Genomic DNA, 53,331 nt, shown 5'->3' with positions numbered 1-53,331 from the left:
CCTCGAGGACGCGACACGCGAGGCGACCACCGGCGAACGCGGCACACGCTTCGTCGGCGACGCCGGTGAGACGATCGCCGAATTCCCGGTGTCGGACTCCGAGACCGACGGCGCGACCGCCGAGGTCGAGATCCTGCGCGGTGACCTGGCCCGCATCTTCATCGATGCGACGGACGGCACCACCACCTACCGCTACGGCGACCACATCACGGCCCTCGACGACGACGGCGAACGGGTCCTCGTGTCCTTCGCGCATGGAGCGGACGAGGCGTTCGACCTCGTGATCGCGGCGGACGGCATCCGATCGTCGACCCGCGAGCTGGCCTTCCCCGGCGAGGCGGTGACCCGGTCCCTCGGGCTCGAGATGACGTACCTCACGATTCCGCGCGACGACGCCGACGTGCCGTGGTGGCAGTGGTACTCGGGCGTCGGCGGCCGCAGCGTCACGCTCCGACCCGACCGGCACGGCACCACTCGCGCGGTGTTGACGGAGGTCACGTCCGACCGCGGTGACGGCGTCGTCCCCGCGCGCCGCGACCTCGACGCGCAGCGACGGCACCTCCGGAACCGCTTCGTCGGACTCCCCTGGCAGGCGAACCGGATCCTCGGGCACCTCGACGACAGCGACGACGTCTACTACGAGTCCATCGGCCAGGTCAGGACGCCCCGCTGGGCATCCGGACGGGTCGCGCTGCTCGGCGACGCGGCCTGGTGCGCGTCGCCCGTCAGCGGCATGGGGACGAGCCTGTCGATCGTCGGCGCCTACGTGCTGGCCGGAGAGCTGGCCGCGCACGTGCACCACCGGGACGCCTTCCGCGGGTACGAACGCATCATGCGCCCCTACGTCGAGCAGGCCCAGTCGCTGCCGCCGGGCACGCCGCAGCTCGCCAATCCGACCTCGAAGGCCGGCGTCGCCGCCTTCCGCACCGCACTCCGCGTGGCCGGGTCGAAGCCGGCGAAGCTCGTCGGTGCGCAGTTGTTCTCCCCGCCGGCCGACAAGATCGACCTGCCCGAGTACGAACACCTGGCATGACCGGCGAGCTCAGGCCGATCACCTCGGACGCACCGGCACTGTCCGGCCCGGTCGTCGCGGCGCAGGAATGGAGGGACCTGGCGTTCGTCCACTGGCGCGTCCCGGCGAACGCCGTCGCACCACTGCTCCCGCCCGGGGTGGTCCCCGACGTCTTCGACGGTTCCACCTGGGTCGGACTCATCGCCTTCCAGTTGGGCGACGCCCGCATCGGTCCGCTACCGGCGTCACCGGTCGGCGGATCCTTCACCGAGGTGAACGTCCGGCTGTACGGGGTCGACGCCGAGGGGCGTCGCGGCGTCGTGTTCCGGTCACTCGAGGCGTCGAGCCTGCCGGCGGTCCTCGCGGCTCGCGCGATGTTCGGTCTGCCCTACCGGTGGGCGCGGACCGCGCAACGGCCGACGGACGACGGCTGGGAGTACGCGTCGCGGCGGATCAGCAGGTCGCCGACGACACGAGGTCCGGGCTTCCAGCTCGGCGTCGATGTCGACCGGACGACGACCGTCGACGACGAGCTGTCCCAGTTCCTGACGGCGCGGTGGGGGCTCTTCCAGAGCCGCTTCGGTCGGACGCAGTGGTTGCCGAACGAGCACGAACCCTGGGTCCTGCACCCGGCTCGCGTCACCTCGTTGCGCGACGAGCTCTGCGCGGCGGCGGGTCTCCCGGGTGTCGTCGAGCACGAGCCCGACTCGGTCCTCTTCAGCCCCGGCGTGACCGCCCGGTTCGGGATCGGCTCGTTCCTCGCCCGCTAGTGCCGGATCGGTCCGCTGCAGCGACCGCGGCGAGCACCACGGGGTCCTCGCAGCCGCGCGCGAAGCCTCGGATCCGGCGGTCGATGTCGCGCTGCAGGACGATCGCACCGATGCGCTCGGCGATCGGTGCCAGCCACCGCGGCTTGCACGTGAAGTTGTAGCGCCAGACGGCGAGGGTGCGCTGGTCCTCGCCGTCCACCGGGCTGAAACGCCAGCCGCCGGCGAGCCGTTCGAAGAACCATGAGCCCTTCGTCATCTTCATGCCGACGTTGGTCGGCGGGTGGTACGAGACGTATTCGCTGACCATCCTGAACCCGAACCGCTGGACCGTGAAGGTGCGGACGCCTTTGGCGGCCTCCTTCGCGCCGTCGAGGAAGTGCTGCCGCCGGATGAACGGGTCCCAGCGCATCCGGGTCTCGCCCGTCGTCTGGGAGATCGCGAACGCGACGTCGGGCGGGACGGGCACGGTGCAGCGGGATTCGACGACGGGCATGCCCCATCCTGGCACGGCCCCGAAGTGAGGCAGCTGGTCACCCGGGACGCCGCCGGGCGACCAGTTGCCTCACCTCAGCGACGGAGCGCGGCAGGCAGCACCCGGTCGACGAGCTTGAGCAGCACGGCGAACACGATCGCGACGACGAGCACCATGAGCGCGTTCCGGACGGCACCGTCGAAGCCAAGCTGCGTCGCATCGAGGAAGGGGTAGGGGTACCAGCCGGTGATGCCGCCACGGATGAAGGTGAAGACCACCCAGGCGAGCGGCCAGAGGAACGCCCAGGCGACGGTGCTCCAGGTGAAGCGCGGACGCGGACCGAACACGAGCCAGGCACCGAGCGTGAGCCACGGCGAGAGGTAGTGGAACCCGATCGTGATGACGAGCGCCCACCCCGTGAGGTTCACCTGCGGCGCGAGGACCACCGCGTAGACGATGCCGGTGATGACGATGCTGAGCAGGGCGTCGAGTCGAGCCACCCGCCAGAGCCGGCCGTCACGCAGGGGGTCGATCGCCAGCAGGACGGACACGGTGAGCACGATGAGGTTGCTGAGGATGGTGAACGCGCTGAAGATGCGTGCGAACCGGGTCGCGAGGTCGACGGACATGTCCACACCACCCGAGCGGGCGTCGGCGCCGCCGGTGATGACGAGGACGATCTGGATGACGAGCGAGATCGCGATGATCGCGGCGATCAGGAGGTAGACCACACGGCTGGCGGTGACGACGGCCGCGGACGGCGCGACCTGTGTGGGATGGACGGTGGTGCTCACCCGCCAACCCTAGCCAGCCCGCCGCACTCCATCTCCCTCAAGCCCTGACACGTCCGCTTTCAAGCCAACAGCGGCAGTCGCCCGACGATCCGGTCCACCCGGTTGCGCGGCCCGACCAGGGCGACGGCCAGCGGGTTGAGTGCATCCGACACGGTGCCCCCCACCACTTCGAGGTACTCGTCGTAGACCCGGGTGAGCTGGGCCGCCTCCGGCATGTCGACGACGAGCACGCCGTCCGACCCCGCTGCCTTGGCCCGGATCGCCGCCAGTTGCGCAGCCGGAGCGGACAACACACTGCACCCCGCCCACGGCAGTCCGGGATGAGCCGAGCCGTCGGCGTCGACGGCGTCCGGTCCGAGGAGTCCCTGCACCCCGGCTCCGATCGCCGCTGCGACGCAGGCCGCCGCGTTCACGGCACGACCGGCCGGAAGATCCTGTTGCACGACGACCACCCACTTCAGCCGGGCGGACCGCGTGGGCGCCGCCGTGTCGATCTCCTCCGGCGCGAAGCCGACGAATCGTTCTTCCGTCATGTCTCTCCCTGATGTCGTACGCGAATCGATCCTCAGGCTACGTCGATCAGAAGGGAGCGCGGATCGCAGCCGTACATCGTTCGGTGCATCTGGCAGAATCGCCGCCATGGACGAACTTGATACGGCGATCCTGCGCGAACTCCAGCGCGACGCCCGGCGCACCAACCGGGACATCGCTGCCGCGGTCGGCGTCTCACCCACCACCGCGCTCGACCGCACCCGCGGCCTGTACCGCCGCGGCGTCATCCGCGGCGCGCGACTCGACGTCGATCTGCCGTCGCTCGGCCGCTCGGTCCAGGCGCTCATCGCGATCCGGATCCGACCGCCGTCGCGCGTCAACATCGACGCGTTCCGCAGCTGGGCGATCACCCTCCCCGAGACCATCGGCGTGTTCGTCGTCTCAGGGAACGAGGACTTCCTGCTCCAGGTCGCCGTCACCGACAACGACGCGCTCTACGCCTTCGTCATCGACAAGCTCACCGAGCGCGAGGAGGTCGCGGACGTCCGGACGAGCGTCGTCTACGAGCACGTGCGACCGCAGGTGGTGATGCCCGCGGAGCACGGGGACTGAGCGATCAGCCGACGTGCTCGCCGAGGAACGTGCGCACGTCGTCGATCTCGGCCTGGTCGATCCCGTGGGCGAGCCCCGGGTAGGTGCGCTCGGTGAGGGTCGTGTGCAGCGGCAACCAGGCATGGGTCCGCGCGACGGCCGGCGCGGCGATGACGCGGTCCTCGAGCCCGCGCCCCCAGAACACCGCAGGCTTCGTCGCCGCCAGCACCTCGTCGCCGGGCTGCGGCGCACTCAGCACGAACCCGGCGAGGATGACCGGCGCCACGACCCGCTCGGGTCGCGTGCGCAGCAGCTGCGAGGCCATGAAGCCGCCCTGCGAGAAGCCGATGGGCACGATGCGCGCCTCGGCCGACACGTGCTCGTCGATCCAACCCCAGACGGCGTCCGTGGCACGGGCGATCGGCTCCGGGTCCGGGTTGCCCGGCGTCGTGATCTCGAACCAGGCCGCCCCGCCGTGACCCATCTCGAGCGGCGCGCGCAGCGACACCCAGGGCATCCCGAGCGCGAGCGGCCCGACGAGGCCGGTGAGGTCGTGCTCGTTCGAACCGTAGCCGTGGAGGAGCACCGCGACGACGGGAGCGGACGACGCGGCGTCGGCCCAGTCGACGGAGCGGACGTCGCGCAGTGCGGTGTTCATCGGGACAGCAGCTCCTCGGTCGACAGGTCGGGCAGGGCCACCGTCACGCGGGTCCCCCACGGGTCGGAGACGGTCACGGAACGACCGTCCGCGTCGAAGGGGATCGTGCGAGCGCGCAGCCTCGCGGCCAGCGTATCGAGGTTCGCGAGGTCGGGGACGGTAATCGACACGTCGCCGAGGCCGAGGGCGGCCGCGCGAGGACCGGCGCCCTGGCTGTTCCAGACGTTCATCGCGATGTGGTGGTGGTACCCGCCGGCGGAGGCGAAGATCGCGCCGGGGTACTCGGTCTGCGTGGTCTCGAATCCGAGGGCGTCGACGTAGAAGGCTCGGGCGGTCTGGAGGTCGCCGACCTGGAGGTGCACGTGCCCGACGGCACCGGCCAGCGACGACCCGGCGCCGAGGGCGTCCTCCGTGAGGTGCCGCTGCAGGTAGGCGTTCGGGTCGAGGTAGGTGGTGGTCATGGCGATCTGGTCGCCCGAGCGCACCCAGCTGCTGCGCGGGCGGTCCGTGTACAGCTCGACGCCGTTCCCCTCCGGGTCGGTGAAGTAGAACGCCTCGCTCACGAAGTGGTCGCTCGACCCGACGAACTGTCCACGGGGGTCCTGCGCGGCCCGATAGACCGTCGCCGAGAGACTCGACTCGTCCTCGAACAGGAACGCCGTGTGGAACAGGCCGGCCTGCCGCCGGTCGACGGCCGGCAGGTCGGGCGTGTGCACGAGCCGCACGAGCGGGGTGTCGCCACGACCGAGCACCCGGTGCACCTCGCGGTCGCGGCTGCGCTCCTCGAGCGGCTCCATCGCGAAGGCGTTGGCGTAGTAGCCGGACATGAGGTCGAGGTCGCCGACGCGGAGCGTGACCGCGCCCATCGACGTCTCCGGGGCGAGCAGACGCTCGTCGAGCACAGCGGACATTCGGTCTCCGATCGGGTGATGGGGTCGGTACAGGCTACCCCGTTTACTTGTAGATGTAACCAATTCCGGGTCGTCGTATTCCGCGATCGGCCGACACGCCTGTCAAGCCCTTGTCTCGCGCGCGCGAGGGGTGTGGGCTGGAGGACCACAACGAGAAGAGTGCTCACATGACCGATGCCAGCAGCGCGGCCGACCGCAGACGGAGTCGCCGCGGACTTCCTCCCATGAAGACCCTCCTCACCGACCTCCGCGAGGACGTCGTCCGCCTCGTCACGGGCGAGATCGCCCTGTTCAAGGCGGAGATGACGAAGAAGGCCAAGGACCTCGGGGTCGGCGCGGGAATGCTCGTCGTCGCCCTCGTGCTCGTGCTCTTCGGCTTCGGGACGCTCATCGCGGCCGCCGTCCTCGGACTCGCCACCGTGCTCCCCGCCTGGCTCGCCGCCCTCATCGTCGGCGTCGTCCTCATCCTCGTCGCCGGGATCCTGGCGCTCGTCGGCGTCAAGAAGCTCAAGGCCGGCGCGAAGCCCGTTCCCGAGCGCAGTGTCGAAGCCCTCACCGGCGACCACCTCGCAGAGCACCAGCAGCACGACTCGAAGCACGACACCAAGGAGGCCGCAGCATGAGCGACCAGGATCTCGCCCGCCCCACTCCCCCCGAGGGCGCCGGGCTGAACACCCTGCAGCTCGACGTCGAGCAGACGCGTGAGCACCTCGCACAGACGCTCGACCTCCTCTTCCAGAAGTTCGACGTCCGCACCGCCGTGGCCTACCACCTGCGCACCACCGCCATCGTCGTCGCCTCGGTGGCGGTCGTCGGCGCCGGCGTTCTGCTGTGGCGTGCGAACCGAGGGCACCGTGTCTGAACCCACCAAGCAGCGCCAGGACCGCGTCGAGGCGAGCCAGCCCGACGATCCGAAGGACCGTCACGCAGATGACGCCGAGGAGACGATGCAGCCGCAGCGCGTCCCCGTGCCCTGGGGCTACGTCCTGAAGCGGACGCTGCACTCCTTCACCTCGAACCAGTGCACCGACCTCGCGGCAGGGCTCACCTACTTCGCGATCCTGTCGCTGTTCCCGGCCGTCCTCGCGCTCGTCTCGATCCTCGGCCTCTTCGGGCAGAGCCGGAGCGGCACCGACGCCCTGCTCGAGATCGTCGGCAACCTCGCACCGGGCGACAGCCTCGGCTTCCTGACCGACGCCGTGAACCAGTTCGTCGAGTCACCGGCGATCGGCTTCGCCCTCTTCGCCGGTATCGCCGGTGCCGTGTGGTCGGCATCCGGCTACGTGGGCGGCTTCGGTCGCGCGCTCAACCGCATGTACGGGGTCGAGGAGGGTCGCAAGATCTGGTCCCTGCGTCCGACGCAGCTCGGCGTGACCCTCGTCGTCCTCCTCGTCATCTCGGTGATCGCCCTCGCGCTCATCGTGTCCGGCCCGGTCGCTCAGGCCATCGGACAGGCGGTCGGTCTCGGTGAGACGGGCCTCACGGTCTGGTCGATCGCGAAGTGGCCGGTCATGGCCGCCGCGCTCGTCTTCGTCATCGCCGTGCTGTACTCCGCGACGCCGAACATCAAGCCGGAGAAGTTCCGTTGGATCAGCATCGGGGCGCTCACCGCTGTCCTGATCCTGCTCATCGCCTCGGTCGGGTTCGGCTTCTACATCGCCAACTTCAGCAATTACGACGCCACCTACGGCTCGCTCGCCGGCATCATCATCTTCCTGCTGTGGATCTGGATCGCGAACCTCGCACTGCTGTTCGGCGCCCAGCTCGACATCGAGATCCAGCGTGGCCGCCAGCTCGCCTCGGGTGTCGCCGCGGAACAGGAACTGCAGCTGCCGCTGCGCTCGGACGCCGCGATCAAGGCGCTCGCCGACCGCGACGCGAAGGACGCGCTCGAGGGCCGTCGGGTTCGGCGAGCTGCAGACCGCAAGGACTGACCCAAACAGCCCGCGAACTGTCAGAACGAGCTAGTCGAACGGCGTCGGACTAGCCGGAACTGACAGTTCGCGGGCTGCTGTGGGGTGGGACGGGGTTACGGCGTGGGCATACCGCCGTTGACGTTCAGGGTCTCACCGAGGACGTAGGACGACTCAGCCGACGCGAGGAACACGTAGGCGGGCGCGAGCTCGGCAGGCTGGCCCATGCGGCCGAGCGGGGTGTCCTCGCCGAACTCGGCGATCTTGTCCTGCGGCTGACCGTCCGACACCTGGAGCGGCGTCCAGATCGGGCCGGGCGCGACCGCGTTGACGCGGATGCCCTTGGGCGCGAGCTGCTGCGCCAGCGCCTTCGTGAAGGCGTTGATGGTCGCCTTGGTCGACGCGTAGTCCACGAGGATGTCGGAAGGCGAGTACGCCTGGATCGAGGTCGTGTTGATGATCGACGAGCCGGCCGGCAGGTGCGGGAGGGCGGCCTTCGAGAGCCAGAACATCGCGTAGACGTTGGTCTTGAAGGTGTCGTCGAACTGCTCGTCCGTGAGGGTGGTGAGGTCCTCGTTGAACATCTGCTTGCCGCCGTTGTTCACGAGGATGTCGAGTCCTCCGAGGCCCTCGACCGTCTGCGCGACGAGGTCGCGGCAGTAGGACGGGTCGCGCAGGTCGCCCGGCAGGGTGAGGACGGTGACGCCGGCGTCGCGGACGATGCCGGCGATGCGCTGCGCGTCCTCTTCCTCCTCCGGGAGGTAGGACAGGGCCACGGAGGCACCTTCGCGGGCGAAGGCGATCGCGGTGGCGGCCCCGATGCCGGAATCGCCACCGGTGATGAGCGCCTTGCGGCCGGTGAGCCGGCCGGTGCCGCGGTAGCTCTCCTCGCCGAGGTCGGCCTTCGGGTCGAGCTTCGCGTCGAGGCCGGGCTCGGGCTGGTGCTGCTTCTCCGCGGAGATGTGGGCGTAGAGCTTCGCCGGGTCGGTGAAGGTGTACTGGTCGTCGGCCATGGTGATGGTCCTCTCGTTCAGTGGGTGTTCGGCGTGGATCGGATCGTGGCCGAGTGGTTGCAACGCTACGGACCGCGACCGGTGTGACCCCGGGGCTTGCGTTCTCGGAGGCTGCCGGGTATCCGCGCAGGGACCGCCCTTCGACAAGCTCAGGGACCGGGGTGCAGGCTCAGGGACCGGGGACTTCACTCCTCCTCGGTGAGCTCCTTGATCGTGAGAGCCGCGTTGATGAGCGCGAGGTGGCTCAGGGCCTGCGGCAGATTGCCCCAGTGCGCACCGTCGGCCGGGTCGATCATCTCGGCGAGGATCCCGACGTCGTTGGTCATGCCGACGAGCTCGTCCATGGCCGCGATCGCCTCGTCGTGACGGCCGACGCAGGCGAGCGCGGAGGCCCGCCAGAACGCACAGGCGACGAAGGTGTACTCCTCCTGCTGCACGCCCGAGTACCGGTACAGCAGCGGCCCCTCACCGAGTTCGGCCGTCAGCGCGTCGATGGTCGAGGACATCCGGTCACCGCGGTCGAACCCGCTCATCGCGTGCAGCAGCACGGAGGCGTCGAGGTCGTCGCTCCCGGGGAACATGACGTACGCCCCGCGCTCCTCGTTCCACCCGTGCTCGTCGATCCATTCCCGGATCCGGGTCTGCTCGGCGCGCCAGCGATCGGCACTGCCGGCGACCTGCCCGAGCTCCGCCAGGTGCACCGCATCGCCGAGGGCCTGCCAGCAGCCCATCTTGGACGAGACGTAGTGCTCCTCCTGGGGCAGCTCCCACATGCCTGCGTCGCGATTCCGCCACAGGTCGCAGGTGCGGTCGGCGACCTCGGCGAGGAGACGACCGGTCTCCACGTCGAGGACGTTGCCGGCGTCGACGTAGGTGCGGCAGATCGCGAAGAGGTCGCCGTAGACACCGAGCTGCAATTGCCCCTGGGCCGGGTTCCCACTCACCACCGGGCCGATGCCGCGCCAGCCGGCGACGTCGTGCTCGACGACCCCGTCGGGCACACCGCCCTCGAGTCCGTAGAAGATGTGCAGCTCCGGCCCGTTCTCGCGGATGGTGCGCAGCAGCCACGACACGGCGGCGTGCGTCTCCTCGCGGAGACCGAAGCGGACGAGCGCATGCGCGGTGTACGCGAGGTCCCGCACCCAGGCGAAGCGGTAGTCCCAGTTCTTGGCCCCGCGCGGGTTCTCCGGCAGTGACGTCGTGGCGGCGGCGGCGATGGCCCCGGTGGGGCTGAAGATGAGCAGTTTCAGGGCGAGCGCGCTGCGCTGCACCTGATTCGCCCACGGTCCCTCGTAGGAGAACGCCCGGGACCAGGCCCGCCAGTTGTCGATCGTGCGGTCGATGCCCACGTCGACGTTGGCAGGCACGGGCAGATGGATCGGCTCGCCGTGGGTGGCGACGACGATCAGGAGATGCCGGGAGTCCTCGCTGGTCGTGAACCGGCCCGAGAGCTCCGTCGGCATCGATCCATCGACCTCGACCTCGTCCGGCCCGTACTCGTCGCCGACCACCGCGATCGTCGTCGCGCCCGACCGGATGATGGGGCCCCGTGTGCTGTCCTCGATCCACGGCGAGGCCGTCCCGAGCGCCGTCCCGGGACGGACGCGCCAGGTGAACTCGACGCTGCCTGAGACCCCGTCGATCCGGCGCGCGAGTTCGGCCCAGGGCAGGCGGCCCGCGATACCCGTGACGAGTGCGTCCGTGATCGTCGCGCGCCCGTGCTCGGTCGTGAAGGTCGTGCGCAGCACATTGGTGCCGGACACGTAGCGCCTCGTGACGGTGTACTCGCCGACCGGCTCGAGCTCGATGCATCCGCCGGAGTCGTCGTCGAGCAGCCGGGCGAACACCGGCATGGACCCGAGGTCCGGGATCGGCAGCCAGTCGACCTGGCCACGGAGTCCGATGAGGGCGACGGTGCGGCCGTCCCCGATCGGTGCGTACGAACGGAGATCCTCGCCAGCTGCGGTCATGCGATTCACCCTACGAGCCACGCCTCCGAATCGGCGGGGCTGGCGGCCCCGCCACGCGGCTGCTAGCACGCGCCTCCCGCCTCTGGGCGGGCGTCAACCCCTGGAGGCGGATCGCTCGGATCGGCTTGGCTGGTCGGACCGCAACCACAGCATGCTGGCACGCACAGCAGCACAGGGAGGAACACCATGAACCAGCCCGCTCAGCAGCAGCAGCCGCCCGGCACCGAAGGTGAACTCACCCCGCAGGCCGATCACGGCGAGTCCAGCTACCGGGGTTCCGGCAAGCTCGAGGGCAAGGTCGCCATCATCACCGGCGGCGACAGCGGCATCGGGAAGGCCGTCGCGATCGCCTACGCCCGCGAAGGGGCGGACGTCGTCGTCAGCTACCTCGACGAGGACGAGGACGCCGCGGACACGGTGCGCTGGGTCGAGGAGGCCGGCCGGAGCGCGCTCAGCATCGGCGGCGACCTGACGAGCCCGGAGCACTGCCGCGAGATCGTCCGCGCGACGGTGGAGCGCTTCGGCAAAGTCGACATCCTCGTGAGCAACGCCGCGTACCAGATGACCCGGGAGAGCCTGGCCGAGATCCCGGACGAGGAGTGGGACCACACGCTCGCGACGAACCTCAGTGCGTTCTTCCACCTGAGCAAGGCGGCGGTCCCGCACATGGCTCCGGGATCCTCGATCATCGCGACGAGCTCGGTGCAGGCCGACTCGCCGTCGCCGCAGCTCATGCCCTACGCCATGACCAAGGCTGGGCTCGCGAGCATGACCGCTTCGCTCGCCCAGCTGCTCGGCGGCGACGGGATCCGCGTGAACGCGGTCGCCCCCGGCCCGATCTGGACACCCCTGATCCCGTCGACGATGCCGCCCGAGACGGTCGAGTCGTTCGGGACGGACACCCCGCTGGGGCGTCCGGGCCAGCCCGCAGAGGTCGCACCGCCCTACGTGCTGCTCGCCTCGGACGAGGGCAGCTACATCTCGGGCGCCGTCATCGCGGTGACGGGCGGCAAGCCGATCCTCTGAGCGCCGAGCGCATCGGTCAGGCTTCGGGCGACCGCTCCGAGCGCTCGATCTCGGCATGGATGCGGCGCAGCGCGAACAGCAGGTTCTCGCCGCCCGCATCCTCCGCCGGGTCGTCGTCGTCCGGCTCCCGGCCCGCCGCCCCCTTCGCGCCCGCGTGGGCCGATCGCACCGCCCGACGCAGCATCGTCAGCGCCCGGTCGGAGGCACGCAGCGCCTCGGAGAGACGGTCGTCGTCGATCGCGGCCTCGACGAGGTCGGCCGAGGCGTCGATCGCATCGGCGAGTGCACTCCGGACGCCCTCGTCGAGGTCGACCGGCACCGGGATCCCCCAGAGCGCCGCACGCAGGGCGTCACCGATCTCCACGACCACCGGCGCGATCCGTTCGAGGGCGGCGAGCGCCCCCTCATCCCCGCGGAAGTCGTGCCGATTCCACCGCGTGCGCGGATTGGCCCGGCGGCTCTCCGCGGCGTCCTTCATCAGCCCGCGCGCGGCGTCGACGTCGTGCCGGATGGCGAGCAGCGAGCTGTCCCAGGACGGCGGGTCGTCCGGGGTCGGTGCCGACTCGGATCGGAGGGTGTCCGACATGCTCCGGAGCGCACCGACCATCCGCGACCTCGCGGCCGAGATCCCGGCTGCCGACTCGCGGACGAACAGCGGCGGCATGATGAGCAGGTTCACGAGGAGCCCGACGAGCACGCCGAGGGCCATCTGCACGAGGTAGCCGACCGAGAAGTCGTTGGCGTTCGCTCCGCCGATGATGATGACGAAGAGCGCCGCGATGGGGACGTAGTCGCGGCCCTGCCCGAGCCCCGGCAAGCCGGCGAGGAGTGTTCCGAGCCCCACCGACAGCGAGACGGACACCCAGCCGGGCGCGGGCGAGATGATGAGCAGCCACGCGAGTCCGATGCCGAGGCCCAGACCGACGAGGGTCTGCAGGCTCGAGCGCACCGAGTCCATGAGCGTCGGTGTGAGGCTCACGAGGGCGCCGAGCGGGGCGTAGTAGGAGAAGTCGCCGAGCTCGCCCGGGAGCAGGCTGCCGAGGAACCAGGCGGCGGTGGCCGCGATGGCGACCTTGAGCGCGAGCATGAGGCGCCACGGACGCAGCGCGGGCATGATCCACGCGCCGACCCGTTGCTTCGGTGTGCGGATGCTCCCCGTCGGGGTCTCGCGTCCGGTCACCTCATCGCCGCTCATCACAGCCGCCATGGTGGTCTGGCCCTGTCGAAGCGTCAACCCCCACGCGCCGATCAGCTCGGCGGCCTAGCGTTGGTCTGGTCATCTCCGATGGCGACAACCAGGAAGGAAGCGAACATGACGAACGCATCTGCATCATCCTCACGTCCGGACGCGGAGGAGATCCCCGACGGTTCGGGCTCCGACGGTTCCGAGTCCACTGACGGTGAGGACACGGCGTCGGGTGGCGGCGCCGACGACGAGTAGTCGCCGAACCGACATCCGACCCCGATGGGCGGCGGCGCCGACGACGATTCGCCGTCGGACGCCGCCCCAGGTCAACGACTGCGGGTCGCCGTCCGGTTCTCCGCGCTGATCATCCAGGCGAACTGCTCCAGCTGCTGGATGATCGCGTGGAGGATGTCCGCGCTCGTCGGGTCCTCGTCATCGACCTCGTCGTGGACGCGGCGCATGGTGCCGACGACGGCCTCGAGTCGGACGGTGATCAGATCGATCGTCTCCGAGGTGTCGATCTCGCCCTGCGGGTACTCGGGCAACGTCGTGGTCTCGGCCACGATGTCGCTGCGTCCGTCCGGCACGGCGTGCAGGGCACGCATGCGCTCGGCGACGGTGTCGCTGAACTCACGGGCCGCGTCGATGATCTCGTCCAGCTGCAGGTGCGTGTCGCGGAAGTTGCGTCCGACGACGTTCCAGTGCGCCTGCTTGCCCTGGATCGACAGCTCGATGAGGTCGACGAGGACGGCCTGCATGTTGGCGTCCAGTTCCTTCGACGCGACGAAACCCTTCTCGGCGTTCTGCCGACGGGTGGGCTTCGGCCCGGATCCTCCGGGAGCCGATCGGGTCGTGCTGTCGGTCTTGCTGGTCTTCTCTGCTGTTGCCATTGGTGGCACCTCCTGCACCGCAGGTTACGCACCGAAGCTGTCGGTCCGCGGGCCCTTGACATCATCGACGACATCTCCCATTCGCGCCCGCGCGGGCGTCAGCTGGGAATTCCGAGCCGGGAGACTTATGGTGAAGCGACACAGCGTGACGCGACACCGCGTGAAGCACGACGAGGAGAGCACGGCCCGCCATGGGAAAACTGATCTACGGTTCTGAGGTCTCGATCACCTTCGAGGACCGGCTGCTCGCGCACCTGCAGTTCGTGATCGGCGCGAAGCTCCGCCGGAACGAGGCCTTCTACTTCGGGTGGAAGGACGACCCGCGGGCGGGCGACGGGCGCAGCGTCATCTGGATCCACCCCTCGGTGCCGTTGCGCTTCAAGTACTCGGGCAGCGTCCCGATCGACCTCAACCGCGCGTGGATCGACGCGCTGAACGTCACGGCGAACTCCGCCCACGGCCTCTCGGTCATCGCGGAGCCCGCTCCGAGCCGGACAGGACAAGTCGCATGAGCCGCATGGAGATCGTCTACCAGGGACTTCCGTACTCGATCGCCGTCTCCGACCCGGACGAGTTCCGCGCCGAGGTGCTCGAGAGCATCTCGTCCGGGCAGTTCCGATGGCTGCAGGTCGACCGCGGCGAAGGACAGCTGGAGCCCATCAACCTCCTGATCGGCCCCGGTATCGGTATCGCGATGGGCACGCCTGACGGCGATTCCCAGGACACCCCGTCCTCGGCCCTCCCTCAGGGACAGGACCCGGACCTGCTGTCCTGACCGTCTCGCCGAGCGGACACGCATAGCGCAGCAGGCACTCGGAAATCAACAGTTCAGCGTGACGATTTCTCGTTTTCTAGACTTGTTCGGCGGACGTTGAAGTGGGTCTCCAGGCTGGCCGCTCGACACCGGCGCATCTCGCCGTGTCGATCGTCGGAGGTCCGGAGAAGGGTACAGCACATGGGCGCGATCGTTTACGGGACGGGCGAGAACCGGTTCCACCTCGAGGACCGGATGCTGGCTCACGTCAAGACCATCACCCTCATGAAGCTCCGCCGGAACGAGTCGTTCTCGGTGACGCTCCGCGACACCTCGACGGAACGCGGCCGCGTCACGCTCTGGCTGCACCCCTCGATCCCGCTGCAGTTCAGCTTCGAGTCGGATGAGACGTTCGAGATGGACCGCCCGCTGCTGGAGGACCTCATGCACGGCGCCAACGGTGGCGAGGTCACCGTTCGAGCGGACGCCGAAGAACTGGCCTGATCGGCCCCGCGGGTGCCGCACGAAACAGGAGGGACTTCGTGCGGCCCCTGAGGGTCCCGGTGCTCGACGGCTCAGTCGGAGATCGTGAAGCGGACCGCGTGCAGCGCATCGGCCCGTGACGAACCGCCCACCCGCAGCTCGAACTCGCCCGCTTCGACGACCCGCCGTCCCCGCGCGTCGACGATGGAGCAGTCGGCGACGGGCAGTTCGATCGTGACCGTCGCCGTGTCGCCCGGTTCGATCGCGACCTGACGGAACGTCTTCAGCTCCTGGTCTGCCCAGCTCACTGATGTGACGAGGTCGCTGACGTACACCTGCACCGTCTCGAGGACGGAGCGCGAACCGCTGTTGTGGACCTCGACCACGGCGCGCACGGTGTCGTCACGTCCGTAGACGGCCTGATCGAGGCGCGGCTGCCCGTACTCGACGCTCGAGTAGGACAGCCCGTCGCCGAACGCGAACGCAGGCTCCTGGGTGAGGTCGGCGTAGCGGTCGCCGTGCTGGCCGCGGATCTGGTTGTAGTACGTCGGCTGCTGGCCGGCGTGCCGCGCGAAGGAGATCGGCAGGCGACCGGTCGGCTCGATGAGACCGAGCAGGAGTTCCGCGATCGCCCGACCGCCCTGCATGCCGGGACTGGCCGCCCACACGATCGCATCGGCGTGCAGCGCGGACCGCGGCAGCACGAGCGGCTTCGAAGCGAGCAGGACCACGACGAGCGGCTTCCCGGTGGCGGCAAGGGCGTCGAGCAGGGCCACCTGTGCGCCGATGAGCTCGAGCGTCGCGGTGGAGCGACCCTCCCCCACGAGCTCGATGCGGTCGCCCACCACGGCGACGACCACGTCGGCGTCCTCGGCCAGTGCGACGGCTTCCGCGATGAGCGCCTCGTCCGGTCGCGCGGGCGTGACGAGCGGTGGACGCGGCTGGCCGTCGGGGAAGGTCGCCCCCGCGGGATCGGGTGAGAGCGTGAGGATGTCAGCTCCGAACGCGGTCGTGACCGTGCTCCCGGCGGGTGCGACCGCACGCAGGCCGTCGACCACGGTGGTGATCATCTCGCGCGGCTGGCCGTCGGGCAGCCAACCGGCCTGGCCGGAGTTGCCCGCCCAGTCGCCGAGCTGCATCTGCGCGTCGTCCGCGAGCGGACCCACGACGGCGATGCGCTGCGGCCCGGCCTCGGACGTCGCGATCGCCCTGCCTGCCTCGTCGGCCAGGTAGCCGCCGGCGAGCGGCAGCACGCCCTCGTTGCGGAGCAGGACGAGCGAACGCCGCGCGGTCTCGAGGTTGAGCTCGGTGTGCTCCGGCGAGCCGATCACCGCGAGCTGCTCCGCGGCGTCCGGGTGCCGCGGGCGCTCGAACAAGCCGAGCGCGAACTTCAGGGTGAGGATGCGACGGACCGCCCGGTCGAGGTCGGCCTCCTCGAGTAGCCCGCGCTCGAGCGCCTCCAGCGCACCTTCGAAGAAGCCGGGCGTGGTCATCACCATGTCGTTGCCGGCGCGGATCGCGGCAGCCGAGGCGTGCACGTAGTCGGGGCTGACGTGCTGCTCCCACACCATGCGGCCCACGTTGTCCCAGTCGGTGATGAGCGTCCCCTCGTACCCCCACTCACCGCGCAGGACGTCGCCCAGCAGCCACTCGTTGACCGTGATCGGCACCCCGTCGATCGACTGGTAGCCGAGCATGAAGCTGGCGCAGCCCTCGCGGGCGACCCGCTCGAACGGCGGGAGGAACCATGACCGCAGTTTGCGCGGGGAGATGTCGGCCTCGCTCGCGTCGCGGCCACCCTGCGTCTCGGAGTAGCCGGCGAAGTGCTTGGCCGTCGCGAGGATGGCGGTCGGGTCGGACAGTCCGTCGCCCTGGTAGCCGCGCACCATCGCGGAGGCCAGCTCACCGATGAGGAACGGGTCCTCACCGAAGGTCTCGCCGACGCGGCCCCAGCGGAGGTCGCGCGCGATGCAGAGCACCGGCGAGAACGTCCAGTGGACACCCGTCGCGGCGACCTCGACGGCCGTGGCCCTGGCGACCCGTTCGAGCAGACCCGCGTCCCAGCTCGCGGCCATGGCCAGTTGCGTCGGGAAGATCGTCGCGCCGAGGTGGAAGGAGTGACCGTGGATGCAGTCCTCCCCCACGATCAGCGGGATCCGTAGTCGCGTCCGGCCGACGAGTTCATGGGCGACCGCGAGACGCTCCGGTGACGCGTGCAGGATCGAGCCGACGTGGGTCTCGAGCACGTGCGCCTCGATGTCGTCGCGGGCGTCGAGCTGCATCATCTGGCCGACCTTCTCCCGGACGGTCATCCGCTCGACGAGGTCGTCGACACGGGCCGCGATGGGCAGCGTGGCGTCGAGGTAGCGGGCCGCGTCGAGGTGACGGGTGGTGTCGGTCTTCATCGTTCGGTCGCTCCAGCGCGTTCGGTGTGGGTCGTGTCGGTGGTCGTGGACGGGCCGGCCGGCTCGGTGCGGACGGCGGTGACGCTCGCCCCGGGCTTGATGCCGCGCTTGCGGAGGGCCCTGGCGCGCTCGCCAGCCGAGCGGAGCCTCGGGTTCACGTACTCGTCGATCCCGAAGTTGATGAGCGACAATGCGACACCGAGCAGGGCGATGCACACACCGGCGGGCACGTACCACCACCAGAAGTCGGGGAACGCACCGTTCTGCTGCGCCCAGAACAGGATGGTGCCCCAGTTGAGGTTCGTGATGGGGATGACACCGATGAACGCGAGCGTGGTGAGCCCGAGCACTGCAGCGGTGACCGTGCCGACGAAGCTCGAGGCGATGATGGCGGTCAGGTTCGGCAGCATCTCGACGGTGATGATCCGGAAGAGGGACTCCCCGTTCGCCTTCGCCGCCTGGATGAAGTCCCGGTTGCGGAGCGACATCGTCTGCGCGCGCAGCACTCGCCCGCCCCACGCCCACCCGGTGAGCGCCAGGACACCGGCGATGAGGAACAGGCTCGGGTTGTCGTACTGGGACGCCACGATGATCATGAGCGGGAGACCCGGGATGACGAGGAAGACGTTCGTCAGCGCGGACAGCGACTCGCTCGTGAACCCCGAGACGTACCCGGCGGTGACGCCGATGGCGACGGCGATGATCGTCGCGAAGATGCCCGCGAGGAAGCCGACGAGGAGCACGCCGCGGGTGCCGTAGATCAGCTGGCTCAGGACGTCCTCGCCCATGTGCGTGGTGCCGAGCAGGTGCGCGGCGGACGGAGCCTGGCGCAGCGCGGTGAAGTCCTTCTCCAGTGGGCCGTACGGCGCGATGAGGTCGCCGAAGACCGCGACGAGGACGAAGAAGCCGAGGATGCAGAGGCCCGTGATCGACTTGCCGTTCCGGAACATCGCGAACGACGACGCGAACCGTGCGGCGACCGAGCGGCCGGCCGGCGTCGGTTTGGGCGCCTCAGCGGTGGCGAGGGCCTCGGTGGTGGGGATGGTCATGTCAGGACTCCATCTGGCGGGTGCGGGGGTCGAGCACCGCGTAGGCGACGTCGGCCAGGATGTTCGCGACGAGGACGGTGAGGGTGATGACGAGGAAGAGCCCCTGCATGAGCGGGTAGTCCTTCGCCGTCGTGGCGTCGAGCAGGAGCTTGCCGACGCCCGGGTAGGAGAAGACCATCTCCATGACGATCGTGCCGCCGACGATGAAGCCGAGCGACAGGGCGAAGCTCGACAGCTGCGGCAGCATGGCGTTGCGTGCGGCGTAGTCGACGAGCACCCGGCGGGTCGGCAGGCCCTTCGCCTGGGCGACGGTCACGTAGTCCTCGTCGAGGACGGTGACCATCATGTTGCGCATGCCGAGGATCCAGCCGCCGAGCGAGGCGAGCACGATCGTCGCCGCCGGGAGGAAGCCGTGCGCGATCACCTGCCCGATGAAGTCGAGCGAGAACTCGGGCCTCGATCCCTTGCCGTAGGCGTGGGAGGCGGGGAACCAGCCGAGGAGGGTGGAGAACACGGCGATCGCGATGAGGCCCATCCAGAAGTACGGCACCGTCGAGAAGAAGGTGGACAGCGGGACGATGAAGTCCGCCTTGCTGCCGCGTCGCCAGCCGATGAGGGCGCCGATGGAGGTGCCGAGGACGAACGACAGGATCGTCGCGATCCCGACGAGGCCCACGGTCCACGGCAGGGCGGCGGCGATCACGTCGGTGACGGGTGCGAGGCCCTTCGAGAAGGACCGTCCGAGGTCGCCCGAGAACAGCAACCGCCAGTAGTCCAGGTACTGCTCGAGCATCGACTTGTCGGCGTCGAGTCCGAACAGGGTGCGCAGCGAGTCCGCGGCCTCGGGGCTGATGCGGCCCTGGTTCTTCGCGATGTACGCCGAGACGGGGTCGCCCTTGAGCATGCGCGGCAGGAAGAAGTTGATCGTGATCGCAGCCCACGCGGTGAACGCGTAGAAGGCGGCGCGACGGAGGAAGAAGGTCATGGTCGGCTCCCTGCCGATTCGGAGAGCGCGTCGCCCGCGAAGTGGCGGTCGGGGTCGGGTGACGCGTTGCGGAGGGCGAGCGTGTAGGGGTGCTGCGGGCGGAGGATCACGTCGTCGGCCGGGCCTCGCTCGACCACCTCGCCGTGGTGCAGGACCATGATCTCATCGCTGAAGTGCCGCGCGGTCGCGAGGTCGTGCGTGATGTAGAGCACGCCGAGTCGCGACTCGCGCTGCAGCTCGGCCAGGAGGTTGAGGACGCCCAGCCGCATGGAGACGTCGAGCATCGAGACGGGCTCGTCGGCGATGAGGAGGGACGGACGCGACGCGAGTGCGCGGGCGATGGCGACCCGCTGGCGCTGGCCGCCGGACAGTTCGTGGGGCCGGCGGTCGATGGTGCCGGCGGGGTCGAGCTGCACGCGCTCGAGGAGGCGGTGCACCTCGTCCTCGACCTCGGCCTCGGGGACGACGTGGTCGAGGCGCAACGGCCGCTCCAGGTGGTGGCGGATCGTGTGCGACGGGTTCAGCGAGGCGAACGGGTCCTGGAAGACCATGCGGACCTGCTGGCGGTAGCGGCGGAGTGCGCGACCACGACGCGGGATCGCCTTCCCGTCGAGCAGGATGTCGCCGCTCGTCGCCCGTTCCAGCTGGGTGAGGATCTTCGCGATGGTCGACTTGCCGCTGCCGGACTGTCCGACGAGGGCGAGCGTCTGGCCGGACCGCAGGGTGAAGCTGACGTCGTCGAGCGCGAGCATGTGACCGGAGCCACGGACCCGGTACCGCTTCGACACGTGGGAGAACTCGAGAGTGGTCATGCGGTCGCTCCTGCCTGGGTGGCCGACGTGGCGGCGCTAGTCCCGCGGACGAAGTCGCCGCGCTCGCCGGTGAGGCTCGGGAAGGACGCGAGCAGCTTCCGCGTGTACGGGTCCTTCGCCTGTCGGTAGATGCGTTCCGCCGTGTCGATCTCGACGAGCCGACCGGCACGCATGACGGCGATGCGGTCGGAGATCTCGAGGAGCAGCGGGAGGTCGTGGGTGATGAAGATGACCGAGAACCCGAACTCGGTGCGGAGCTCGGAGATCTGCTGGAGGATCTCGCGCTGCACGAGCACGTCGAGCGCGGTGGTCGGCTCGTCCATGATCATCAGCTGCGGCTTCAAGGCGAGCGCCATCGCGATCATGACGCGCTGGCGCATGCCGCCGGAGAGCTCGTGCGGGTAGGACTTCAGGCGGTCGCGTCCGACCCCGACGATGTCGAGCAGCTTGCCCGCCTCCTCGCGGCGTTCGGCTCGCGACATGCCCCGGCGGTGTGTGGTGAAGACGTCGTCGAGCTGGCGCCCGATCGAGGTGACCGGGTTGAGGGCGTTCATCGCGCCCTGGAACACCATGGAGGCCTTGTCCCAGCGGAACGCGCGCATCTCCTCCTCGCCGAGCAGGCCGAGGTCGATGTCCTCGCCGGACTCGTCGTGGAAGACGGCGGTGCCGCCGGTGATGACCGCCGGTGGTTTGAGGAGCCGTTGCAGGCCGTAGGCGAGGGTGGTCTTGCCGCAACCGGACTCGCCGGCGAGGCCGAGGATCTCGCCGCGGCGGAGGGTGAGCGAGACGTCGCGCACGGCTTCGACGGGTGGTTCCACGTCGTAGGTGACGCTGAAGGAGGACACCGTCAGCAGGTCGTCGTTGGTCACTGCATGAGTCCGTTCTGTGCTGATGAGGAGCGGCGCCGGACCGTCAGCAGGTCGTCGTTGGTCACTGCATGAGTCCGTTCTGTTGCTGATCGCGGTGCATGCCGTTGCGCATGCGGGAGGTGACGGGCGGGGCGGATGAGCGCCCCGCCCGTCGGTGTGACGCCGTGCCTACTTCGCGGCCTTGAGCTGCGTGAGGATGTAGACCGCGGTCGGCTGCGTCGGGTCGGCGGGCGCGTAGGGGTCCTCCTCGCTCGGCCATCCGGTGTAGTTCCGCGTGTTGTACGAACCGATGAACGGACGCGTGCCGATGGGCATGGCCGGGACGTCGGAGACGAAGAGCTGCTGCACGGTCTCGAGGGCGGCTGCGCGCGTCGCGTCGTCCGTCGCGTTGGCGTAGGCCGCGAGCGCCGCGGTGGCCTCCGGGCTGTCGTACCGACCGAAGTTGAAGTCGGCCGCCTGGCCCTCGGCGACGAGCCAGCGGCCGTCCATGATGTCGGAGTACAGGTCGTACGGCGTCGCACCGGTGTCGGTCCAGTGCAGGATGGCCTGGAAGTCGCCGTCCGACTTCGCCGCCCACCAGGTGTCCTGGTCGGGGGTGTCGACCGTGGCGGTGACGCCCAGCGTCTTGACCGAGTCGGCGATGAGGCTGATGCCGGTGACGTAGTCGTTCCAGCCCTGCGGCACCGACAGCGTGAAGGTGACGGCCTCGCCGGACGGGTCGGTGAGGACGTCGTCCTCCCAGGTGTAGCCGGCGTCGGTCAGGACCTGCTTCGCGGCCTTCGCGTCGACGGTGTAGTCCTCGCCCTCGAACTCGGAGGCGATGAACGCGTCACCCGCCGGGGTCGGGAGGCCGGTCACCGAGCTGAGCTCGGGGACGCCGCCCTCGCGGGCGATCTGCTGGTGCTGCTCGCGGTCGATGACGAGGTTCACCGCCTGGCGGAACGCGGGGTCGTTGAACGGCTTCGTCTGCGTGTTCACGAACATCGCGTCGACGGCGAGACCGGCGGCCGCCCAGTAGACGTTGTGCTCCTTGTCCTTGTCGAGGTACGCGGACTGCACGTTCGGGATGAAGGCCTGCGCCCAGTCGGCGTCACCGTTCGCGAGCGCGGTGGTGAGAGCCGTGTTGTCGTTGTACGACACGTAGTAGAGCGTCGGCACGGCCGGCTGCTCACCCCAGTAGTCGTCGCGGGCGGAGAGCTCGACGCTCTCGGTGCTGAAGCTCGTGAGCGTGTACGGGCCGGTGCCGACGGGCTCCGGGTTCTCGAAGGTGGCGGGGTCGTCGACGGACTCCCACACGTGCTTCGGGACGATCTGCTTGAGGAGCACCTTGTCCTGCTTCACGAACATGGGGTTCGCGAACGAGAGGGTGACGGTGTCGCCCTCGGTCGCGACCGTGGTGAGGCCGAGGGCCGAGTTGTCGAGTTCGGGGTGGTCGATGAACTGCTGGAAGGTGAACGCGATGTCGTCGGCGCTGAACGCCTCGCCATCGTTCCAGGTGACGCCCTCACGGGCGGTCAGCGCGACGGAGGTGTAGTCGTCGGACCAGGCGATCTCGGATGCGAGCCAGGGCTTCACCTCGGCGCTCGGGTCGACGAGGTTGACGATCGCGAGCGGCTCCAGGATCGCGTTGATGTAGCCGAGCTTCATCGCGGACGAGTCGCCGACGTAGGGGTTGTTGGACTCGGTGGCGATCGAGCCGTCCGGCTTCGCGATCGTCAGGGCGGCGCCGCTCTCGGGGCCGTCGCTCGACCCGCCGCCACCGGTGCATCCGGTGAGCAGCAGGGCTGTGGCCGCGAACGCGGCCAGCAGGGGGGTTCTCAGCTTCATCGCTTTCTCCTCTTGGGTGTGCGCTGCGGCAGTGCGGCGCAAGTCGGGATTCGGTGATAACTTACTGACCATTCAGTAAGTTGGCAAGCGCGGTAGTGTCGGGCGCATCGAGGCCCCCGCGGAACGGACACCATGAGCACGGTGAAACGACAGAACACGGTGAAACGACCGGCCCAGCCACGCCCGGCGACCGTGGCGAGGCGAGCCGAGGTCGTCCGCTCCGCGTTGGACGTCTTCGGCGCCAAGGGGTACGCGAACGGCACGCTCATCGACATCGCCGAGCTCGTCGACATGACGCCGGCGGGCATCCTGCACCACTTCGGGTCGAAGGACCAGCTCCTCCTCGAGGTACTCAGCTACCGCGACGCGACGGACGTGCAGGACCTCGACGACCAGCACATCCCGGGCGGCATCGACCTGTTCAAGCACCTGATCCGCACTGCCGCCGCGAACGCGCAGCGCGCCGGGATCGTGCAGGCGTTCGTCGTCCTGTCGGCGGAGTCGGTGACCGAGGACCACCCGGCCAGGCACTACTTCGACGACCGCTACCGGACGCTGCGTCGGGAGATCGCGGAGGCGTTCGAGGTGGTGTGCGCCGAGCGGGGCGTCGATGCGCCCGAGACGATCCACCGTGCGGCGGCGTCCATCCTCGCGGTCATGGACGGCCTGCAGGTGCAGTGGCTCATCGACCCGGCGGACGTCGATCTCGCCGAGACGAGCGAGTACGCGATCCGGGTCATCGTCGAGTCCGTACTCGGTCCCGGCGCGCTGGACGACTGAGCCGAATCCGCACCCCACGTCCCCACCGCGAGCGCTACCGTGAGACGCGGAGCCGGGCAGGACTCGGAGACGGTGATCGGAAGGACGTCGACATGGCCGAGAAACAATCGAGCACGAAGAGCGGATTCAGCGCCGAGGAACGCGCGGCGATGAAGGAGCGCGCCAAGGAACTGAAGGCGGCTGCGAGTCGCGAGGAGGCCCTGCAGGCCGTCGTCGACGCGATCGCGGACATGGATGACGCCGATCGTGCGATCGCCGAGCCGTTGCACGAGCTGATCATGGGCGGCGACTCCGGCCTCGCAGCCAAGACCTGGTACGGCATGCCCGCCTACGTCGGCGCCGACGGCAAGGCGGTCGTGTTCTTCCAGGCGGCGGCGAAGTTCAAGGCGCGCTACGCGACCATCGGGTTCAACGACTCCGCGACGCTCGACGACGGCGACCTGTGGCCGACCGCGTTCGGTGTCACCGCGTGGAACGACGCCGTCGCGAAGCGTGTCGCGGACCTGCTCGCCCGGGCCGTCTGACCCCGTCCGGTCGCTCATCGAGTGCCCTCCTCCGGTCCCTGAGCCTGTCGAAGGACACCCGAGCAACGTCCACAACCGGTGCGACTCGGCATCTGGAATGTCAGTGGTCCATGATGGACTTGTCCCATGACCGAGACCTCCTCCGCCGCGATCCGCGTCGGCGACGAGTACGCCGCGCAGCTCGCGGAGTTCTCGGACGAGTGGGCGGAGCTCCACCGGCAACAAGCCGTCTTGGACGCACGCAAAGCGCGCCTCCTGGCCCGCTCCGCCGCCTACGCGGACGCCTTCGCCGACTCGGTCGTTCCGGCCGCGTTCCCCCCGGCCGAGCGGCAGGCGATGTCCCGTCGCTCGACGTGTGCGGCCCTCGCGATGGCGACGCGCACGCCCGAGCAAACGGTCCAGCGGGCCACCAATGACGCCGAACGTCTCGTGAACGACGCCCCATCAGTCCTGGCGTCGCTCGAGGCCGGCCGTATCTCGGCGCGGCACGCGCAGACGATCATCGACCAACTCAATGACGTGCCGGCAGCAGGGCGGGCGGTGTTCCTCGCTGAGGTCCTGCCGGTTGCGGAGGAGTCCACCAACGCGAACCTCCGCAGGCGCGCCCGCGTGCTCCGGGAGCGGCTCCACCCCGAGTCCATCACCGCCCGCGCGGTCCGCTCGGAGGCCGACCGCCGCGTCGAGATCGAACCCGCCGCCGACGGCATGGCGTGGGTGCACCTCTTCACCACGGTACCCATCGCCCAGGGCATCATCGAGCGGATCGAGACGGCCGCCGCCGAATCGCGCCAGGCCGGCGACACCCGCATCTGCGCCCAGCTGCAGGCGGACGCACTCGCGGCGCTCGCGCTCACCGGTGTCACGCCGGACGACGTGATGTCGAGCCCGGTGCTCCCGCACCCGATCGAGGTCCAGGAGCACATCAAGCCGACCGTGCAGATCACGGTCCCGGCACTGAGCATGGCCGGTGCCTCTGACGCCCCGGCGATGCTCGACGGGTACGGCCCGATCGACCCCGAGACCGCGGCGCGTATCGCGGTGAACGCTCCGAGCTTCACCCGGATCCTGGTCCAGCCGGAAACCGGTGCGGTCCTTTCCGTCGGCCGGCATCAGTACCGGGTTCCGGCCGACCTCCAACGGGCAGTGCGGTTGCGGGACGGCACCTGTCGGGCACCGGGCTGCGGCAGACGCGCCAGAGCCTGCGACCTCGACCACTCGGTCGCGTGGGAAGACGGAGGCACGACAGATGTCGCGAATCTCGCCTGCCTGTGTCGACATCACCACCGCATGAAGCACCTGCCGGGGTGGAACCTCGACCATCAGCCGGGCGGGGTCCTCGAGTGGACGACACCCGACGGGAAGCAGTATCGGACCGAGCCAGATCCTGCACCGTTCTGACCCCCGCCGGTCCCTGAGCCTGTCGAAGGGTTCCACGTGGGCACTTCGACAAACTCAGTTACCGGAAGAGGGGTGCCCGAACCGTTCCGGTCCCTGAGCCTGTCGAAGGGCAGCCGAGCCGAGTCACATCAGTGCCCGGGAGCAGCCTGCCCGTGCAACTCCGTGCCCCACGCCCTGCCCCGCGCTCACCTTCCGGGCAGAGCCGGCCCGGTCGCTCGCCCTGACACCGCGAGCAGCAGGTCGAGCGCCGATCCCCGGACCTCGTCGCCCTCACCCCAGCTCGTGCCGGCGTCCTCGGCGACGAGCCGGACGCCCTGGGCGAGTTCCTTGCCGCCGCCCATCGAGACACCGGTCCGGAGCTGGTACTCCAACGCCACCATGACCGCTGCTGTCGGGTACCCCGCGCGGATGCCGAGCGGCCGACGGACGTCCTCGCCGTGCACGATGGCCTCGACGAGCCTGGTCGCGAGGTTCGCCGGCGGGGTGCATGTCAGCTCGGTGGCGTCCGTCAGAGCCCGGAGCGTCTCCTGCGGGTCGTTCCTCCGCTCCCGCTCGACCCCGCGCGCGTTGTCGAGGTCGAAGTCGAACCGCGCGGCGACGAGTCGTCGGACGAATCCCAGCCGCGTCGTCTTCGCCGAGTCGACGAGATGGGCCACGACATCATGCACATCCCATCCCGTGCACAGCGACGGCGTCCCCCACTGCTCGTCGTCCAGCACCGACAGATCCGCGACCAGCCGCCGACGCTCCTCGTGGACGACCGGCCAGACGGTTCCTGGTGGAACCCGCATCCCCGCCGATCCACTCACCATCAGCGGTAGTGTTGCTCGCCCCGGGCAGCTTTCTCGACCACGTCGGCGATGCGCGCCGCCCTGATCGCGGGCGTCTTGATGTTGCTCAGGCGGAAGAAGACGCGGAAGCGGTCGGTGCGGCCGAGCGTCGCAAAGTACGCCGCCGCCTCGGGGTTCGCATCGAGCGCCGCCTGGAGATCATCCGGTGCGACGGCGTCCTTCTGCCGGTACGCCACATCCCACCGCCCGTCGGCCTTGGCACGCTCGATCTCCGCGAGCCCGGCAGGACGCATCCGCCCCTCCTCGATGAGACGGGCGACGTGCTCCCGGTTGATCTGCGACCACGGGCTGTTCTTCCGCCGCGGAGTGAACGCCTGCAGCGTGTAGTCGTCGTCGAACCGTTTGCTCTGTCCGTCGATCCATCCGTAGCAGAGGGCGACGTCGAGCGCTTCCGACCAGGTGATCCCCGACGCCTTCGAGGTCTTCTTCCGCAGCTTCAACCGAACGCCCGCGTCGCTCGGCGCACCGGCGAGGTAGGCCTCCCACTCATCGAGCGTGAGGTCCAGGATCGGTTTCTCCTCGAAGCTCGCCACGGGAGCGAGCGTAGCGCGCACGGGCGACGCAGCCCAGACCTCGGTGCCGTCCGAACCGTCACCCAGGACTGGATAGGGTCGAAGCATGCTGATGAACGACGAGACGCTGTCGCGCGCCGCCGACACCCTGCGGGCCTGGGCCCTCGACGAGGACCTCAAAGCGCGAGTCCTCGCCCACCCTGAGGCTGCCGCCGTCGCCAAGCGGGCGGCCCTGCGATACATCGCCGGCGAGGACGCGGCTTCCGCATTGCGGCTCCTCGAAGCGAACACCGACCGTGGGCACCGCTGGAGCATCGAGCTCGTCGGCGAGTCCGTCCGCGACGCACGTGTCGCAGACGAACAGACCGCCGAGTTCGTCGACCTCGCCCGCCTGATCAGCGAATCCGACCAGACCGCGACGATCTCGCTCGACCTCTCCCACATCGGTTCAGTCGTCTCCCCCGAGCTCGGCCTGCGCAACGGCCTGGCGCTCGCGCAGGCGGCACGGGATGCCGACACCTCGCTCATGATCTCCGCCGAGGGCTCCGACCGTACGGACCTCGTGTTGTCGATCTACGAGCAGATCGCCGACGCCTTCCCGGAGACCGGCGTCACCCTGCAGGCGAGACTGCACCGCACCCCCGCGGACCTCGACCGGGTGCTGGATCGGTCCGGGCCGATCCGCGTCGTCAAGGGCGCCTTCCTCGAATCGACCGAGGTCGCTCACCCCCGTGACTCCGCACCGATGACCGCCGCCTACATCAGCATGGTCACGCGACTCGTGGGGTCGGGTCACCGTGTCAACGTCGCCACCCATGACGCGAACCTCGTCGCCGCACTCGAGGGTGCGCTCGGCGACGATCTCCGTCAGCCGCACGTGGAGTTCGAGATGCTCCAGGGACTCGGCACCGAACTCCTCGACGACCTCCGCCGCCGCGGGTTCACGACGCGCGAGTACCTCGTCTACGGACCCGAGTGGTGGCTCTACGTCCTCAACCGGATCGCCGAGCACCCCGAGCGGGTCATCGAGGCGGTCGCCGACATCGGCCCGATCGCGCTCCTCGCCTGATCAGCCGAGCGGGTCGGACTCCAGGCGGTGGAAGTTGCGGTTCTGGTAGACGAGCGCCGGCGCGTCCGTGCCGGGCGGGATGACCTCCAGCACCTCGGCGATGACGAGCATCGAGCTGCCGGCCGGGACCGTCTGCACGATCCGGCAGCGCAGTGCCGCCCGGGCGCTCGGCAGGTAGGGCTCGCCGGTCGCGAGTCGCTCCCAGTGCTGTTCCGGCGTGAAGCGCGGCTCCCCCGTCTTGGCGAACGCCTTCGCGACCTCCAGGTGGTGATCCGCCAGGAGGTGGACGACGACCGTTCCCGCACTGAGCAGTCCGCCCGCGGACCCCGTCGCTCGCGTGACCGAGAAGGACAGCATCGGCGGGTCGACGGCCACCGATGCGACCGATGACGCCGTCAGCCCGACGTCTCCCCGATCGGTCGAGGCACTGATCAGTGCGACGCCGGCCGGGTGGTCACGGAACGCCGTCTTGAACCCGTCGACGGTCGCGGCGCGGGCGAGGGCATCGGGATCAGCGGACGGCGTGGTGGGAATGGTCATGCTTCAACCGTAGAACCTCAATCGGTCTTGAGGTCAACTCAAGGCGCGGCGATCTCCGGCTACTCGAACATCTCCGCCAGGAGCGCGTGTGGGTCGCCGTCGACCCGGTGCTCCGAGCGGCCTTCGGGCCAGAACGTGACCCCGTCGTCATCCCAGCACGGGACGACGTGGAGATGGAGGTGGGGGACGCTCTGCCCGGCATCGGCACCGGACGCGCTCAGCACGACGACGCCGGTCGCCCCGAGCGCCGCCCGCATCGCGCGTCCCACCCGCTGGGCGAGGGCGGTCGTCGCCTGCAGGGCCCGCGGGTCGGCGTCCAGCAGCCCGACGCTGTGCGCTCGCGGCACCACCAGGGTGTGGCCGGGGGCGAGCTCCGACTCGGGCAACGGCCGGAAGGCGACCGCCTCGTCCTCGCGCTCCACCCAGGTGATGTCGTCGGGCTCGTCATCGATGATCCGGCAGAACGTACACGTTTCGGGCATCGTCCCATTCTCGGGGCTCTGGACGGGCACGTCGATCACCTCAGGACACGCGGTCCCGCGCACCCCGGATCACGCGAGGGCCGACGAGCCACACCAGCCCGATGAGGACGACCACCGCGCCGCCCGCCCACAGCCCGACCTCGGGCGATGCGACGAAGTCGAACACGAACAGGACGATCCCCGCGAACAGCAGTGAGGCCGCCCCGAGGCAGACCATGAGGATCCGGCTCGAGAGCCGCACGAGCTGCGGTTTCGCCTGCTGCCGGAACACGAGCCGGTGCATGATGACCGGCGCGAGCGCCAGGAGCGTCACCGTCACGGCCAGGACCACGAGACCGAGGTACAGCACGTGGTCGAATCCACTGAGCTCGGTGAACCGCGCCTGGAACGGCAGCGTCAACAGGAATCCCGCGAGGATCTGCGTGCCCGTCTGCAGGACGCGGAACTCCTGCAGCAGCTCCGACCAGTTGCGATCGGAGCGCTCGTTCAGCGTCTCGTCGCGGCCGTCCCCGGGCAGGGCGTCGGCCGGGTCATTCGCGGCAGGCATCAGCCGACCTCATCATCCGTCATGCCTCGTCCAGATCGCATGGAGGGATGGTACCGCCGTCAGACGCTCCTCACGCCGCTTCCGGCGCCTTCCGCCGACGCACCAGGCGCGTGATCGCGTAGAGCACCACGCCGACCGCGACGATGATGCCGCCACGCAACCAGACCTCGGCGCTCTGCTGCGTGAGGAGGACGAGGCACGACAGGACCGCGAGGACCGGCAGGACCGTCCACGCACGGAAGTGGGCGTGCTCGACGCGCTCGCGTCGCAGGACGAGCACCGCGATGTTCGTGCTGAGGAAGACGATGAGCAGGAGCAGGACCACCGTCTCGGCGAGCGTCGCGATACTGCCGGTGGCCGTGAGCACCATCGCGACACCCGTGGTCACGATGATCGCGACCCACGGTGTACCGCGCTTCGGCAGCACCTTCGTGAAGACGCTCGGCAGCAGGCCCTGTGAGCCCATGCCGTAGGCGAGCCGGCTCGACATGATCATCGTGAGCAGCGCACCGTTCGCGACCGCCACGAGCGCGATGATGCTGAACAACCAGGCGGGGATGCCGACGCCGGTCGCCTGGATCACGGTCAGGAGCGGACCGGTCGATTCGCCGAGCTCGTCGGAGGGTACGGCGATCGAGGCCGCGGTGCCGACGAGGACGTACAGCACACCCGCGGTCGCGAGGGCACCGAAGAGCGCCTTCGGGTAGACCCGCGACGGATCCTTGACCTCTTCGATGACGTTCGCACTCGTCTCGAACCCGACGAAAGAGTAGTAGGCGAGCAGAGCCGCGCCGAAGACGGCGATGACCGGGCTGCCACCCTCCGCGAACTGCGTCGCACGACCGAGGTCGCCCCGGCCTCCGCCGAGCATCATCGCGACCGCCACCACGACGAGGACGAGGCCGGTGGTCTCGATCATCGTCATGACGAGGTTCGCCCGGACGGACTCCTTGATGCCGCGGGCGTTGATGAGCGCGATCACCAGGAGGAACAGCACGGCGCCGACGACCGGTGGCAGGTCGACGAAGGTCGCGAGGTAGTCACCGGCGAAGGCAAGCGCCAGCCCGGACGCACTCACGACACCCGCGGCGAGCATGCAGTATCCGACGAGGAAGGAGACGATCGGCCGCTTGTAGGCGCGCTCGGCGAACACGGCCGAACCACCCGCCTTCGGGTACTTCGTGACGAGCTCCGCGTAGGAGGCCGCGGTGAGCAGCGCCAGCAGCAACGCGACGATCATCGGGACCCAGGTGACCCCGCCGACCTCCCCGGCGATCTGGCCGATGAGGGCGTAGATACCCGCGCCCAGGACGTCTCCGAGGATGAACAGGTAGAGCATCTTGCCGGAGATGTCGCGTTTGAGCGTGGACGGAGGATCAGCCCTGGTGGTGTCGGTCGAGGTCATCCGCGCAACGGTACGGCAGCGGTGAAACCCCGCCCCGTGCTTGCTATCCCGGCGCGGTTGTGCGTCGGCGTCGGATCGACGTCAGTGACGGGCGAGCTTGCGCGCCACCGCGACCACCGGCACGGCGACGACGAGGACCGACGCCACCCGCGCGAACAACGACCGCTTCGGGAACTCGGCGTCCTCGCGGTCTTCTGCCGTCGGTTCGGCCGCCTCCACGAGGTGGGTGCCGCCGGCACCGCCCTCGGCGAGGTGGGCGAGTCGGCGCAGCGTCTCGATGTTGCGGATGTGCAGCCCGATGTCGAGGAGCCAGACCGGGATCAGCGCACCAGGGCCCGTCACGGCGTGCTCGTGCAGGTGGACGACGCACCCGCGCTCGTGCGGTTCCACCTCGATGGCGACACGGGCCTCACCGAGCGGCCACCCCTTCGGCTGGATGACGAACCGGTGCGGAGCATCCCACTGGAGCACGGTGGTCTCGTCGTCCAGCACCGCCGGCCAGACACCGAAGGAGTGGTGCAGCTTCCCGCCCACATGCGGCCACCGGTCACCGACGTCACGCATGCGGGACGCACCGACCACCCACGCTGGGAAGAGCCAACCGTCGGCGAGGACGGCGAAGACGCGGTCGGGCGGGCAGTCGAAGACCTTGGTGGTGTGGGACACGGTGGTGTTCCTTTCGCTGAAAGCGGGGATGGAGGTCAGGAGGGGCGCGCGGTTCGGTCTGGCGCGAGCGACGGCATGCGGTCGCGACCGAACACCGAGCGGAGGGCGCTGCGGGCGGCGTGCCAGCCTGCGAGACCGTGGACGCCCGGGCCCGGTGGGGTCGACGAGGAGCACAGGAAGATCCCCGGCGTCGGCGTCCGCCACGGGTCGTTCGAGAGCACGGGACGCGCGACGAGCTGCGCGAAGGTCGCAGCGCCGGCGGCGATGTCGCCGAGGACGTAGTTCGGGTTGTACCGCGCCATGTCGCGGGCGCTCATCGACGCCGACGTCAGGATCACGTCGCGGAACCCGGGGGCGAAGCGCTCGATCTGCCGGGTGATCGCCTCGGTCTGGTCGAGACCGGACCCGCTCGGCACGTGTGTGTAGGCCCAGAGGACCTGGGCGTCACCGGGAGCGCGACCAGGATCGCCGACGTCGGGCTGCGAGACGAGGACGTAGGGCGACTCGCTGTGCCGCCCGCGGGCGACGTCGCGCTCGGCGGCGGCGATCTCCGGGCGGGTGCCGCCGAGGTGGAGCGTGCCGGCCCGCGCCAGTTCCGGGTTCGTCCACGGGACGGGACCTGAGAGTGCGAAGTCGACCTTGGCCACGCCGTCGCCGTACCGGAATCGGGAGAGACGACGGAGGTACGCGTCGGGCAGACGACTGCCCGCGATCTCGGCGAGCGCCTTCGGGGTCGTGTCGAACAGGACGGCACGCGCGGACGGCAGTTCGTCGATGGAGCGCACCTCGGTTCCGGTGACGATCTCACCGCCGTGGGCCAGCAGGTCGTCCGCGAGCGCGTCGACGATCGCCTGGCTGCCGCCGACGGGGATGGGCCAACCGCGGGCGTGCGCATACGCGCCGAGCGACAGGGCGGCGGCCGAGGTGGACAGGCTCGGCATCGGCCGGATGGAGTGGGCGGCGACACCGCTGAGCATCGCCGGAGCGGTCTCCTCACGGAACCGGAGGTTCCAGGCCGGGCTGCCCTGCTCGAGCGCGCGGAGGCCGAAGCGCGCGACCGTGACCGGGTGGCGCGGCACCTGCAGGAGCTTGCCGCCGGTGAACTGCGAGACGCGGTCGGCGTCGGCGGCGAGCGGTCCCATGAGCGAGCGCCAGGCCCCGCCGTCCCGTCCGAGGGCGTCGGCGGTGCGGTCGATGTCGTGGTAGGCGATCCCGGCCCGGCCACCGTCGAGTGGGTGGGCGTAGGAGATCTCCGGCACGACCAGGTCGATGCGGCGCTCGAGGCCGAAGGACCGGAAGAAGCCCGAGGCGAGCGCCATCGGGTGGACGGCGGAGCAGATGTCGTGGTGGAAGCCGGGCAGCGTCAGCTCGGCGGTCCTGGCACCACCGCCGATCGTGTCGCCTCGCTCCACCACCTGCACGTGCAGGCCGGCTCGTGCGAGGGTCACCGAGGCGGCGAGCCCATTGGGCCCCGCGCCGACGACCACCGCGTCGAACTGCTCGCGCCGCGCCATCGCGCTCAGCGCCGCTTCGCCGCGCCGGCCACGAGGGCGACGCCCGCTGCGAGGGTGCCGGCGGCCGCCGCGTACACCCCGCGACGGTGGCGGATGGCCCAGGTCTGCGGGCTCCACGAGTGGGCCTTGTCGCTGAACACGCCGCGGGCGCCGTGGTCACCGGAGGCCGGCGTGTAGACGTTGTCCGGCAGGCGCGGATCGTGCTTGTCCGGTGCGAGCTGGCCGGAGTACCCGGTCCTGGCGAGGAACCAGTCGAGGAATCCGCCGGCGAAGCGGTCGCCGAGGATCGTGCCGACGGTGGACTCGCCCACCCAGGTGCGTCGCCGCGGGCGGTCGGCGACGTCGGCGATGGCGGTCGCCCCGACCTCGGGCTGGTAGATCGGCGGCACCGGCTGCGGGTGCTCGGGCAGCTGCGACTTCACCCAGCTGAACTGGATGGTGTTGAGCGCCGGCATGTCGACGGTCGAGAGTTTGACGTTGCTGCCGTCGTGGAGGAGCTCGGCGGTGACCGACTCCGTGAACCCGCGGGCACCGAACTTCGACCCGCAGTAGGCGGCCTGCAGCGGGATGCCGCGGTGGGCGAGGGCGGAACCGACCTGGATCACGTGCCCACGGTCGCGCGGGACCATGCGCGCGAGGGCGGCCCTGGTGCCGTTGACGAAGCCGAAGAAGTTGACGGCGACGGCACGCTCGAAGTCGGCCGGCTCGGTCGTGAGGAAGTCCCCGAAGACACCGACCATGGCGCAGTTCACCCACAGCTCGATCGGTCCGAGTTCCGCCTCGACCCGGTCCGCCGCCTGCTCGACGGCCTCCCGGTCGGCCACGTCCGTCGGCACGGCCAGCCCGCGACGTCCGGCCTGCTCGACCTCGGCGACGGTGGCTGCGAGTCCGTCCTCGCCACGGGCCAGGATCGCGACGTCCCAGCCACGGGCGGCCAGTTCGCGGACGGTCGCACGACCGAGCCCTGCGGTTCCGCCGGTGACGACGGCGACCCCGCGGCTCATCGCGCCGACCGATCGGCTGCTGCGGACCGCTGGGCGGAGGGACGCGGAGAGGGTGTCGTCGTCAGAGGCATGACGCCACGTTAGGCGAATCCACCCCGCCGGGGCGGCCCCTTGCTTTCCCAGGTAGGACGGATCACCACCCGGCGATTGCGGCGGGATGGCCGTACGATGAGCGGATACCTCCCTCGACCCCGGAAGGAATGCGGACATGAGCGACACCTTCGCCATCGTGTACAGCGCACTCGACCGGGTCGACGAGGACGACCAGCTGGTGGAGCCGATCCTCCGGCTCATACCGCTCAGCGGTGTCTCGATCGCGACGCTCGGCGACACCCTGAGCCCCGAGACGATCGCAGCGAGTGACGAGCAGATCGCGCTGCTCGACGAGCTCCAGTTCGACCTCTCGGAGGGCCCCTCCTGGGACGCGGTCGGCAGCGGCCGCCCGGTGCTGGAGGAGGCCGTCAAGCGGACCGGCTACGACTCCTGGCCGTCGTTCACCGAGGCTCTCCGCGACCACGCGGTCGGCTCCATCTTCGCCTTCCCCCTCCGCGTCGGGCCGCTCCAGGTGGGCGCGGTCGAGCTGTACGACACCGAGGAGCGCACGCTGGACACGCAGGCGGTCGAGGCCATGATGTCCCTCACCCGCCCGCTCAGCCGGTACGTCCTCCGCCGCACCCTCGAACTCGCGAGTCTCCCCGACACGGCGCAGCTCAAACCCCACGCCCGACGCCGGATCCACCAGGCGACCGGATTCGTGATCGCGCAGCTCGGGCTCTCCCCCGACGACGCCCACCTGCTGATCCAGGCTCAGGCCTTCGCCCAGAACCGCTCGATGTCGGAGGTCGCGGAGGACATCCTCGAACGTCGCACCGGCTATGTGCTGCGCGACGAGACGATCGAAGACGAGCGATGAACGCGCGCGGCGACGACGGGACCGGTTCCGAGCTCCGTCACTCGACCGCCCTGCTCGACGTGTTCGCGACGCTCGCCGACACCCTGGTGGACGACTACGACGTGGTCGACCTGCTGCAGATCCTGGTCGATGCCAGCGTCGACCTCCTCGACGTCCAGGCCTCGGGCATCCTCTTGGCGGATCCGCACGGCGACCTCGAGCTGATCGCGTCGACCAGCGAGTCCGGGAGGCTCGTGGAACTCATCCAGCTGAGCGCCGACGAAGGCCCGTGCATCGACAGCTTCCGTGCGGCGACGCCGGTGTCGATCCCCGAGATCGCCGCGGTCGCAAGCGACTGGCCGAGGTTCGCCGAGGTCGCGGCGACCGCGGGGTTCCGGTCGGCTCATGCCTTCCCGCTGCGACTCCGCCGGACCACCATCGGCACCCTGAACCTGTTCCGCACGGCTTCGGAGGCCTTCGACCGGTTCGAGTCACGGGCCGCGCAGGCGATGGCCGACGTGGCGACCATCGGCATCCTGCACGAGCGCACCCTTCGCGAGAGCGACGTGACCCGCGGTCAGTTGGAGTCCGCGCTGCAGTCGAGGGTCGTCATCGAGCAGGCGAAGGGCGTCGTCGCCTACACCGCTGCGATCTCGGTGGAAGCGGCCTTCGAGGTGATCCGCAAGTACGCGCGGAGTCGCCGTCGTCCGTTGGCGGACGTCGCCCGCGACATCGTGGAGCGTCGCCTCGAGCTCTGAGGATGCAGCGTACCCGAACGGGTAGCAGCTCGACGGCGGAAAGGCAAGAGCGCGCCGAACGGTCGAACGGCGACGACACTCGAAGGAGGGCACGGCGGTCCGACGACCGGTCGACGCAGCCGTCCCGCCTGACATCGGGTGCCACGACGCGCCCAGAGAGGAGATGCTCGTGTTCACCGAGCTCGACGAATTCCTACGCGGCATGGAGTACCCCTGCCGCCCCAGCGACCTGACGCGTGAGGCCCGCCGCGACCTGCTCCCGACCCACCTCGTGGAGGCGCTCCGCTCGCTCCCCGAGCGCAGCTACACCAGCCGCTGGGACGTCCTGCACCGCACCTCGATCGCGGAGGCGCTGCCGATCAGCGTCTGAGCGATCGCGCACCACGACTGAGCGGCACCGGCATCGCGCCGGTGTCGCTCCGTCGTGTCAGGTCCACCGACCGACTCCACCGGCCGGACAGGTCGGAGATCATGCGCCGGTTCGCAACCCCCTTGGGCATCGTGGCGGTTCGTGGGGGCCGGGCCTACCGTAGGAAGCCGAGAGCGGAGCAGGAGGACCCATGGGCAAGATGATCTACGACGCCGAGGTGTCGGTGACGTTCGACGACCGGGTGCTCGCACACCTGCAGCAGGTCATCGGCGCCAAACTGCGTCGCGGTGAGGGGTTCTACTTCGGGTGGAAGGACGACCCGCGGGCCGGCGACGGCCGGACGACGATCTGGCTGCACCCCGCGATGTCGCTGCGATTCAAGTACGCGGGCAGCGTCCCCGTCGAACTCAACCGCGCATGGCTCGACGCGCTCGCCGTCAGCGCCGACTCGAACCACGGCCTGGTGCTCGTCCCGGAACCGGGTCCGCGCGTCTGAGGCTCCACAAGCCCTGAGGCCGTGCCCGGACGCCGGGTCCGTGCGCTATCGTCTCGGCATGACCGACAGCGACCAGACTCCGCACACGCACGACGAGAACCGACACGACCAGCTGACGACGGCCCCGAACGCCACCGAGGAGGACGCCGCGCCCCGCATCGACGTCACCGATCAGGGCGACGGCGTCACCCGCATCGACATCCGCGACGACGCGGCGGTGCGCCCGGGCGCAGACCCCGAGGACACCGAGCAGACGGACTGAGCCTGAACCCCGCCTGCTGCACGACGAAGCGCCGCCGACCCGAGGGTCGGCGGCGCTTCCGTGTCTGACGGGCTCAGCGGCCGTCGGCGTCGTGCAGGGGTGCCGCATCCGGCTGCTCGAGCACGTCCGGCTCGTCCGCCGTGTCCTCGTCCGTCGGCTCGTCCGGGATCTCGGTGGGCGGCGTGCCGACCACCATGTCCGGGTCGGTACCCAATGCGTCTGCTCCGGTGAAGTCGCTCATGTCGCTCCTGCTTCCTGTGGTGGTGGTCTGGGTGATGCTGGTATCGGGTGGTGGCGCTGGTCAGGCGACGACGACGTGCAGTCCGCCGGTGATCTCGATCTCCTCGAGCATCTCGGCGGCCATGCGTTCGTCGATCGGCGGCTCGAACTCGGCGTCGAACGCGAAGACGATCGGCTGCTCGGGCGAGACCGTGACCGGTTCCGATGATTGGAAGCGCCCGCGATGGAGTTGCAGCCGGAACGAGCGCTCGCCGAGCATCCGTGTGAGGATCACGCGTTCCAATTGGGCGAGCGTCTGATCGTCGACCTGTGATCGGAGCGCACCGAGGCGGAGGAATCCCATCGTCAGCCCCTTTCTCAGGTGTGCCACGCTAGCGCGCAGAGATGGGGGCGCCCGGGCCATTGCGCGGATGGCCCGGGCAGCGGACAATGCGCGTGCGCATCGTCGATCGAGCACCGCATCGTGGATAATCGGGCGCGCGCCAAGAATGTCTCGTATCCTGAGAGAGCGCTTCACCGACCCGGACCCCGTCGAGATGCGCGCCGTGTCGGCTGTCCACGTCGACGACGATCTCAGGGGTTGGAAGTCGAGGTTCCCAATGGGACAACTGGTCTACGGCACCGGGGATGCACGCGTGCGGCTCGACGACCGCACGCTCGCCCACGTCAAGACGATCGCACTCATGAAGCTGCGACGGAACGAGTCGTTCGCGCTCACGGTGCGACAGGACTCCACCACCGACGGACGCACGACGCTCTGGCTGCACCCGGCGATCGCCCTGCAGTTCTCCTTCGACTCCGACGAGGTAGGCGAGATGGACCGCGCACTGCTCGAAGGTTTCATGCACGAGGCGAACACCGGCGAGGTCGTCGTCCACGCGACGACCGGCGACGACGCGACCGCCGGGTCAGCGAAGTAGTGACTCCGGCGGCCGAGCCGCCTGTTCAGCTGTCGCGGAGCATCGCGATCAGTTCGCTCTTGCGCTTGTCGGAATAGCCGGTGAGGCCTATCTCCTTCGCACGCTCGCGGAGCCGCGCGACGGTCCAGTCGTCGTACGATCCGGACTCGCCGCCCTTCTCCCCGATCGCCGAACGTCCCTGCTTGGCCGCCGCGTTCGAGATGCGTGCGGCTTTCCCCTTCGAGGCGCCCTCGTCGCGGAGCTTCTCATAGAGCTCGGGGTCCTTCAACGACGGATTCTCCGTGTCAGGCATATCGCCCTCCCTTCCGTGTGGCGGCCATTCTCCTCCGGCCGCGCTCACCCATCCAGCCCTAGCGCAGGAACCAGTCCCGTGGGTGCTGGTCCGCGGTCGGCGGCGTGCGCTCGATCGTCGGACGGGCCCACTCGGCAGCGTTGGCCAGTACGCGGCGGATGTCGGGGTGGTGGTAGACCGGGTACTCCTGGTCACCGGGTGAGAAGTAGAACACCCGCCCGCGCCCGCGGTGGTAGGCGACACCGGACCGGAAGACCTCACCGCCGGCGAAGGTGGAGAGGAACACCTCCTCGTCGGGACGCGGGATGTCGAAGTGCTCCCCGTACATCTCCTGGCGGTCGATGACGATCGGGTGCGGTACACCCTGCGCGATCGGGTGGTCCGGGAGCACCGTCCAGACGAGTTCGCGCTCGCCGTCGTTGCGCCACTTGAGCGCGCAGCTCGTCCCCATGAGGCGTTGGAAGACCCGCGAGTAGTGACCGGAGTGCAGCACGACGATGCCCATGCCGGCGTGGACGTGTCGGACGACCCGCTCGACGACCTCGTCGGAGACCTGGTCGTGGGCGATGTGCCCCCACCAGAAGAGGACGTCGGTGTTCGCGAGGACCTCCTCGGTGAGACCGTGCTCGGGATCCTGGAGGGTTGCGGTCGAGACGGACACGGCGTCCCCGAGCGACTCCTCGAGGCCCGCCGCGATCACGGCATGGATGCCGTCGGGGTAGTGCCCCAGCACCACGGCGTCACCGCGGGACTCGTGGACGAACTCGTTCCAGACGCGGATGCGGATCGGTGTCGTGGTGCTCATGCGGGGACCTCCAGTTCGTGCCCGGCGGCGGCCGAGGCGTAGGCGGCGTCGATGACGCGGCTGCGGTGCAGTGCGTACTCGCCGTGGTGACCGGCGAAGCGGAGTTCGCCGCCGGCGGTCTCGCCCGCGCGGATGGTGTCGAGGAACTCCGCGATGACCGACTGGTGGTGACCGGCCGGGACCTGCACGGCGGGTCGTTCGATCGTCGGCGCACCGGCGACGTCACGGTAGATCGTGACCGTTCCTTCGGTGTTGTAGTTGTCGACGTGGAGGCGGACGCCACCCTCTGAGCCGAGCAGTTCGACCGAGATGTCCTCGTGCGCCTTCGAGTAGGAGGCCCACGACGCCTCGAGGTGCAGGCTGCCGCCGTCCTCGAACCGCAGGAGGGCGGACGCGAAGTCCTCGACGTCGAAGGCGTGGGAGGACCGGCTCGAGACCGGACCACCGCCGGAGGAGCCACCGCGGCCGGCGCGGCCCAGCTCGTTGTACGCGACGGCCGACACGTGCGTCACGCGCGGCTCACCGAGGAGCGAGAGCGCGATGTCGAGGACGTGGGACCCGAGGTCGATGAGCGGCCCGCCGCCGGCCGCGGCCTTGTTGGTGAACCAGGAGTCGATACCGGGCACACCCTGGCGACGCAGCCAGGAGGCACGCGAGTGGTAGACGCGGCCGATCGGCTCCTCGGCGAGGTACCGCGCGAGGTAGGCGACGTCGGCACGGCGGCGGTGGTTGTAGGCGACCTCGAGGACGCGGTCGGCGGCGGTCGCGGCCCCCACCATCTCGGCGGCGAGGTCGGCGGTCGTGGCGAGCGGCTTCTCGCAGAAGACGTGCTTGCCGCTGCGGAGCGCGGCCACGGCGATCGGGTGGTGCAGGGCGTTCGGCACGCCGATCGACACGATGTCGAGGTCGTCGCGGGCGACGAGGTCCTCCCAGTCGGCGTAGGTCTCGGGGACCCCGCGGCTCTCGGCCAGCTCGGCGAGTCGCGCCGGTTCCTGGCCGGACAGCGCGACGACGGTGGCACCGGGGAGCGCGGTGAAGGCGTCCAGGTGCGTGGTGCCGGCGAAGCCGAGGCCGATGACGCCGACCCGGAGGTCCGATGCGTCTGTTGTGGTCGGGGCGGTACTGGTGCTCATGCTCGGACGGTTCCTTTCGGGGTGCGGAGCCGAGCACTGTCGTGACCGGCGGTGGTCGACCTTCGCCACTAAATATAGCGGCCATATCTAGTAATGCAACCCTGCTACAGTCACCCCATGGCGGAACCGGGGATCGAGACGGGCAGGGCGAGCGTCGAACTCGTCGCCGCCTACGCCTTCGACCACGGTGCGTTCACGGCGAGTGACGTCATGGATGGGACCGGCCTGACCCGCGCCACCGTGCTGAACGCCTGCGACGCACTCGCCGACCGCGGCTGGATCCGTGAGCTCGACGACGCCCGGGCCGCCGGCGACTACCGACGGGGACGACCGGCCCGGCGCTACGAACTCGCCGCGGACACCGCCTTCGTGATCGGACTCGACGTGGGGCAGCATCGGGTCGCAGCACTCGTCGCGACGCTCCGTGGTGAGGTCGTCGGCCGGGCCGAACGCCCCATCGTGGGCGGCGACGAAGACCCCGACCTCCGCCTCGCGACCGCACGGACCGTCGTCGAGGAGGCGACCGCGCAGGCCGGCGCGACGCCGGGGCAGGTGCTCGTGACCGCCGTCGGCGTCCCGGCACCGGTGGACGCGCACGGCCGCTCCCCGCGCGGCGATCACGACTACTGGGCCCGGATGAACCCCGACTTCGCGAGCCGCCTCGGCCCCTGGGGCGAGGTCGTGCTCGAGAACGACGCCAACCTCGCGGCCACGGCCGAGCGCGCCCTCGGGGAGGTGGCGCGCGAGTCCATCGCCGTCCTCCTGGCCGAGGCGAGTTTCGGCGCAGGACTCATCGTGGACGGCGTGCTGCTGCACGGCGGGGCCGGCGGTGCAGGCGAACTCCGCGTGCTCGGCATGGTCGAGGGTGTCGGTTCGCCGGAGGGCCTCGACGGTGCGGCACGGTCGTGGCTGGAGGAGGATCAGCGATCCGGTGCGGTGCCGGCGTCGTCTCCCCTCGCACGGACACCGGTCGACGCGCTCGACGTCGGCCGCGTCATCGACGCCGCCGCCTCGGGCGACGCCTACGCCGGCAGACTCGTCGAACGCCTCGGGGAACGCCTCGGGCGGGTGTGCCTCCTGTTCGGCAGCCTGCTCGACGTGGACGAGGTCGTCGTCGCCGGCGGCGTGGCCCGCGTCGCCTCGCCCGTCATCGCCGCGGCTCAGACCTGGCTCGACGAGGGGACCTACGCGCCGACGCCGATCGTGCGGGCCTCGCGGCTCGGCGCGGACGTCGTCGCCCTGGGCGCGATCACCCGGGCGGTCGCGACGATCCGCTCCCAGCCGTGGCGCTTCGCCGCTCCGATCCCGCGCTGAGTCCGCGCGCCGCGCATCGCAGGCCGGACACGGCGCAGGGCCCCACCTTCCGCCAAGATCGGTGGGGCCCTGTGAGCGGTGTCACCGCAGTGCGAACGATCGTTCCGGCCGTACTCGTTCAGAGCGTTCGCAGGTGACGGGCGACGCAGAGCGGGCCCGTGTGATTCAAGATTCGCAGCAGAAATGCGTTCATCCCGCCCTGAGCGACTGTTAAGAATCGCGGTTCTTACCGATTGCTGAAGTTCTGTGCAACGGCTGCTACTGCACCGACCATCCGCCGTCGGACGGCAGGATGACGCCGTTGACGTTCACGCCGTCGTCGCTCAGCAGGAAGGTGATGGATGCCGCGAGCTGCTCCGCGGTCGCGATCGTCGGGATCGCCGCCTGGAACGGTCCGAGCCGCGCCGAGCCGGCCTCGGAGACGTTCGGCGGGAAGGGGATCCCCGTGGCGACACCACCCGGAGCGACGGCATTGACCCGGACGCCGTGCGGTCCGTACATGAAGGCGGCGCTCTTGGTCATGCCGACGACCGCGTGCTTCGAGGTCGTGTAGGCGTTCCCCGAGGCGTTGCCGCGCAGCCCGGCCTCGGACGCGATGTTGACGACCGAGCCGGATCCGGCCGCGACCATCGACGGCAGGACGGCGCGCGTCAGCTTGAACGCACCGGTGACGTTCACGCCCATCACCCGCTCCCAGGTCGCGTCGGAGGTCTCGTGGAGCGGGGAGAAGTCGTCGTTGATACCGGCGACGTTGGCGAGCGCGTCGATCCGCTCCCCCGCTGCAGCCACGAGCGCGTCGATGTCGTCCTGTTTCGTGATGTCGCCGGCGACCGTGACGAGGTCGGCGTCCGGCAGGCTCGAGGCGAGGTCGGCGAGCTTGTCCTCGAAGAGGTCCACGGCCACGACCCGGCCGCCCTCACGCGCGACGCGGGATGCCGTGGCACGGCCGATGCCGGAAGCGGCCCCGGTGACGATCACGGTCTTCCCGGCGAACCGACCGACGGTGATGCGCTCCTGCCACCCCTGGGGCGCGTCGTCGACGGGTGCGACGCCGTCGTTCGCGGCGAGCACGAGGTCGTCGATGAGCGATTGGGGCAGCTTGCCCTGACTCAGGGCGACGAGCTGCTGGAGCGGGAGGCCCGAGATCGGGGCGAGCTGCGATTCCTCGGTGCCCAGCTGGGTGAGGAGGCCGCGGATGAGCGGTCCACCGGTGGGGTCGGCGAGCCATGCGGCGATCGGGGTGTTGGCGGTGAGGGCGCTCATGGGGGTTCCTTCGTTCTCGGGAGGGCGATGCGCGGCGGGACCGTATGGGCCTCGATCCATACCGGACATCATTGTCCGGTACACGTTACGCCGTCCGGGTCATGGCCACCAGCCCTCACGGCGGGCTCCCAGTCGGGTGCTCCGGAGCGGCCCCGCGGCGTTACGCTACCGGGATGTCGTCCACGCCCCCGAAGCCGAACCGAGGCCCGAGCGCGGGACCCGAGAACCGCCGAGCGCTCGTCGCCGCGGCGCGTCAGGTGTTCGCCGCTGACGGCTTCAGCGCTCCCCTCAGCGCGGTCGCGAAGCGGGCCGGCGTCGGACAGGGCAGCCTGTACCGGCACTTCCCCGACCGACTCTCCCTCGCCCTCGCGGTGCTCGACGAGAACGTCGGCGAGCTGGAGGAGCACACCGGGCGACCCGATGCGACCCTCGACAGCCTGCTCGACGTCGTGATCGACCAAGCCCTCGTCACCTCGCCCTTCGTCGAGGCGATCCTCGGCGAGGGCGACGACCCCCGCGTGATCGCGCTCGGCACACGCCTCGATCGCCTCGCGCACGCCCTGCATGCGAAGGAACTGACTGCGCATCGCATCGCCGACCACGTCGAGCCTGACGACATCCTCATGGCGATCTCGATGGTGGGAGCGACCCTCACCCGTATTCCCGATTCCCATCGAGCCGACACCGCGGCGCGCGCGAAGGCGATGTTCCGCCGCTCGTTCGGCCGATGAACCAGGGCAGGACGATGGATGCGGCTGGGTCGGTGGCACAGGACACCCGCAAACCGTGTGCCGACAGCCCATTGAGGCGTGCGAGGGACGACCGTAGGGTCGGAGGGACAGAGAAGGGGTCCGCCATGCAGGCCAGCGCGTTCGCGTCGATCGACGTCGACACCATCCGTCGCTCCCTCGGCGAACCGGATCCCGCGGCGACGGCCAAGATCATGGACGAGCTCGACGAGAACTGCCTCGCCTTCCTCGCCCACTCGCCGTTCTGCACCATCGCGACGTCCGACGCCGACGGCCGGTGCGACAACTCCCCGCGCGGGGACTACCCGGGGTTCGTCCGGGCGCTCGACACCCGCACGCTCGTGATCCCGGAGCGCCTCGGCAACCGGCTGGCCGACTCCCTGCAGAACATCGTCCAGAACGGCCACATCGGCATGCTGTGCTTCGTCCCCGGCATGAGCGAGACCCTCCGGATCAACGGCACGGCCACCGTCACCGACGACCCGGCGCTCATGGCGATGCTCGAGCAAGACCACGTGACGCCACAGCTCGCGATCGTCGTACGTACCGAGGAGGTCTACCTGCACTGCGGGCGGGCGCTGCTCCGCGGCGGGCTGTGGGACGCCGAGATGCAGGAGCTCGCGGCCGAGGTGCCGAGTGCGGGCCGGATCTGGGCGAGCATGTCAGGCTTGAGCGCCGAAGTCGGCGACGCCATCGACGAGGCGGTCGCCGTCGGGAACCAGAGTCTGTATTGATGGCTGGAAGCAAGAGGGGCTACTGATGCGCAATCGCGCGGGCATGACCGGTCCTGATCTCCAGATCGGCGATGCCATCGACACGAGGGATTTCTGATGCGCAATCGCGCGGGCATGACCCCGCTCATCGTCCAGGAGATCGTGCGCGAGACGCCGACGATCGTGAGCGTCGTGCTCGCCGATCCGGAGGGCCGCCGCCTCCCGCCCTGGGACCCCGGTGCGCACATCGACCTGCAGCTCATCACCCGCCACGAACGGCAGTACTCCCTCTGCGGTGATCCGGCGGACGAATTCCGGTATCGGATCGCCGTCCTGCGGGAGGAGCACTCGCGGGGTGCGTCGCACTACATCCACAACTTCCTGAAGGTCGGTCGGAAGGTGTTCATCCGGCCGCCACGGAACCTGTTCCCGCTCTCGGATGCGAAGCGGCACCTGCTGCTCGCGGCCGGCATCGGGATCACACCGCTGCTCTCGATGGCGCGGCGGTTGGCCGCGGGCGACGCCGACTGGACCCTCGTCTACGCGGTGCGCACCCGGGAGGACGTCGCGTTCGCGCCGGAGCTCGAAGCCCTGGGCGACCACGTGCGGATCCATGTCAGCGCAGAGAGCGGTCGACTCGACCTGGCCGGCCTCCTCGCGAGCCTCGAGCCGGGCACCGACGTGTCGGCCTGCGGGCCGCGCGGGTTCACCGACACCCTCACGAACCTGGCCGAGACGCTGCCCGAGGGCTGCCGATTGCACCTCGAGCGGTTCGAGCCCAAGCCCCGCTCCTACCTGCCGAACACGGCGTTCACCGTCGAGTGCGCGAGGTCGGAGCGGACCGTCGAGGTTCCCGCCGGGCAGACGATGCTGCAGGCGATGCAGGCCGCACGGGTCGGTGTCGCCGGGTCGTGCATGCGCGGCGTCTGCGGCTCCTGTGCCGTGCAGGTGGTGGACGGGACGCCGGAGCATCGCGACTCCCTGACGACCGACGACGCGTCGATGATCATGTACCCGTGTGTGTCGAGGTCGCTGACGCCGACGCTCGTGATCGACGCGTAGCCGGGGCGACACTGCGACAGGCTCGGTGCCGGGCGACTCAGGGGCGCCAGGTGGCGTCGGCGGAGGCCAGGACCGTGCCGTCGGCGGCACGCACGACGACCGAGGTGCCCTCCGGGCCGTCCGTCCCCGCGATGCGGAACGCCGTGTCGACGAGCACCGGTGCCTTCGCCCGGAACCGGACCGACGCGAGCCGACGACCACCGGCGTTCGCCGTGAGGGCGTCGAGCACCAGGATGCGGGTGAGCGGACCGTGCACGAGGAGGTCGTCGAGCCCCTCGACCTCACGCGCCCACTGGCGGTCGTAGTGGATGCGATGCGTGTTGCCCGTCACAGCCGAGAAACGGAACAGCTGGCGGGAGTCGAGCGACCGGGTCACGGTCCAATCGGCTCCGGCGTCGGGATCGACGTCCTCGGCTGCCACCTCGGGCGCCGCCGTCCGCGGGGAGGGCACCGCGGGCTGCGCCTCGAGGAACACGTCGTGCCAGGTGCTGCGGACGGCGACCTCGCCATCGACGAGGTACTCCCGCACGAGGTCGGCGAAGACCAGACGGCCGGCCCGTCCCTGCTTCTCCACGAGCGAGCCGAGGCTCGTGCACTGCGTCACCACGTCGCCGTAGCGGAGCGGCGCCAAGAACTCGGTGTCCTCCCCCGCGTACATGCGGCGCGGTAGGTCGATGATCGGCAGCACGCCGTCCTCCGCGGGTGAGCCGTCCTCGCGGAGCTGCGCGAACGGCGTCTCGAACGGGAAGTGGACGCCCTCCCAGCCGGCGGGGAGCTCCTCGCCGAGGACCGGTTCCGGTGCCGCGGTCGCGAAGGTGCTGCGATACCAGGAGGCGGGACGGAGATCGAGCTGCTCCGTCCGCTCGACGAGCCCCACTCAGATCACCCCGTCGGAACGCAGCGCGGCGAAGCGCTCGGCAGGCTGCTCCGTCCGCTCCACGAGCCCCATTCAGATCACCCCGTCGGACCGCAACGCCGCGATACGTTCGGCGTCGTACCCGGCGAGCGCCGTCAGCACGTCGTCCGCGTGCTCGCCCATGTGGTTCGCGGGGCGGTCGGTGGTCGCGGGCGTCGCGCTCAGTTTGATCGGCTGGCCGAAGGAGCGGAGGGTGCCGAAGGAGCCGTAGTCGGTCTCGACGACCATGTCGCGTTCGGCCGTCCCGGGGTCGTCGACGACCTCGCCGATGGTCTTCACGGCGGTGAGCGGGACGACGTCGCCGGCCAGCTCCTCGAGCTCGGCGCGGGTGCGGTCCGCGAACCAGGAGACGACGAGCGGCTTGACGCGACGGGCGTACACCTCCTCGTCGAAGCGTTTGCGCATGGTGTCGATCTCGGGGTCGGCGATCGCCTCGGGCGTGCCGAACAGCTCGCAGCTCGCCTTCCAGAGCTTGTCGGTGTACGCGCCGAAGAACACCTGGCCGTCGGCACAGGGGAACAGCTCGTAGGGCCGGACCCAGGCGTGTTCGTTGCCGGACGGCGACGCGACGGTCCCGTCGACGGTGTAGTCGACGACGGCGGTCTCGGTCATCGCGATGATGCTGTCGACCTGGGCGACGTCGACGAGCTGGCCCACGCCGGTGCGCTCGGCGTGCCGCAGGGCGGCGAGGGTGCCGATGACGCCGAACATCGTCGCGGAGAGGTCGCCGATGGTGACGCCGACGCGCACGGGCGGCTGGTCCGCGTAGCCGTTCATGGACCAGAGTCCGCCGGCGGCCTGCGCCGTGTTGTCGAACGCCGGGCGGCGGCTCCGGGAGCCCGTCTGCCCGTAGCCGGAGATCGCCGTGTACACGAGCTTCGGGTTGATGGCGGCGAGCGCCTCGTACGGTAGGCCGAGCTTGGCCATGGTCCCCGGGCGGAAGTTCTCGACGAGGATGTCGGCGCTCGCGACGAGGTCGCGCAGCACCTCCTTGCCGGCGTCGCTCGCGAGGTCGAGCGCCAGACCGAACTTGCCGCGGTTGTACTGGCCGTAGTAGCCGCTGAACTCCTCGTCGCCGTCGCGCAGGTAGGGCGGGAAGCCCCGGGAGACGTCGGGGTCGTTCGGGTTCTCGATCTTGATGACGGTCGCGCCGAGGTCGGCGAGCATCGATGCGGCGTAGGGGCCGGCGAGGACACGGGAGAGGTCGAGGACCACGACGCCCTCGAGCGAGCCGGGCGGGACGGCGAGTCGTTCCGTGGCGGCGAGGACCGCTTCGGTGTCGGCTCCGGTCAACGGCTGCTCGGTCATTCGTGTCCTCCTGATCGCTGTACTCCGTACCGGTCAACGGTATCGGGCGGTGGAGGCCTCACCCATGGGTGAACCGCACACCTCCCGCGCCGTTCCATGGATCACCCCTCCGTCGCCCCGGATGACGGGCGTGCATCGCGACCGGGATAGGTGAGGCTAGGCTAACTCCATGCGCAGCGCGACCCTCCTCCGATCGAGACGCGCGCTCGCCGTCGGCACGCTGGCCGTGGCGCTCCTCGTCATCGCCCTCGCGAGCCTGATGCTCGGCAGCAACCTCATCAGTCCCGTGGCCGTCCTCACCGCCCTGTTCGACCCCGCCCAGGACACCGGCGCCGTCGTCTGGGGGTCGCGGGTGCCGCGCACGGTGCTCGGCGTCCTCGTCGGCGTCTGTCTCGGCATCGCCGGTGCCGTCATGCAGGGGCAGACCCGCAACCCGCTCGCCGACCCCGGCCTGTTCGGTGTCTCCGCCGGCGCGAGCCTCGCGGTCGTCGTCGGGGTCTACGTGCTCGGCACGAGCTCGGTGATCACGACCCTCTGGCTCGCCCTGCTCGGCGCCACCGTCGCCAGCGTCATCGTGTTCTCCGTCGCCGCGCTCGGCCGCGGACTGTCGAGTCCTGTCCCGCTCGCGATCGCCGGCACCGCCGTCTCGGCCCTGCTCGTCGCCCTGACCTCGTACCTCGTCCTGTCCGACGAGACGACGCTCGCCGCCTATCGCATCTGGGTGGTCGGTTCACTGTCCGGCCGATCGCTCACGGGCGTCGACGCGGCCCTGGTCTTCGCCGGGCTCGGCCTCGTGTTCGCGGTCGCCAACATCCGCTCGCTGAACGCCCTGGCGCTCGGGACCGAGCTGGCGAACGGCCTCGGCGAGAACCTCATCCGCGCACGACTCGTGGGGCTCGCCGCGATCACCCTGCTCACGGCCGCCGCCGTGGCCCTGACCGGCCCGATCGCCTTCGTCGGACTCACCGCCCCGCACATCGCGCGCACCCTCGTGGGCGGGCATCACGGCTGGCTCCTCCCCGCCTCGGGACTCGTCGGTGGGAGCGTGCTGCTCGCGTGCGACGTGATCGGTCGACTCATCGGCGGCACCGCCGAGGTGCCTGTGGGCGTCGTCCTCACCGTCGTGGGTGGGGTCGCGTTCATCGCCATCGTGCGCCGCGGACGGATGGCGGAGCTGTGAGCGCCGTGCGCGAGGGCAGCCGCTTCTTCGGCCGCCTGTGGCGAGGGCGGGTCGTCGGCGTCACGATCGCCTGTCTCGTCGTCGCGCTGGCGTTCGCCCTGCTCGGGATCGTCGCCGGCTCGTCGTCCCTGACGATCCCCGACGTGATCACCACCCTGCTCGGTGGCGGGACCGGCGGCCAGGAACTCATCGTGTTCGAGCTCCGCCTCCCCCGGGTCGTCGGCGGCCTCCTCGTCGGTGCGTCCCTCGGACTCGCCGGGGCCCTGACCCAGACCTTCGCACGCAACCCGCTCGCCACTCCGGACATCCTCGGTGTCACCTCGGGTGCCGCGCTCGGGGCCGTGGCAGCGATCGTCCTGGTCGGCGGCAGCTACTCGGTCGGGGCCGGCGCCCTCAGCCTGGGCTTGCCCGCCATGGCCGCGATCGGCGCCCTCGTCACCTCCGCCGCCGTCTACGCGCTGTCCTGGCGCGGCGGCGTCGACAGCTTCCGACTCATCCTCATCGGCATCGGTGCCACCGCGACCCTCGGTGGCATCACGAGCTACCTCATCGCCCGGGCGCAGATCACCGAGGCGGCAGCGGCGGCACAGTGGCTCGTCGGCAGCCTCTCGGGCATCTCCTGGTCGAGCGTGTGGCCGGTGCTCGTCGCGCTGGTGATCCTGACGCCGATCGCGGTCCTGCAGACGAGCAGCCTCGACATCAGCCAGCTCGGCGACGAGTTGTCGACCGGCCTCGGCGTCGCGGTCCAGCGGCATCGGATCGTGGTCATCGCGTGCGCGGTCCTGCTCGTCGCCGCGGCCGTGTCCGCGGCGGGGCCGATCGAGTTCGTCGCCTTCGTCGCGCCGCAGATCGCCCGCCGCCTGGCCCGCACCGGTCGCCCGCCGCTGCTCGCCTCCGCACTGCTCGGCGCCGTCATCGTCACGGGCGGCGACGCGCTCGTCCGTGGTGTCCTGCCGGGCGAGATCCCGGTGGGCATCATCACGGCGATCGTCGGCGCGCCCTATCTCATCTGGTTGCTGACGCGCCGCAAGGAACGGGAGACCTCCGCATGACCGACCCCGCCACGACCGCATCGCCCGTGCAGGAGCGCCAGACGCCCGCCCTCGAGGCTCGGGGCGTCTCCCTGGCCTACGACCAGACGGTGGTGTTCGAGGGGCTCGACCTCCGCATCGAGACGGGCGAGGTCACGACCCTCATCGGCGCCAACGGCTGCGGCAAGTCGACACTGCTCAAGGCGTTCGGTCGCCTGCTCACCCCGACCGCCGGCACGGTCGAGCTCGACGGCCGCGGCGTGCGGTCGATCCCGACCCGCGAGGTCGCGCGCCGGCTGGCGATCCTGCCGCAGAAGCCCCTGACGCCGTCTGCGACGAGCGTCCGCGACCTCGTCTCGCGAGGGCGCCACCCGCACCAGAGCCTCCTCAAGCCGTGGACGCCCGCCGACACGATCGCCGTCGACGAGGCGCTCGCCGCCACCGGTCTCGAGACCCTCGCCGACCGCGACACGGCCTCCCTGTCGGGCGGGCAGTTGCAGCGCGCCTGGATCGCCCTGGTCCTCGCGCAGCGGGCCCCAACGATCCTGCTCGACGAGCCGACGACCTTCCTCGACCTCAGCCACCAGCTCGACGTCCTCCGACTCGTGCGGTCGATCAACCGCGAACGTGGCGCGACGGTCGTCATGGTCCTGCACGACCTCACGCTCGCCGGTCGCTACTCCGACCGCCTCGTCGTCGTTGGCGGCGGCCGGGTCATCGCCGACGGCACGCCCTGGGAGGTCCTCACCCCGGCCGTGCTCCGGGAGGCGTTCGACCTCGACGCGATCGTCATCCCCGACCCGAGCAGCGGTTCGCCACTCATCGTGCCGGTCGACCCTGACGACGCGATCGCCCTCGATGCCAAGTGATCCGGGCGATCGGGCATTCCGATATCGTTTCGTGACTTAGGTTCGGCTACCCTAAGTATCATGACGATCTCTTCACGCCTCCGCCGCGCCGCACTCGTGCTCGTGCCCGCGCTCGCCCTGGTCGGCCTCGCCGGCTGCTCCCCCACCGCCGCCTCCGACGCCGACAGCAGCGGCGCCTGGAGCTACACCGACGACACCGGCACCACGGTCAAGCTCGACGAGCAGCCCAAGCGCATCGCGAGCTTCGCCGATTACGCGCTCGGCCTGCACGGCAACGGCATCGACCCCGTCGCGGTCTTCGGTCGCGTCGACGTCGTCACCGACAAGCGGTTCTCGGACTACGACCTCGGCGACACGGCCATCGTCGGCAACAGCTACGGCGAGATCGACCTCGAGGCACTCGCCGAGGCGGCACCCGACCTCATCGTGACCGGGATCTACCCGACCGATCGCGACGGCACGCTCGACCTCAAGGGCCCGTACTACGGTGTCGCCGACGTCGAGCAGCAGGAGCAGCTGGAGAAGATCGCTCCGGTCGTCGCCATCAAGGTCGGCGGCAAGGGTGCCGACGTCATCGCCTCGCTCAACAAGCTGTCCGAGGCGCTCGGAGCCGACGAGGACACCATCGCCGCGGCGAAGGAGAAGTACGACGCCGCAGCAGCGGACCTGACCGCCGCAGCGAAGGAGACCGACCTCGAGGTCACGCAGATGTACGCGGACGCGAGCGGCATCTACGTCGTCAAGCCGCAGGATGAGCCGGAGACGGAGCTGTACAGCGAACTCGGCGTGAAGTACACGAACGCGAACCCGGACGGTTACTACTACTGGGACATCTACAGCTGGGAGAACGCCGGCCAGGCGATGACCGGTGACGTCCTGCTCGTCAACGTCGAGGGCTTCCAGCAGAGCGACCTCGAGGCGCAGGCGACCTTCGCCTCGCACCCGGCGCTCGTCGCCGGCCAGATCCACTCCTGGAACACCGCCGCCCTCGACTACACGTCTCAGGCGAAGCAGATGGAGACGCTCGCCGGGATCCTTCGCGAGTCGAAGGCGCTGTAGCGAGCACGGGGTGGGGCGACCCTCGGGCGCCTCACCCCGTGTGCTCCCGACGCACCGGAACGGCTCCGGAGTGTGCCGACCACACATGGGCCGGGCCTCCAGACGGCCGGTAGCCTCGTCAGGCGTCCCGGCCGTCCGGGTGCGCCCAACACGAAGGAGTGCCATGGCCATCCAGAGCGCGCGCGAGAGCGACCCACGCGGATCCGACACCACCGCCGTCGGCCAGAGCGACATCGATCGCGACGGCCTCGACTCCCGGGTGCAGCGTCGCCGCGCCATCCTCGCCAGCTCGGTCGGCACCGTCATCGAGTGGTACGACTTCACCCTCTACGGGCTGGCCTCCGCACTCGTGTTCGCGCCGCTGTTCTTCCCCGGCGCCGGTGACCTCGCCGGCCTGCTCGGCGCGTTCGCCGGCTTCGCGGTCGGCTTCGGTGCCCGCCCGATCGGCGGCCTGATCTTCGCCCATTACGGCGACAAGCTCGGGCGCAAACCGACGCTGCTCATCACGCTCCTCTTCATGGGCGTCGCGACCACCATCATCGGGTTGCTCCCCACCGCCGAGACCATCGGCATCTGGGCACCGATCCTGCTCATCGTGCTGCGGATCTTCCAGGGCATGGGCTCGGGCGCCGAGTTCGCGGGCGCGATCACGATGGCGAGCGAGTCCGCCGACGTGAAGCACCGCGCGTTCGCCGCCTCGTTCCCCGGCGCCTCCGTGTACGTGGGCATGGCGCTCGCGACCACCGTCTTCGCCGTGGTGAGCACGCTGCCGATCGAGCAGTTCCAGAGCTGGGGCTGGCGGATCCCGTTCCTCGCGAGCGTCGTCATCGTCGCCTTCGCCCTGTACTTCCGCCTGCGCGTGAAGGAGACGAAGGCGTTCGAGAGCGCCGAGGAGCGCGGTGCCGTCACCTCCGCTCCGCTGGCCGGCGCGATCCGCTCGCACTGGCGCGTGATCATCTGCGGCATGGCGCTGTTCACGTTCGCCCTGCCATGGGTCTACGTCGTGCAGGTGTTCTCGCTGTCGTACGTCACGGGCACGCTGAGTGTGAACCCGACGGAGGCGCTCATCGGCCTCATCGTCGCCGAGGTCCTGACCATCCCGACGGCGCTGCTGTTCGGTCGCCTCGCCGACCGCATCGGTCGCAAGCCCGTCCTCATGGGCGCCGCGATCTTCGGTGTGGTCTACGCGTTCCCGATGTTCCTGCTCTACAACACGGAGCAGTCGACCCTCGTCGCGCTGGGCCTGATCCTCGGCCTCGCCGTCATCCAGGGTTCCACCATCGGCACCTCGGGGGCGCTGCTCGCCGAGATCTTCCCAACCTCGATGCGCTGGAGCGGCATCGCGCTCTCCCGCGAGATCCCGGCCGCCCTCGTCGGCGGGACGGTCCCGCTCGTCGCGACCGCGCTCGTCGCCGCGAGCGGTGGGGCACCGTGGTTGGTGGCGGCGTACCTGCTGGTGCTCAGCGCGATCGGCATCGTCGGGATCGCGTTCCTCCCGGAGACCCTGCCGCGGAAGCAGCGCGGC

62 protein-coding genes (1 of these 62 only partly in view) are annotated in these 53,331 nt (G+C 70.0%); 30 read left to right on the top strand and 32 right to left on the bottom strand.

Features of this window, described 5'->3' with window-relative positions:
* Window positions 1-1,033 carry the 3' portion of an FAD-dependent monooxygenase gene (locus A4X17_RS18340; protein ID WP_064297092.1) on the top strand. It extends 176 nt beyond the left edge of the window, so 1,033 of the gene's 1,209 nt are visible here — the last part of the coding sequence; the start codon falls outside the window, past its left edge; its stop codon occupies window positions 1,031-1,033.
* Entirely contained in the window at window positions 1,030-1,782 is a 753-nt protein-coding gene (locus A4X17_RS18335; RefSeq protein ID WP_064297091.1) for a YqjF family protein, read from the top strand. Before A4X17_RS18340 ends, A4X17_RS18335 begins: the two co-directional genes overlap by 4 nt.
* Here A4X17_RS18335 and A4X17_RS18330 read toward each other — a convergent pair.
* The 3 genes from A4X17_RS18330 to A4X17_RS18320 all read right to left on the bottom strand — a co-directional run bounded on the left by A4X17_RS18330 (window position 1,730) and on the right by A4X17_RS18320 (window position 3,581).
* Window positions 1,730-2,275, bottom strand: coding sequence for an SRPBCC family protein (locus A4X17_RS18330; protein ID WP_082916285.1), 546 nt, complete (start codon window positions 2,273-2,275; stop codon window positions 1,730-1,732). The two genes, A4X17_RS18335 and A4X17_RS18330, sit on opposite strands and share 53 nt — an antisense overlap.
* A gap of 74 nt (window positions 2,276-2,349) precedes the next feature.
* A complete protein-coding gene (locus tag A4X17_RS18325) occupies window positions 2,350-3,048 on the bottom strand; it encodes a Pr6Pr family membrane protein (RefSeq protein WP_064297090.1) in 699 nt (232 codons plus the stop codon).
* A gap of 59 nt (window positions 3,049-3,107) precedes the next feature.
* Window positions 3,108-3,581, bottom strand: a complete 474-nt coding sequence (locus tag A4X17_RS18320) for a DUF2000 domain-containing protein (protein WP_064297089.1) — start codon at window positions 3,579-3,581, stop codon at window positions 3,108-3,110.
* Window positions 3,582-3,687: 106 nt separating this feature from the next.
* On the opposite strand from A4X17_RS18320, the gene A4X17_RS18315 reads away from it, so the two are divergent.
* Window positions 3,688-4,152, top strand: a complete 465-nt coding sequence (locus tag A4X17_RS18315) for an Lrp/AsnC family transcriptional regulator (protein WP_064297088.1) — start codon at window positions 3,688-3,690, stop codon at window positions 4,150-4,152.
* 4 nt (window positions 4,153-4,156) lie between these two features.
* Here the strand turns inward: A4X17_RS18315 and A4X17_RS18310 are convergent, their stop codons facing one another.
* Together A4X17_RS18310 and A4X17_RS18305 are read right to left on the bottom strand one after the other, a co-directional pair.
* Window positions 4,157-4,789 carry an alpha/beta hydrolase gene (locus A4X17_RS18310; RefSeq protein ID WP_064297087.1) on the bottom strand — a complete coding sequence of 211 codons (633 nt, stop codon included), beginning with the start codon at window positions 4,787-4,789 and terminating at the stop codon, window positions 4,157-4,159.
* On the bottom strand, window positions 4,786-5,700 hold the full coding sequence (locus tag A4X17_RS18305; RefSeq protein WP_064297086.1) for a VOC family protein: 915 nt from the start codon (window positions 5,698-5,700) through the stop codon (window positions 4,786-4,788). The genes A4X17_RS18310 and A4X17_RS18305 overlap by 4 nt, the downstream gene beginning before the upstream one ends.
* Window positions 5,701-5,867: 167 nt before the next feature.
* Between A4X17_RS18305 and A4X17_RS18300 the strand changes: the two genes are divergently transcribed.
* From A4X17_RS18300 to A4X17_RS18290, 3 genes are read left to right on the top strand one after another with little or no spacing between them, the layout of a single operon-like run.
* Window positions 5,868-6,323 (top strand): phage holin family protein, encoded by a 456-nt coding sequence (locus tag A4X17_RS18300; RefSeq protein WP_064297085.1) that lies wholly within the window; start codon window positions 5,868-5,870, stop codon window positions 6,321-6,323.
* Window positions 6,320-6,562 carry a DUF3618 domain-containing protein gene (locus A4X17_RS18295; protein ID WP_064297084.1) on the top strand — a complete coding sequence of 81 codons (243 nt, stop codon included), beginning with the start codon at window positions 6,320-6,322 and terminating at the stop codon, window positions 6,560-6,562. Before A4X17_RS18300 ends, A4X17_RS18295 begins: the two co-directional genes overlap by 4 nt.
* Window positions 6,555-7,634: a YihY/virulence factor BrkB family protein gene (locus A4X17_RS18290; protein WP_064297083.1), complete on the top strand. Its 1,080-nt coding sequence runs from the start codon at window positions 6,555-6,557 to the stop codon at window positions 7,632-7,634. Before A4X17_RS18295 ends, A4X17_RS18290 begins: the two co-directional genes overlap by 8 nt.
* A 95-nt stretch (window positions 7,635-7,729) precedes the next feature.
* On the opposite strand, the gene A4X17_RS18285 is transcribed toward A4X17_RS18290, so the two are convergent.
* Window positions 7,730-8,626, bottom strand: a complete 897-nt coding sequence (locus tag A4X17_RS18285; protein ID WP_064297082.1) for an SDR family oxidoreductase — start codon at window positions 8,624-8,626, stop codon at window positions 7,730-7,732.
* A 185-nt stretch (window positions 8,627-8,811) separates the two neighbouring features.
* Complete coding sequence (locus A4X17_RS18280) at window positions 8,812-10,596, bottom strand: glycoside hydrolase family 15 protein (RefSeq protein WP_064297081.1); 1,785 nt, start codon at window positions 10,594-10,596, stop codon at window positions 8,812-8,814.
* Between the two features lie 186 nt (window positions 10,597-10,782).
* Here A4X17_RS18280 and A4X17_RS18275 point away from each other — a divergent pair, with 186 nt between their 5' ends.
* Window positions 10,783-11,622, top strand: coding sequence for an SDR family oxidoreductase (locus A4X17_RS18275; protein WP_064297080.1), 840 nt, complete (start codon window positions 10,783-10,785; stop codon window positions 11,620-11,622).
* Window positions 11,623-11,638: 16 nt separating this feature from the next.
* Here the strand turns inward: A4X17_RS18275 and A4X17_RS18270 are convergent, their stop codons facing one another.
* On the bottom strand, window positions 11,639-12,817 hold the full coding sequence (locus A4X17_RS18270; RefSeq protein ID WP_064297079.1) for a hypothetical protein: 1,179 nt from the start codon (window positions 12,815-12,817) through the stop codon (window positions 11,639-11,641).
* A 117-nt stretch (window positions 12,818-12,934) separates the two neighbouring features.
* Between A4X17_RS18270 and A4X17_RS19790 the strand changes: the two genes are divergently transcribed.
* Window positions 12,935-13,063 carry a hypothetical protein gene (locus tag A4X17_RS19790; protein WP_255376699.1) on the top strand — a complete coding sequence of 43 codons (129 nt, stop codon included), beginning with the start codon at window positions 12,935-12,937 and terminating at the stop codon, window positions 13,061-13,063.
* 71 nt (window positions 13,064-13,134) lie between these two features.
* On the opposite strand, the gene A4X17_RS18265 is transcribed toward A4X17_RS19790, so the two are convergent.
* Complete coding sequence (locus tag A4X17_RS18265; RefSeq protein WP_064297078.1) at window positions 13,135-13,698, bottom strand: Dps family protein; 564 nt, start codon at window positions 13,696-13,698, stop codon at window positions 13,135-13,137.
* A 191-nt stretch (window positions 13,699-13,889) separates the two neighbouring features.
* Here A4X17_RS18265 and A4X17_RS18260 point away from each other — a divergent pair, with 191 nt between their 5' ends.
* The 3 genes from A4X17_RS18260 to A4X17_RS18250 all read left to right on the top strand — a co-directional run bounded on the left by A4X17_RS18260 (window position 13,890) and on the right by A4X17_RS18250 (window position 14,956).
* Window positions 13,890-14,210 (top strand): hypothetical protein, encoded by a 321-nt coding sequence (locus tag A4X17_RS18260; RefSeq protein WP_064297077.1) that lies wholly within the window; start codon window positions 13,890-13,892, stop codon window positions 14,208-14,210.
* On the top strand, window positions 14,207-14,473 hold the full coding sequence (locus tag A4X17_RS18255) for a hypothetical protein (protein WP_071261757.1): 267 nt from the start codon (window positions 14,207-14,209) through the stop codon (window positions 14,471-14,473). The genes A4X17_RS18260 and A4X17_RS18255 overlap by 4 nt, the downstream gene beginning before the upstream one ends.
* A gap of 180 nt (window positions 14,474-14,653) precedes the next feature.
* Window positions 14,654-14,956 carry a hypothetical protein gene (locus tag A4X17_RS18250; RefSeq protein ID WP_064297075.1) on the top strand — a complete coding sequence of 101 codons (303 nt, stop codon included), beginning with the start codon at window positions 14,654-14,656 and terminating at the stop codon, window positions 14,954-14,956.
* A 71-nt stretch (window positions 14,957-15,027) separates the two neighbouring features.
* On the opposite strand, the gene A4X17_RS18245 is transcribed toward A4X17_RS18250, so the two are convergent.
* The 6 genes from A4X17_RS18245 to A4X17_RS18220 form a co-directional block, all read right to left on the bottom strand.
* Window positions 15,028-17,340, bottom strand: coding sequence for a glycoside hydrolase family 3 N-terminal domain-containing protein (locus tag A4X17_RS18245; RefSeq protein ID WP_064297074.1), 2,313 nt, complete (start codon window positions 17,338-17,340; stop codon window positions 15,028-15,030).
* Window positions 17,337-18,389, bottom strand: a complete 1,053-nt coding sequence (locus A4X17_RS18240; RefSeq protein ID WP_064297073.1) for an ABC transporter permease — start codon at window positions 18,387-18,389, stop codon at window positions 17,337-17,339. Before A4X17_RS18240 ends, A4X17_RS18245 begins: the two co-directional genes overlap by 4 nt.
* Before the next feature lies 1 nt (window position 18,390).
* A complete protein-coding gene (locus A4X17_RS18235) occupies window positions 18,391-19,374 on the bottom strand; it encodes an ABC transporter permease (RefSeq protein ID WP_064297072.1) in 984 nt (327 codons plus the stop codon).
* A complete protein-coding gene (locus tag A4X17_RS18230; protein ID WP_064297071.1) occupies window positions 19,371-20,186 on the bottom strand; it encodes an ABC transporter ATP-binding protein in 816 nt (271 codons plus the stop codon). Before A4X17_RS18230 ends, A4X17_RS18235 begins: the two co-directional genes overlap by 4 nt.
* Complete coding sequence (locus A4X17_RS18225; protein ID WP_064297070.1) at window positions 20,183-21,055, bottom strand: ABC transporter ATP-binding protein; 873 nt, start codon at window positions 21,053-21,055, stop codon at window positions 20,183-20,185. Before A4X17_RS18225 ends, A4X17_RS18230 begins: the two co-directional genes overlap by 4 nt.
* A 168-nt stretch (window positions 21,056-21,223) precedes the next feature.
* The gene (locus A4X17_RS18220; protein ID WP_064297069.1) at window positions 21,224-22,882 is read right to left on the bottom strand and encodes an ABC transporter substrate-binding protein; all 1,659 of its coding nucleotides are present in this window, start codon (window positions 22,880-22,882) and stop codon (window positions 21,224-21,226) included.
* 132 nt (window positions 22,883-23,014) lie between these two features.
* Here A4X17_RS18220 and A4X17_RS18215 point away from each other — a divergent pair, with 132 nt between their 5' ends.
* From A4X17_RS18215 to A4X17_RS18205, 3 genes are all read left to right on the top strand, one after another.
* Complete coding sequence (locus tag A4X17_RS18215) at window positions 23,015-23,662, top strand: TetR/AcrR family transcriptional regulator (RefSeq protein ID WP_064297068.1); 648 nt, start codon at window positions 23,015-23,017, stop codon at window positions 23,660-23,662.
* 92 nt (window positions 23,663-23,754) lie between these two features.
* A complete protein-coding gene (locus A4X17_RS18210) occupies window positions 23,755-24,186 on the top strand; it encodes a hypothetical protein (protein WP_064297067.1) in 432 nt (143 codons plus the stop codon).
* A gap of 126 nt (window positions 24,187-24,312) precedes the next feature.
* Window positions 24,313-25,584 (top strand): HNH endonuclease signature motif containing protein, encoded by a 1,272-nt coding sequence (locus A4X17_RS18205; RefSeq protein ID WP_064297066.1) that lies wholly within the window; start codon window positions 24,313-24,315, stop codon window positions 25,582-25,584.
* A gap of 185 nt (window positions 25,585-25,769) precedes the next feature.
* Here A4X17_RS18205 and A4X17_RS18200 read toward each other — a convergent pair whose 3' ends face one another.
* Both A4X17_RS18200 and A4X17_RS18195 read right to left on the bottom strand, forming a co-directional pair.
* Window positions 25,770-26,375: a maleylpyruvate isomerase family mycothiol-dependent enzyme gene (locus tag A4X17_RS18200; RefSeq protein WP_064297065.1), complete on the bottom strand. Its 606-nt coding sequence runs from the start codon at window positions 26,373-26,375 to the stop codon at window positions 25,770-25,772.
* A gap of 20 nt (window positions 26,376-26,395) precedes the next feature.
* The gene (locus A4X17_RS18195) at window positions 26,396-26,968 is read right to left on the bottom strand and encodes a YdeI family protein (protein ID WP_082916297.1); all 573 of its coding nucleotides are present in this window, start codon (window positions 26,966-26,968) and stop codon (window positions 26,396-26,398) included.
* A gap of 85 nt (window positions 26,969-27,053) precedes the next feature.
* Between A4X17_RS18195 and A4X17_RS18190 the strand changes: the two genes are divergently transcribed.
* Complete coding sequence (locus tag A4X17_RS18190; protein ID WP_197479118.1) at window positions 27,054-28,016, top strand: proline dehydrogenase family protein; 963 nt, start codon at window positions 27,054-27,056, stop codon at window positions 28,014-28,016.
* Here the strand turns inward: A4X17_RS18190 and A4X17_RS18185 are convergent, their stop codons facing one another.
* The 7 genes from A4X17_RS18185 to A4X17_RS18155 all read right to left on the bottom strand — a co-directional run bounded on the left by A4X17_RS18185 (window position 28,017) and on the right by A4X17_RS18155 (window position 34,174).
* Window positions 28,017-28,556, bottom strand: a complete 540-nt coding sequence (locus A4X17_RS18185; RefSeq protein WP_082916284.1) for a flavin reductase family protein — start codon at window positions 28,554-28,556, stop codon at window positions 28,017-28,019. It abuts the gene before it with no gap.
* A gap of 59 nt (window positions 28,557-28,615) precedes the next feature.
* Window positions 28,616-29,038, bottom strand: a complete 423-nt coding sequence (locus A4X17_RS18180) for an HIT family protein (protein WP_064297173.1) — start codon at window positions 29,036-29,038, stop codon at window positions 28,616-28,618.
* A gap of 40 nt (window positions 29,039-29,078) precedes the next feature.
* Window positions 29,079-29,585, bottom strand: coding sequence for a DUF6328 family protein (locus tag A4X17_RS18175; protein WP_064297063.1), 507 nt, complete (start codon window positions 29,583-29,585; stop codon window positions 29,079-29,081).
* A gap of 70 nt (window positions 29,586-29,655) precedes the next feature.
* Window positions 29,656-30,990, bottom strand: a complete 1,335-nt coding sequence (locus A4X17_RS18170; protein WP_064297062.1) for an APC family permease — start codon at window positions 30,988-30,990, stop codon at window positions 29,656-29,658.
* 81 nt (window positions 30,991-31,071) lie between these two features.
* Complete coding sequence (locus A4X17_RS18165; RefSeq protein ID WP_064297061.1) at window positions 31,072-31,656, bottom strand: SRPBCC family protein; 585 nt, start codon at window positions 31,654-31,656, stop codon at window positions 31,072-31,074.
* Between the two features lie 35 nt (window positions 31,657-31,691).
* Window positions 31,692-33,170, bottom strand: coding sequence for an NAD(P)/FAD-dependent oxidoreductase (locus tag A4X17_RS18160; protein WP_064297060.1), 1,479 nt, complete (start codon window positions 33,168-33,170; stop codon window positions 31,692-31,694).
* 5 nt (window positions 33,171-33,175) lie between these two features.
* Window positions 33,176-34,174 (bottom strand): SDR family oxidoreductase, encoded by a 999-nt coding sequence (locus A4X17_RS18155; RefSeq protein ID WP_064297059.1) that lies wholly within the window; start codon window positions 34,172-34,174, stop codon window positions 33,176-33,178.
* A gap of 208 nt (window positions 34,175-34,382) precedes the next feature.
* Here A4X17_RS18155 and A4X17_RS18150 point away from each other — a divergent pair, with 208 nt between their 5' ends.
* The 5 genes from A4X17_RS18150 (at window position 34,383) to A4X17_RS18130 (ending at window position 36,952) form a co-directional block, all read left to right on the top strand.
* Window positions 34,383-35,087 carry a GAF and ANTAR domain-containing protein gene (locus tag A4X17_RS18150; RefSeq protein ID WP_082916283.1) on the top strand — a complete coding sequence of 235 codons (705 nt, stop codon included), beginning with the start codon at window positions 34,383-34,385 and terminating at the stop codon, window positions 35,085-35,087.
* Window positions 35,084-35,824: a GAF and ANTAR domain-containing protein gene (locus A4X17_RS18145; RefSeq protein WP_064297058.1), complete on the top strand. Its 741-nt coding sequence runs from the start codon at window positions 35,084-35,086 to the stop codon at window positions 35,822-35,824. The genes A4X17_RS18150 and A4X17_RS18145 overlap by 4 nt, the downstream gene beginning before the upstream one ends.
* 169 nt (window positions 35,825-35,993) lie before the next feature.
* Window positions 35,994-36,194: a DUF2795 domain-containing protein gene (locus tag A4X17_RS18140; RefSeq protein ID WP_158596586.1), complete on the top strand. Its 201-nt coding sequence runs from the start codon at window positions 35,994-35,996 to the stop codon at window positions 36,192-36,194.
* A gap of 190 nt (window positions 36,195-36,384) precedes the next feature.
* Entirely contained in the window at window positions 36,385-36,690 is a 306-nt protein-coding gene (locus A4X17_RS18135; RefSeq protein ID WP_064297056.1) for a hypothetical protein, read from the top strand.
* A 58-nt stretch (window positions 36,691-36,748) separates the two neighbouring features.
* Window positions 36,749-36,952 carry a hypothetical protein gene (locus A4X17_RS18130; RefSeq protein WP_064297055.1) on the top strand — a complete coding sequence of 68 codons (204 nt, stop codon included), beginning with the start codon at window positions 36,749-36,751 and terminating at the stop codon, window positions 36,950-36,952.
* Window positions 36,953-37,025: 73 nt separating this feature from the next.
* On the opposite strand, the gene A4X17_RS19365 is transcribed toward A4X17_RS18130, so the two are convergent.
* Window positions 37,026-37,193 (bottom strand): hypothetical protein, encoded by a 168-nt coding sequence (locus A4X17_RS19365; RefSeq protein ID WP_153303366.1) that lies wholly within the window; start codon window positions 37,191-37,193, stop codon window positions 37,026-37,028.
* 60 nt (window positions 37,194-37,253) lie between these two features.
* A complete protein-coding gene (locus tag A4X17_RS18125; protein WP_064297054.1) occupies window positions 37,254-37,535 on the bottom strand; it encodes a hypothetical protein in 282 nt (93 codons plus the stop codon).
* A gap of 256 nt (window positions 37,536-37,791) precedes the next feature.
* Here A4X17_RS18125 and A4X17_RS18120 point away from each other — a divergent pair, with 256 nt between their 5' ends.
* Window positions 37,792-38,112 (top strand): hypothetical protein, encoded by a 321-nt coding sequence (locus tag A4X17_RS18120; RefSeq protein WP_064297171.1) that lies wholly within the window; start codon window positions 37,792-37,794, stop codon window positions 38,110-38,112.
* Window positions 38,113-38,137: 25 nt separating this feature from the next.
* On the opposite strand, the gene A4X17_RS18115 is transcribed toward A4X17_RS18120, so the two are convergent.
* The 3 genes from A4X17_RS18115 to A4X17_RS18105 are packed head-to-tail and all read right to left on the bottom strand — an operon-like array spanning window position 38,138 to window position 40,342.
* On the bottom strand, window positions 38,138-38,404 hold the full coding sequence (locus tag A4X17_RS18115) for a Rho termination factor N-terminal domain-containing protein (protein ID WP_064297053.1): 267 nt from the start codon (window positions 38,402-38,404) through the stop codon (window positions 38,138-38,140).
* Between the two features lie 58 nt (window positions 38,405-38,462).
* Window positions 38,463-39,209 (bottom strand): ThuA domain-containing protein, encoded by a 747-nt coding sequence (locus A4X17_RS18110; RefSeq protein WP_175116985.1) that lies wholly within the window; start codon window positions 39,207-39,209, stop codon window positions 38,463-38,465.
* Entirely contained in the window at window positions 39,206-40,342 is a 1,137-nt protein-coding gene (locus A4X17_RS18105; RefSeq protein ID WP_064297052.1) for a Gfo/Idh/MocA family protein, read from the bottom strand. Before A4X17_RS18105 ends, A4X17_RS18110 begins: the two co-directional genes overlap by 4 nt.
* A gap of 117 nt (window positions 40,343-40,459) precedes the next feature.
* Here A4X17_RS18105 and A4X17_RS18100 point away from each other — a divergent pair, with 117 nt between their 5' ends.
* Window positions 40,460-41,656 carry an ROK family transcriptional regulator gene (locus tag A4X17_RS18100; protein WP_197479117.1) on the top strand — a complete coding sequence of 399 codons (1,197 nt, stop codon included), beginning with the start codon at window positions 40,460-40,462 and terminating at the stop codon, window positions 41,654-41,656.
* A gap of 258 nt (window positions 41,657-41,914) precedes the next feature.
* On the opposite strand, the gene A4X17_RS18095 is transcribed toward A4X17_RS18100, so the two are convergent.
* Window positions 41,915-42,919, bottom strand: coding sequence for an SDR family NAD(P)-dependent oxidoreductase (locus tag A4X17_RS18095; RefSeq protein WP_064297050.1), 1,005 nt, complete (start codon window positions 42,917-42,919; stop codon window positions 41,915-41,917).
* A gap of 173 nt (window positions 42,920-43,092) precedes the next feature.
* On the opposite strand from A4X17_RS18095, the gene A4X17_RS18090 reads away from it, so the two are divergent.
* From A4X17_RS18090 to A4X17_RS18080, 3 genes are all read left to right on the top strand, one after another.
* The gene (locus tag A4X17_RS18090) at window positions 43,093-43,650 is read left to right on the top strand and encodes a TetR/AcrR family transcriptional regulator (RefSeq protein ID WP_064297049.1); all 558 of its coding nucleotides are present in this window, start codon (window positions 43,093-43,095) and stop codon (window positions 43,648-43,650) included.
* Window positions 43,651-43,775: 125 nt separating this feature from the next.
* Window positions 43,776-44,402 (top strand): MSMEG_1061 family FMN-dependent PPOX-type flavoprotein, encoded by a 627-nt coding sequence (locus A4X17_RS18085; protein WP_064297048.1) that lies wholly within the window; start codon window positions 43,776-43,778, stop codon window positions 44,400-44,402.
* Between the two features lie 96 nt (window positions 44,403-44,498).
* Window positions 44,499-45,443, top strand: coding sequence for a PDR/VanB family oxidoreductase (locus A4X17_RS18080; protein ID WP_082916281.1), 945 nt, complete (start codon window positions 44,499-44,501; stop codon window positions 45,441-45,443).
* A 37-nt stretch (window positions 45,444-45,480) separates the two neighbouring features.
* Here the strand turns inward: A4X17_RS18080 and A4X17_RS18075 are convergent, their stop codons facing one another.
* Both A4X17_RS18075 and A4X17_RS18070 read right to left on the bottom strand, forming a co-directional pair.
* Complete coding sequence (locus tag A4X17_RS18075; protein ID WP_064297047.1) at window positions 45,481-46,320, bottom strand: MaoC family dehydratase N-terminal domain-containing protein; 840 nt, start codon at window positions 46,318-46,320, stop codon at window positions 45,481-45,483.
* 72 nt (window positions 46,321-46,392) lie between these two features.
* Entirely contained in the window at window positions 46,393-47,667 is a 1,275-nt protein-coding gene (locus A4X17_RS18070) for a CaiB/BaiF CoA-transferase family protein (protein WP_064297046.1), read from the bottom strand.
* Between the two features lie 169 nt (window positions 47,668-47,836).
* On the opposite strand from A4X17_RS18070, the gene A4X17_RS18065 reads away from it, so the two are divergent.
* The 5 genes from A4X17_RS18065 to A4X17_RS18045 form a co-directional block, all read left to right on the top strand.
* Window positions 47,837-48,847 (top strand): iron ABC transporter permease, encoded by a 1,011-nt coding sequence (locus A4X17_RS18065; RefSeq protein ID WP_064297045.1) that lies wholly within the window; start codon window positions 47,837-47,839, stop codon window positions 48,845-48,847.
* On the top strand, window positions 48,844-49,899 hold the full coding sequence (locus A4X17_RS18060) for an iron chelate uptake ABC transporter family permease subunit (protein WP_064297044.1): 1,056 nt from the start codon (window positions 48,844-48,846) through the stop codon (window positions 49,897-49,899). The genes A4X17_RS18065 and A4X17_RS18060 overlap by 4 nt, the downstream gene beginning before the upstream one ends.
* Complete coding sequence (locus tag A4X17_RS18055) at window positions 49,896-50,747, top strand: ABC transporter ATP-binding protein (RefSeq protein WP_064297043.1); 852 nt, start codon at window positions 49,896-49,898, stop codon at window positions 50,745-50,747. Before A4X17_RS18060 ends, A4X17_RS18055 begins: the two co-directional genes overlap by 4 nt.
* A 60-nt stretch (window positions 50,748-50,807) precedes the next feature.
* Window positions 50,808-51,806 carry an ABC transporter substrate-binding protein gene (locus tag A4X17_RS18050; protein ID WP_064297042.1) on the top strand — a complete coding sequence of 333 codons (999 nt, stop codon included), beginning with the start codon at window positions 50,808-50,810 and terminating at the stop codon, window positions 51,804-51,806.
* A 163-nt stretch (window positions 51,807-51,969) separates the two neighbouring features.
* A partial coding sequence (locus tag A4X17_RS18045) for an MFS transporter (RefSeq protein ID WP_157583603.1) occupies window positions 51,970-53,331 on the top strand: 1,362 nt, incomplete at its 3' end.

Source organism: Plantibacter sp. H53, from assembly GCF_001650455.1.
GTDB classification, from domain to species: Bacteria; Actinomycetota; Actinomycetes; order Actinomycetales; family Microbacteriaceae; genus Plantibacter; species Plantibacter flavus_A.
The sequence above is the reverse complement of the archived record's forward strand: the minus strand, read 5'-3'. Positions and strand labels throughout refer to the sequence as shown.

Coding starts and splice junctions, on each gene's coding strand:
- A4X17_RS18335 (WP_064297091.1), top strand. CDS start 1,030: ATGACCGGCGAGCTCAGGCCGATCACCTCGGACGCACCGGCACTGTCC.
- A4X17_RS18330 (WP_082916285.1), bottom strand. CDS start 2,275: ATGCCCGTCGTCGAATCCCGCTGCACCGTGCCCGTCCCGCCCGACGTC.
- A4X17_RS18320 (WP_064297089.1), bottom strand. CDS start 3,581: ATGACGGAAGAACGATTCGTCGGCTTCGCGCCGGAGGAGATCGACACG.
- A4X17_RS18315 (WP_064297088.1), top strand. CDS start 3,688: ATGGACGAACTTGATACGGCGATCCTGCGCGAACTCCAGCGCGACGCC.
- A4X17_RS18310 (WP_064297087.1), bottom strand. CDS start 4,789: ATGAACACCGCACTGCGCGACGTCCGCTCCGTCGACTGGGCCGACGCC.
- A4X17_RS18305 (WP_064297086.1), bottom strand. CDS start 5,700: ATGTCCGCTGTGCTCGACGAGCGTCTGCTCGCCCCGGAGACGTCGATG.
- A4X17_RS18300 (WP_064297085.1), top strand. CDS start 5,868: ATGACCGATGCCAGCAGCGCGGCCGACCGCAGACGGAGTCGCCGCGGA.
- A4X17_RS18295 (WP_064297084.1), top strand. CDS start 6,320: ATGAGCGACCAGGATCTCGCCCGCCCCACTCCCCCCGAGGGCGCCGGG.
- A4X17_RS18285 (WP_064297082.1), bottom strand. CDS start 8,626: ATGGCCGACGACCAGTACACCTTCACCGACCCGGCGAAGCTCTACGCC.
- A4X17_RS18280 (WP_064297081.1), bottom strand. CDS start 10,596: ATGACCGCAGCTGGCGAGGATCTCCGTTCGTACGCACCGATCGGGGAC.
- A4X17_RS18275 (WP_064297080.1), top strand. CDS start 10,783: ATGAACCAGCCCGCTCAGCAGCAGCAGCCGCCCGGCACCGAAGGTGAA.
- A4X17_RS18270 (WP_064297079.1), bottom strand. CDS start 12,817: ATGAGCGGCGATGAGGTGACCGGACGCGAGACCCCGACGGGGAGCATC.
- A4X17_RS19790 (WP_255376699.1), top strand. CDS start 12,935: ATGACGAACGCATCTGCATCATCCTCACGTCCGGACGCGGAGGAGATC.
- A4X17_RS18265 (WP_064297078.1), bottom strand. CDS start 13,698: ATGGCAACAGCAGAGAAGACCAGCAAGACCGACAGCACGACCCGATCG.
- A4X17_RS18260 (WP_064297077.1), top strand. CDS start 13,890: ATGGGAAAACTGATCTACGGTTCTGAGGTCTCGATCACCTTCGAGGAC.
- A4X17_RS18255 (WP_071261757.1), top strand. CDS start 14,207: ATGAGCCGCATGGAGATCGTCTACCAGGGACTTCCGTACTCGATCGCC.
- A4X17_RS18250 (WP_064297075.1), top strand. CDS start 14,654: ATGGGCGCGATCGTTTACGGGACGGGCGAGAACCGGTTCCACCTCGAG.
- A4X17_RS18245 (WP_064297074.1), bottom strand. CDS start 17,340: ATGAAGACCGACACCACCCGTCACCTCGACGCGGCCCGCTACCTCGAC.
- A4X17_RS18240 (WP_064297073.1), bottom strand. CDS start 18,389: ATGACCATCCCCACCACCGAGGCCCTCGCCACCGCTGAGGCGCCCAAA.
- A4X17_RS18235 (WP_064297072.1), bottom strand. CDS start 19,374: ATGACCTTCTTCCTCCGTCGCGCCGCCTTCTACGCGTTCACCGCGTGG.
- A4X17_RS18230 (WP_064297071.1), bottom strand. CDS start 20,186: ATGACCACTCTCGAGTTCTCCCACGTGTCGAAGCGGTACCGGGTCCGT.
- A4X17_RS18220 (WP_064297069.1), bottom strand. CDS start 22,882: ATGAAGCTGAGAACCCCCCTGCTGGCCGCGTTCGCGGCCACAGCCCTG.
- A4X17_RS18215 (WP_064297068.1), top strand. CDS start 23,015: ATGAGCACGGTGAAACGACAGAACACGGTGAAACGACCGGCCCAGCCA.
- A4X17_RS18210 (WP_064297067.1), top strand. CDS start 23,755: ATGGCCGAGAAACAATCGAGCACGAAGAGCGGATTCAGCGCCGAGGAA.
- A4X17_RS18205 (WP_064297066.1), top strand. CDS start 24,313: ATGACCGAGACCTCCTCCGCCGCGATCCGCGTCGGCGACGAGTACGCC.
- A4X17_RS18200 (WP_064297065.1), bottom strand. CDS start 26,375: ATGCGGGTTCCACCAGGAACCGTCTGGCCGGTCGTCCACGAGGAGCGT.
- A4X17_RS18190 (WP_197479118.1), top strand. CDS start 27,054: ATGCTGATGAACGACGAGACGCTGTCGCGCGCCGCCGACACCCTGCGG.
- A4X17_RS18185 (WP_082916284.1), bottom strand. CDS start 28,556: ATGACCATTCCCACCACGCCGTCCGCTGATCCCGATGCCCTCGCCCGC.
- A4X17_RS18180 (WP_064297173.1), bottom strand. CDS start 29,038: ATGCCCGAAACGTGTACGTTCTGCCGGATCATCGATGACGAGCCCGAC.
- A4X17_RS18175 (WP_064297063.1), bottom strand. CDS start 29,585: ATGCCTGCCGCGAATGACCCGGCCGACGCCCTGCCCGGGGACGGCCGC.
- A4X17_RS18170 (WP_064297062.1), bottom strand. CDS start 30,990: ATGACCTCGACCGACACCACCAGGGCTGATCCTCCGTCCACGCTCAAA.
- A4X17_RS18160 (WP_064297060.1), bottom strand. CDS start 33,170: ATGGCGCGGCGCGAGCAGTTCGACGCGGTGGTCGTCGGCGCGGGGCCC.
- A4X17_RS18155 (WP_064297059.1), bottom strand. CDS start 34,174: ATGAGCCGCGGGGTCGCCGTCGTCACCGGCGGAACCGCAGGGCTCGGT.
- A4X17_RS18150 (WP_082916283.1), top strand. CDS start 34,383: ATGAGCGACACCTTCGCCATCGTGTACAGCGCACTCGACCGGGTCGAC.
- A4X17_RS18145 (WP_064297058.1), top strand. CDS start 35,084: ATGAACGCGCGCGGCGACGACGGGACCGGTTCCGAGCTCCGTCACTCG.
- A4X17_RS18135 (WP_064297056.1), top strand. CDS start 36,385: ATGGGCAAGATGATCTACGACGCCGAGGTGTCGGTGACGTTCGACGAC.
- A4X17_RS18130 (WP_064297055.1), top strand. CDS start 36,749: ATGACCGACAGCGACCAGACTCCGCACACGCACGACGAGAACCGACAC.
- A4X17_RS19365 (WP_153303366.1), bottom strand. CDS start 37,193: ATGAGCGACTTCACCGGAGCAGACGCATTGGGTACCGACCCGGACATG.
- A4X17_RS18125 (WP_064297054.1), bottom strand. CDS start 37,535: ATGGGATTCCTCCGCCTCGGTGCGCTCCGATCACAGGTCGACGATCAG.
- A4X17_RS18120 (WP_064297171.1), top strand. CDS start 37,792: ATGGGACAACTGGTCTACGGCACCGGGGATGCACGCGTGCGGCTCGAC.
- A4X17_RS18115 (WP_064297053.1), bottom strand. CDS start 38,404: ATGCCTGACACGGAGAATCCGTCGTTGAAGGACCCCGAGCTCTATGAG.
- A4X17_RS18110 (WP_175116985.1), bottom strand. CDS start 39,209: ATGAGCACCACGACACCGATCCGCATCCGCGTCTGGAACGAGTTCGTC.
- A4X17_RS18105 (WP_064297052.1), bottom strand. CDS start 40,342: ATGAGCACCAGTACCGCCCCGACCACAACAGACGCATCGGACCTCCGG.
- A4X17_RS18100 (WP_197479117.1), top strand. CDS start 40,460: ATGGCGGAACCGGGGATCGAGACGGGCAGGGCGAGCGTCGAACTCGTC.
- A4X17_RS18095 (WP_064297050.1), bottom strand. CDS start 42,919: ATGAGCGCCCTCACCGCCAACACCCCGATCGCCGCATGGCTCGCCGAC.
- A4X17_RS18090 (WP_064297049.1), top strand. CDS start 43,093: ATGTCGTCCACGCCCCCGAAGCCGAACCGAGGCCCGAGCGCGGGACCC.
- A4X17_RS18085 (WP_064297048.1), top strand. CDS start 43,776: ATGCAGGCCAGCGCGTTCGCGTCGATCGACGTCGACACCATCCGTCGC.
- A4X17_RS18080 (WP_082916281.1), top strand. CDS start 44,499: ATGCGCAATCGCGCGGGCATGACCCCGCTCATCGTCCAGGAGATCGTG.
- A4X17_RS18070 (WP_064297046.1), bottom strand. CDS start 47,667: ATGACCGAGCAGCCGTTGACCGGAGCCGACACCGAAGCGGTCCTCGCC.
- A4X17_RS18065 (WP_064297045.1), top strand. CDS start 47,837: ATGCGCAGCGCGACCCTCCTCCGATCGAGACGCGCGCTCGCCGTCGGC.
- A4X17_RS18055 (WP_064297043.1), top strand. CDS start 49,896: ATGACCGACCCCGCCACGACCGCATCGCCCGTGCAGGAGCGCCAGACG.
- A4X17_RS18050 (WP_064297042.1), top strand. CDS start 50,808: ATGACGATCTCTTCACGCCTCCGCCGCGCCGCACTCGTGCTCGTGCCC.